At 47.6% G+C, this 57,671-nt stretch carries 48 protein-coding genes and 1 pseudogene (1 of these 49 running past the window's edge); 27 read left to right on the top strand and 22 right to left on the bottom strand.

The window, feature by feature from the left end; all coding sequences use genetic code 11:
• Together Mcas_RS10115 and Mcas_RS10110 are read left to right on the top strand one after the other, a co-directional pair.
• A protein-coding gene (locus tag Mcas_RS10115) for an MlaE family ABC transporter permease (RefSeq protein WP_040335411.1) crosses the window boundary here: on the top strand, positions 1-92 show its end. It extends 697 nt beyond the left edge of the window; only the last 92 of its 789 coding nucleotides appear in the window; its start codon lies beyond the left edge, outside the window; the stop codon is at positions 90-92.
• Positions 93-294: 202 nt separating this feature from the next.
• Positions 295-1,023 (top strand): ABC transporter ATP-binding protein, encoded by a 729-nt coding sequence (locus Mcas_RS10110; protein WP_040335410.1) that lies wholly within the window; start codon positions 295-297, stop codon positions 1,021-1,023.
• Positions 1,024-1,144: 121 nt separating this feature from the next.
• On the opposite strand, the gene Mcas_RS10105 is transcribed toward Mcas_RS10110, so the two are convergent.
• Together Mcas_RS10105 and Mcas_RS10100 are read right to left on the bottom strand one after the other, a co-directional pair.
• Positions 1,145-1,546 (bottom strand): PIN domain-containing protein, encoded by a 402-nt coding sequence (locus Mcas_RS10105; protein WP_162176304.1) that lies wholly within the window; start codon positions 1,544-1,546, stop codon positions 1,145-1,147.
• Position 1,547: 1 nt separating this feature from the next.
• Complete coding sequence (locus tag Mcas_RS10100) at positions 1,548-4,355, bottom strand: pentapeptide repeat-containing protein (RefSeq protein ID WP_052567135.1); 2,808 nt, start codon at positions 4,353-4,355, stop codon at positions 1,548-1,550.
• 254 nt (positions 4,356-4,609) lie between these two features.
• Between Mcas_RS10100 and Mcas_RS10095 the strand changes: the two genes are divergently transcribed.
• The 10 genes from Mcas_RS10095 (at position 4,610) to Mcas_RS16750 (ending at position 14,215) form a co-directional block, all read left to right on the top strand.
• On the top strand, positions 4,610-5,203 hold the full coding sequence (locus Mcas_RS10095; protein WP_040335409.1) for a hypothetical protein: 594 nt from the start codon (positions 4,610-4,612) through the stop codon (positions 5,201-5,203).
• Entirely contained in the window at positions 5,158-5,754 is a 597-nt protein-coding gene (locus tag Mcas_RS10090) for an ATPase (RefSeq protein ID WP_052567134.1), read from the top strand. The genes Mcas_RS10095 and Mcas_RS10090 overlap by 46 nt, the downstream gene beginning before the upstream one ends.
• 2 nt (positions 5,755-5,756) lie before the next feature.
• Entirely contained in the window at positions 5,757-5,987 is a 231-nt protein-coding gene (locus tag Mcas_RS10085) for a hypothetical protein (protein WP_040335408.1), read from the top strand.
• A 12-nt stretch (positions 5,988-5,999) separates the two neighbouring features.
• Entirely contained in the window at positions 6,000-7,589 is a 1,590-nt protein-coding gene (locus tag Mcas_RS10080) for a glycoside hydrolase family 57 protein (RefSeq protein WP_040335407.1), read from the top strand.
• A 218-nt stretch (positions 7,590-7,807) separates the two neighbouring features.
• Complete coding sequence (locus Mcas_RS18500) at positions 7,808-8,254, top strand: GspMb/PilO family protein (RefSeq protein WP_040335406.1); 447 nt, start codon at positions 7,808-7,810, stop codon at positions 8,252-8,254.
• A gap of 21 nt (positions 8,255-8,275) precedes the next feature.
• The gene (locus tag Mcas_RS10070) at positions 8,276-8,764 is read left to right on the top strand and encodes a hypothetical protein (RefSeq protein ID WP_156033302.1); all 489 of its coding nucleotides are present in this window, start codon (positions 8,276-8,278) and stop codon (positions 8,762-8,764) included.
• On the top strand, positions 8,761-10,899 hold the full coding sequence (locus Mcas_RS10065; protein ID WP_081853768.1) for a secretin GspD/PilQ domain-containing protein: 2,139 nt from the start codon (positions 8,761-8,763) through the stop codon (positions 10,897-10,899). Before Mcas_RS10070 ends, Mcas_RS10065 begins: the two co-directional genes overlap by 4 nt.
• A gap of 552 nt (positions 10,900-11,451) precedes the next feature.
• On the top strand, positions 11,452-12,054 hold the full coding sequence (locus tag Mcas_RS10060; protein ID WP_040335403.1) for a hypothetical protein: 603 nt from the start codon (positions 11,452-11,454) through the stop codon (positions 12,052-12,054).
• Positions 12,055-12,213: 159 nt separating this feature from the next.
• On the top strand, positions 12,214-13,038 hold the full coding sequence (locus Mcas_RS16755) for a hypothetical protein (protein ID WP_052567129.1): 825 nt from the start codon (positions 12,214-12,216) through the stop codon (positions 13,036-13,038).
• 94 nt (positions 13,039-13,132) lie between these two features.
• Complete coding sequence (locus Mcas_RS16750; RefSeq protein WP_052567127.1) at positions 13,133-14,215, top strand: ABC transporter ATP-binding protein; 1,083 nt, start codon at positions 13,133-13,135, stop codon at positions 14,213-14,215.
• 192 nt (positions 14,216-14,407) lie between these two features.
• Here the strand turns inward: Mcas_RS16750 and Mcas_RS10045 are convergent, their stop codons facing one another.
• The 12 genes from Mcas_RS10045 to Mcas_RS09995 form a co-directional block, all read right to left on the bottom strand.
• On the bottom strand, positions 14,408-16,162 hold the full coding sequence (locus tag Mcas_RS10045; RefSeq protein ID WP_162176303.1) for a tetratricopeptide repeat protein: 1,755 nt from the start codon (positions 16,160-16,162) through the stop codon (positions 14,408-14,410).
• A 506-nt stretch (positions 16,163-16,668) separates the two neighbouring features.
• Positions 16,669-16,815: a hypothetical protein gene (locus Mcas_RS18195; RefSeq protein ID WP_156033301.1), complete on the bottom strand. Its 147-nt coding sequence runs from the start codon at positions 16,813-16,815 to the stop codon at positions 16,669-16,671.
• Between the two features lie 93 nt (positions 16,816-16,908).
• Positions 16,909-17,730: a hypothetical protein gene (locus tag Mcas_RS18190; protein ID WP_040335401.1), complete on the bottom strand. Its 822-nt coding sequence runs from the start codon at positions 17,728-17,730 to the stop codon at positions 16,909-16,911.
• A gap of 129 nt (positions 17,731-17,859) precedes the next feature.
• Positions 17,860-18,504: a 16S rRNA (guanine(527)-N(7))-methyltransferase RsmG gene (gene rsmG / locus Mcas_RS16740; RefSeq protein ID WP_052567123.1), complete on the bottom strand. Its 645-nt coding sequence runs from the start codon at positions 18,502-18,504 to the stop codon at positions 17,860-17,862.
• A 185-nt stretch (positions 18,505-18,689) separates the two neighbouring features.
• Complete coding sequence (locus Mcas_RS10030; RefSeq protein WP_040335400.1) at positions 18,690-22,730, bottom strand: translocation/assembly module TamB domain-containing protein; 4,041 nt, start codon at positions 22,728-22,730, stop codon at positions 18,690-18,692.
• Positions 22,712-25,294, bottom strand: a complete 2,583-nt coding sequence (locus Mcas_RS10025) for a [protein-PII] uridylyltransferase family protein (protein ID WP_081853767.1) — start codon at positions 25,292-25,294, stop codon at positions 22,712-22,714. Before Mcas_RS10025 ends, Mcas_RS10030 begins: the two co-directional genes overlap by 19 nt.
• Positions 25,295-25,508: 214 nt before the next feature.
• Positions 25,509-25,721 carry a hypothetical protein gene (locus Mcas_RS10020; protein WP_040335398.1) on the bottom strand — a complete coding sequence of 71 codons (213 nt, stop codon included), beginning with the start codon at positions 25,719-25,721 and terminating at the stop codon, positions 25,509-25,511.
• Between the two features lie 277 nt (positions 25,722-25,998).
• Positions 25,999-26,223, bottom strand: a complete 225-nt coding sequence (locus Mcas_RS10015) for a hypothetical protein (RefSeq protein WP_040335397.1) — start codon at positions 26,221-26,223, stop codon at positions 25,999-26,001.
• Positions 26,224-26,447: 224 nt separating this feature from the next.
• The gene (locus Mcas_RS10010; protein WP_040335396.1) at positions 26,448-28,466 is read right to left on the bottom strand and encodes an LPS-assembly protein LptD; all 2,019 of its coding nucleotides are present in this window, start codon (positions 28,464-28,466) and stop codon (positions 26,448-26,450) included.
• A gap of 290 nt (positions 28,467-28,756) precedes the next feature.
• Positions 28,757-30,196 carry an NAD(P)-binding protein gene (locus tag Mcas_RS10005; RefSeq protein ID WP_040335395.1) on the bottom strand — a complete coding sequence of 480 codons (1,440 nt, stop codon included), beginning with the start codon at positions 30,194-30,196 and terminating at the stop codon, positions 28,757-28,759.
• Positions 30,197-30,452: 256 nt separating this feature from the next.
• Positions 30,453-31,427, bottom strand: coding sequence for a GTP 3',8-cyclase MoaA (gene moaA / locus Mcas_RS10000; protein WP_200873682.1), 975 nt, complete (start codon positions 31,425-31,427; stop codon positions 30,453-30,455).
• 5 nt (positions 31,428-31,432) lie between these two features.
• A complete protein-coding gene (locus Mcas_RS09995) occupies positions 31,433-32,542 on the bottom strand; it encodes a molybdopterin-binding protein (protein ID WP_200873681.1) in 1,110 nt (369 codons plus the stop codon).
• A 130-nt stretch (positions 32,543-32,672) separates the two neighbouring features.
• On the opposite strand from Mcas_RS09995, the gene Mcas_RS09990 reads away from it, so the two are divergent.
• From Mcas_RS09990 to hemE, 5 genes are all read left to right on the top strand, one after another.
• Positions 32,673-33,113 carry an Rpn family recombination-promoting nuclease/putative transposase gene (locus Mcas_RS09990; protein ID WP_052567120.1) on the top strand — a complete coding sequence of 147 codons (441 nt, stop codon included), beginning with the start codon at positions 32,673-32,675 and terminating at the stop codon, positions 33,111-33,113.
• A 248-nt stretch (positions 33,114-33,361) separates the two neighbouring features.
• Positions 33,362-34,816, top strand: a complete 1,455-nt coding sequence (locus Mcas_RS16735; RefSeq protein ID WP_162176302.1) for a cyclic nucleotide-binding domain-containing protein — start codon at positions 33,362-33,364, stop codon at positions 34,814-34,816.
• A 57-nt stretch (positions 34,817-34,873) separates the two neighbouring features.
• A complete protein-coding gene (locus Mcas_RS09980; RefSeq protein ID WP_040335394.1) occupies positions 34,874-35,455 on the top strand; it encodes a D-sedoheptulose-7-phosphate isomerase in 582 nt (193 codons plus the stop codon).
• A complete protein-coding gene (locus Mcas_RS09975) occupies positions 35,452-36,144 on the top strand; it encodes a nucleotidyltransferase family protein (protein ID WP_040335393.1) in 693 nt (230 codons plus the stop codon). Before Mcas_RS09980 ends, Mcas_RS09975 begins: the two co-directional genes overlap by 4 nt.
• Positions 36,145-36,263: 119 nt before the next feature.
• Complete coding sequence (gene hemE / locus Mcas_RS09970) at positions 36,264-37,286, top strand: uroporphyrinogen decarboxylase (RefSeq protein ID WP_040335392.1); 1,023 nt, start codon at positions 36,264-36,266, stop codon at positions 37,284-37,286.
• Positions 37,287-37,480: 194 nt separating this feature from the next.
• Here hemE and Mcas_RS09965 read toward each other — a convergent pair whose 3' ends face one another.
• Positions 37,481-40,045, bottom strand: a complete 2,565-nt coding sequence (locus Mcas_RS09965) for a serine/threonine-protein kinase (RefSeq protein WP_040335391.1) — start codon at positions 40,043-40,045, stop codon at positions 37,481-37,483.
• A 119-nt stretch (positions 40,046-40,164) separates the two neighbouring features.
• On the opposite strand from Mcas_RS09965, the gene Mcas_RS09960 reads away from it, so the two are divergent.
• On the top strand, positions 40,165-41,400 hold the full coding sequence (locus Mcas_RS09960) for an exonuclease SbcCD subunit D C-terminal domain-containing protein (protein WP_040335390.1): 1,236 nt from the start codon (positions 40,165-40,167) through the stop codon (positions 41,398-41,400).
• A gap of 204 nt (positions 41,401-41,604) precedes the next feature.
• Here Mcas_RS09960 and Mcas_RS09955 read toward each other — a convergent pair whose 3' ends face one another.
• From Mcas_RS09955 to Mcas_RS16730, 4 genes are all read right to left on the bottom strand, one after another.
• The gene (locus tag Mcas_RS09955) at positions 41,605-42,606 is read right to left on the bottom strand and encodes an Lcl C-terminal domain-containing protein (protein WP_040335389.1); all 1,002 of its coding nucleotides are present in this window, start codon (positions 42,604-42,606) and stop codon (positions 41,605-41,607) included.
• A 20-nt stretch (positions 42,607-42,626) separates the two neighbouring features.
• Positions 42,627-42,965 carry a BrnA antitoxin family protein gene (locus Mcas_RS09950; RefSeq protein WP_040335388.1) on the bottom strand — a complete coding sequence of 113 codons (339 nt, stop codon included), beginning with the start codon at positions 42,963-42,965 and terminating at the stop codon, positions 42,627-42,629.
• Positions 42,928-43,194: a BrnT family toxin gene (locus tag Mcas_RS19230; protein WP_081853765.1), complete on the bottom strand. Its 267-nt coding sequence runs from the start codon at positions 43,192-43,194 to the stop codon at positions 42,928-42,930. The genes Mcas_RS09950 and Mcas_RS19230 overlap by 38 nt, the downstream gene beginning before the upstream one ends.
• 300 nt (positions 43,195-43,494) lie before the next feature.
• Positions 43,495-46,572: an FG-GAP-like repeat-containing protein gene (locus tag Mcas_RS16730; RefSeq protein WP_052567117.1), complete on the bottom strand. Its 3,078-nt coding sequence runs from the start codon at positions 46,570-46,572 to the stop codon at positions 43,495-43,497.
• A gap of 670 nt (positions 46,573-47,242) precedes the next feature.
• Between Mcas_RS16730 and argS (Mcas_RS09940) the strand changes: the two genes are divergently transcribed.
• The 7 genes from argS (Mcas_RS09940) (at position 47,243) to Mcas_RS09910 (ending at position 52,945) form a co-directional block, all read left to right on the top strand.
• The gene (argS, locus tag Mcas_RS09940) at positions 47,243-47,728 is read left to right on the top strand and encodes an arginine--tRNA ligase domain-containing protein (RefSeq protein WP_162176301.1); all 486 of its coding nucleotides are present in this window, start codon (positions 47,243-47,245) and stop codon (positions 47,726-47,728) included.
• Between the two features lie 106 nt (positions 47,729-47,834).
• Positions 47,835-49,616, top strand: a complete 1,782-nt coding sequence (gene argS, locus Mcas_RS09935; RefSeq protein WP_200873680.1) for an arginine--tRNA ligase — start codon at positions 47,835-47,837, stop codon at positions 49,614-49,616.
• An 8-nt stretch (positions 49,617-49,624) separates the two neighbouring features.
• Positions 49,625-50,179, top strand: coding sequence for a nucleotidyltransferase domain-containing protein (locus tag Mcas_RS09930; protein ID WP_040335386.1), 555 nt, complete (start codon positions 49,625-49,627; stop codon positions 50,177-50,179).
• Positions 50,160-51,356, top strand: coding sequence for an aldehyde dehydrogenase family protein (locus tag Mcas_RS09925; RefSeq protein WP_040335385.1), 1,197 nt, complete (start codon positions 50,160-50,162; stop codon positions 51,354-51,356). The genes Mcas_RS09930 and Mcas_RS09925 overlap by 20 nt, the downstream gene beginning before the upstream one ends.
• Positions 51,353-51,778 carry a class I SAM-dependent methyltransferase gene (locus Mcas_RS09920; protein WP_040335384.1) on the top strand — a complete coding sequence of 142 codons (426 nt, stop codon included), beginning with the start codon at positions 51,353-51,355 and terminating at the stop codon, positions 51,776-51,778. The genes Mcas_RS09925 and Mcas_RS09920 overlap by 4 nt, the downstream gene beginning before the upstream one ends.
• A 286-nt stretch (positions 51,779-52,064) precedes the next feature.
• Positions 52,065-52,241, top strand: a complete 177-nt coding sequence (locus Mcas_RS17665; protein WP_156033300.1) for a hypothetical protein — start codon at positions 52,065-52,067, stop codon at positions 52,239-52,241.
• Positions 52,238-52,945 carry a DALR anticodon-binding domain-containing protein gene (locus Mcas_RS09910; protein WP_235203371.1) on the top strand — a complete coding sequence of 236 codons (708 nt, stop codon included), beginning with the start codon at positions 52,238-52,240 and terminating at the stop codon, positions 52,943-52,945. Before Mcas_RS17665 ends, Mcas_RS09910 begins: the two co-directional genes overlap by 4 nt.
• 58 nt (positions 52,946-53,003) lie before the next feature.
• On the opposite strand, the gene Mcas_RS18495 is transcribed toward Mcas_RS09910, so the two are convergent.
• The 3 genes from Mcas_RS18495 to Mcas_RS09895 form a co-directional block, all read right to left on the bottom strand.
• The gene (locus Mcas_RS18495; protein WP_040335382.1) at positions 53,004-54,173 is read right to left on the bottom strand and encodes a GGDEF domain-containing protein; all 1,170 of its coding nucleotides are present in this window, start codon (positions 54,171-54,173) and stop codon (positions 53,004-53,006) included.
• Positions 54,155-54,853, bottom strand: a complete 699-nt coding sequence (locus Mcas_RS09900; protein WP_040335381.1) for an EAL domain-containing protein — start codon at positions 54,851-54,853, stop codon at positions 54,155-54,157. Before Mcas_RS09900 ends, Mcas_RS18495 begins: the two co-directional genes overlap by 19 nt.
• Positions 54,854-54,939: 86 nt before the next feature.
• Complete coding sequence (locus Mcas_RS09895; protein WP_081853761.1) at positions 54,940-55,950, bottom strand: PstS family phosphate ABC transporter substrate-binding protein; 1,011 nt, start codon at positions 55,948-55,950, stop codon at positions 54,940-54,942.
• Positions 55,951-56,448: 498 nt separating this feature from the next.
• On the opposite strand from Mcas_RS09895, the pseudogene Mcas_RS09890 reads away from it, so the two are divergent.
• Positions 56,449-56,763 (top strand): annotated as a pseudogene (locus Mcas_RS09890) (response regulator); the annotation flags it as partial.
• 164 nt (positions 56,764-56,927) lie between these two features.
• On the top strand, positions 56,928-57,671 hold a 744-nt coding region (locus tag Mcas_RS09885), incomplete at its 3' end, for an IS1634 family transposase (protein ID WP_040335419.1).

Below are 57,671 nucleotides of genomic sequence, written 5' to 3'. Positions count from 1 at the left end.
GGGCGGTCAGCAGGGCCACGACGGATGCGGTTGTGCAGTCTTCCGTGCTGGTGCTCGTGTGGGACTATATACTGGGGTCGTTTTTTATATAAATAATGGCCATAAATACATTCATGAAATTGATCAGAGACATTGAATTAAGAATAATGGGGTCAAGGGGACTTCTTTCCGGCCGGGGCGCCTCGCCCCTCCCCTTGCGGGGGGTTCTGAAGGGGGGCGGAGGGGGTGGGGCACCCCTGCCACAAACCGCCCCTTTCTTTCTCTTGACGTGTTTATTGGCAGGCGCTTAACTTTATGATTACAATCCGTAATGTTCATAAGACATTTGACGGTCAGCATGTGCTCAGAGGGGTAGACCTCGGCATTGGCGACGGTGAACTGATTGCCATCATTGGCAAGAGTGGCGGGGGCAAGAGCGTCCTGCTCAAGAACATCATCGGGTTACAGAAACCCGACAGCGGCAGCATCTCCTTTGACGGAGTTGATATAACCAGTGTCGATCTCCGGCAGTTGAACAAGGTGCGTGAGCGTTTTGGGGTATTGTTCCAGAGCGGGGCGTTGTTTGATTCCATGACGGTGTATAATAACATAGCGTTTCCGTTGCGCGAGCGTTACAAGCTGCACGAGGCCGAGATCAGGGAACGTGTTACGGCCGCCCTTGGCGAGGTTGGTCTCAGGGACGTGGACAACAAGTATCCCGCCGAGTTAAGCGGTGGAATGAAAAAGCGTGCCGCCCTTGCCCGTGCGCTTGTTACGAAGCCGCAGGTCGTCTTTTTCGACGAGCCAACAACGGGCCTTGATCCCGTTCTGAAGGACTCGATCCACCGACTTATAAAGCAGTGTCACACAAACATCGGTTTTACGGGTATAATCATAAGTCACGAGATACCGGACATCTTTTCCGTAGCCGACCGCGTTGCGATGCTCCACGAGGGCGTGATCGTACAGGATGGCAGCCCGTCGGAAATCATCAACTCGCAGTTGCCCCCGGTAAGGGAGTTCGTCCATGCAGGCAGCTACTAAGAAGGAAAGAAGGGGAGCGGCTCCGCCCCCCTTCAGAACCCCCTGCAAGGGGAGGGGCGAGGTGCCCCGGCCACGAAGAAGTCCCCTTGACCCCATATAACTGTTTATGGCCATGTATTTATCATTTGAATGGATTAACGATAGTCAACTGGTTATAAATCAACATTCCGTGAGTCAAGTCCTCCGTATAGAGGTATTGGCAATCTAGCCGTAATGCTGAAGACAGTATCAAGCTGTCCCAATAAGAAAAATTAAACCGCTCCGATATGCTGGTAGCATCAATGATGGTCTCCATGTCTACAGTTTCAACCTTACATAATCCTTGCACATCATCAAGAACACGCCTAAGTTCATCCCAATCTAAACAAGATTTCCTTCTTCTCATAACGTCTATGAACTCATTAATAACCTGCGTGCTTATTGAAATGTTAGTACAGTTAAGAATGGTTAAAGCAATATCTTGTTTGATTTTATCATCCAAAGAAAACGCATAGACCAATATGTTAGTATCTACAAATATCATGTCATCCACCATATATCTCTTTTCTGCTGAATTTCCATCCGGTTGTATCTATACTTAACTTGTCAACTGAAAGTAACCTCTTTACTCTTTCCAAGGATTCCTGATCAAGCGGTGGAATTTCAAATTTGACATCTGTGAGATAAGTTACGCTGAGGTCGGTATCTGCGACACTGGTTTCGTCGAACTTGGCATCTGTGAAGTCAGCTCCGCTTCGTTTGGCATCCGTGAGGTTGACTCCACGGAGGTCGGCTCTACGGAGGTTGGCTTCACTGAGGTTGGCTCCAAGTAGGTTGGCTCCACTGAGGTTGGCTCCAAATAAGCCGGCTTTACGGAGGTCGGCTTTAAAGAGGTTGGCTTTACAGAGGTTGGTTCTAAGTAAACTGGCTTCACGGAGGTTGGTTCTAAGTAGGTTGGCTCCACTGAGGTCGGCCATAATGAGGTTGGCTCCAAGTAGGTTGGCTCCACTGAGATCGGCTCCACTGAGATTGGCATAGCTAAAATGGGTTATACATAAATTAGCGTCTTTCAGGTTCAAAAAAGATAGACATCTTGCTGCCAACACGTTTTCAAACCAAATCCGCTGCCCTTGAATTCGCTTAAACCATGTTCCAAATGTTTCAGGTGTGGGATGTTCAATATCGCTAATTTTTTCGGTCACGCGGGCACAGGCATTTAAGGCAACAAGCAACGCCTCTTCTGCATTCCTCGAGTGAGAGAGCATTTTGGGGAATGTGTCAACTTTTCTGCTTTCGGTACTGGCTGATTCCATTGGCATACCATTCTTCAACGCATAGTTGAACAATTTGGTGAAACACCCCTGCCAACTCTCGACTTCTGCACGTGAGTGTAACCGTACCTCATTGAGGAGGAATGGATGTATGTATCGTGAGATGGCATTAGGACCACAGATTTTGGCCCAATGCACAAGTGCATCACGTTCACTCCAACCATCCCAACTGTTTTCGTTTCGTCTCTGCATTTGAATGACAATTATTTTTATAGCCAGAACTATGCGGCAAGCCGCCAAATACTCACCAAAACTCTTGTGCGTAAAGACAAACGTCTTGTCTCCAACTTCATCATGTCCAGACTTGCGAAAAAAAAACGCGGCAAGCAGTCGTGTCACACCAGCCTCTGCCGCCTCCATAAAATCCTTAAGCTGTTTATCAAGACCGCTTTCCTTGCAGAGAGCCTCTATCTCCCGCACTGTTGTAATGCGTCCTTCACCACTCTGCCACGCCGCAAGTCCAACCTCTTCAAGCACACGCTTAAAATCTTTGAGTTCCATACAAAAATTACGATTTTCACATTCGCGCCCATGCACTGCGTCCATCAGGTCATTGTAAATCTTATTGAGATTGACTTCCTGTGAAAAGTCTATCTTTCCACGTATGTAACTCAGGGCTAACAGGTAATTCAACAGTGGTTGAGCGGTGATCTCATCGAGGTCTTTGCGTTTAAGCTCATCCGGCATGGCTGCATATGGCTTATCTTTTAAATGACCGTAGTTTTTCCACCAGTCATGGCGCAGGTCGTGTTGCAAAATATCTCCTGAGTCGTTGTATTTTTCCTTGTCCTCATCAGACAGAAAATATGGCAGAAGCGTAATAATTTGACGTTCCCGTCTGAACTCCGTCTCGTTCTCCTGCACGACGAGTTCACGCCCACTTGTAAGCACCCGGAGACGGAACTCAGCAAGATTGTATTTTTTGACGGTTAATTCGACCTCACGTACAAATGCCTTGGCTGCTTCAGCCGCTATCTTACCCTGACCTGCCAACTCGTCCAGGCCATCAAGGATCACCAACAGGTCAGGCTCAGGAGAATCAAGATCAAGTGGATTCTGTGTAAGTATTCCTTCGGCTTTAACAAACTTGCCAATCTGTTCTGCGAAGTCTTTGGTTGCGTTGAGCATATGCAAGGGTATGTAAATGACTTTTGCCTGTCCTTTCTGAGTCACCCTGGCCGCAAATATCTTGGCGAAGGTCGATTTTCCGCTGCCTGGTCCGCCGCTGATGACACGTATGGCATCTTCCTTCTTTGTACCCTGCAACCATTGTGTGATCTCATCTTCAAGGGTAACAACAATGCGGCGTTGGTTTTCCCTGGAGTCCCCCTCAACGTAATATGCGTTAAGCGGGACATACAACTGTTTCAGACCAAAAGGCTCACCGAAGACCTGTTCCTCTGCATTTTCCTGAAGCTTTTTAGCATACCTGATCCATGCCATGTCGCGCTCAAGGGCCTTCCTGAACGGCCCCTCCAGTGCCCCGAGGATTGGCCGGTATGTCTCTTCATTTTTGCGCCACTCCCGATCGAGTGCCCTGACAAAAAAATCCGGCAACTGATTGACGATTGACTGAGGATCGTTCGTCAGGTTTTCCCTTTTGCCGAGCCACTGTCTGATAACTTTGATGATGTCTTTTAATACCGGTAATTCCTTTGGGCGATCTATAAACCTTCTGTCTATAGTAACCTCATTTTCGGCAAGGGCATCACCCAAGACATGAAAAAAGTTGTCATACTCAAGTTGAGCCGTGGCATCATCCTTATCAACGTGCTGCCCCAACAGCTCAATCAAGGCATTTAAGAGTGATTTTGCGATTAACAAAAATACGCTATTCTCTAAACTCTCCTTAGGCTTAATCGCTGTAATCAGATCAATAGCATTGGCGCCGGCAGCCCACCATTTTCCCGTTGACACGTTACCAATGCCGTTGGATAACGCCTTGAAAAAATCCTTAAAATTAACCTTAAGCGACATTGCCTCAGGTCTTATTGCCTCAATCCCCGAACCACCGTTAGCCATAAACCCACTCCTCTTTTTCTTACGTAATTTAGCACCGTCACAGACGCTATAATTATAGTCTACCCCCGCATCGGGCAAAAAATCCAGTGAAGTTTACTTCACATCGCCATACATAATAGCCGTTATTGTTGGTTTGCATAACTGAGATTGACGCCGGTGAGATTGGCTCCCGTGCGTGAGCGTTACAAGATGTGTGATGTGTTTCCAAATTTGACATTGGTTTGGTCTATCTGTTACGATGACTGATGCAGTATATGGAGATGTGTCAAAAAGACAATACGACAGACGACGTGGTGTTTTCACATACGATAGAGGTTTTTGCCTCCGAGGACAGCCGCTATCCGATACAGGACGAGTTTGAGATACCACGGGGATACGACCTCAATGAGGTGGTAGTGCTTCCGGTGAACAAGGGTACTGTCTTTGTCTACTGGGAGATAACGGAGGGCTTCCTAAGCCAGTGGCGGGAACAGTTGCGGAGGCAACTATCAGACCTCTCCGGCGCCGACCTCATCCTGGCGGCCTTTGAGTTGTCCTCGGGACGGGTAAGACACATCACCACCTTTGCCCTGCCCACGCTCTCAGGCAAGAGATACATTAGTTACCAGGGCAACTTTAATCCCACTGTGGCCATCGTAGGTGCAGTCAAAGGGGGTGTGTTTTACGACATGCTCATCTCACGCACTATATACTATCCGCCGTACAGACTGGAAGGCATTGACGAAATTATAAACGAGCTACGACACAGATATGGTAGGTCAGGGGCAAAGCCTCCCGATTCGGACAACCAGGTGGCAGAACCGTGGGAGTACACCTTCAGCGGTTCAAGCGTGGAGAGGCGATCATAGAGGTCTATATCATAGCCGGCCCCAACGGCAGTGGTAAGACAACCTTCGCAACGGAATTTATGAATGAGCGTGGTTTGCAATACCTCAATGCAGATGAAATAGCCAAGGCGCTAAGTCCACACAACGTCGATAGTGTGAGGATTAAAGCGGCAAGGATGTTTTTTGCGCAAATCGACAGGTGTGTAAATGAAGGCGTATCCTTTATAGTAGAGATGACACTGGCCGGTAAAAATTACCTGAAGATCGAAAAATTAAAGTCACTTGGTTACAGGGTCTGCGTGATTTATATCTTCGTAGACACCTCAGACGTATCTATCGAGAGGATTCAACGCAGGGTGCAGAATGGCGGGCATCACGTCCCCGATGATGATGTGGTACGGAGGTTTCACAGGAGCATGCAAAACTTTTGGCATGTATACAGGCAATTAGCCTTTAGTTGGGAACTTATATATAACGGCGGGAAAAGTTTTATAAAAGTAGCAAAAGGCCAACAAGACGATTATGACGTAAAAAACGAACAGTTCTTTGCACTATTTAAGGAGGGCATATAGTCATGGATGAGAAGACATGGAAAGAATTGGATAATCAGTTGACAGAGCATGAGAGGATAGGGCAGGTTGCGGTTAAAAAGGCTCAGGAAGCACTGAGAAAAAAAGGGCTGCCTATTGTCTACTGCGATGATCGGAAGATGTATTTTGAGATGCCTGATGGGACTGTCCTGACACGTGATGATTACTACAGACGCTACAAGAAGTCTGAACCGCCGGTTACGGCTGGTGCTTAGAGTGCCTTTGCTATGACACAGGGCTACTGGTTACCGGTGCTGCACAGCCACCTTCCGTTTGTAAAGCACCCGGAGTACGACTACTTCCTGGAGGAGCACTGGCTGTTTGAGGCCATAACCGAAACCTACATCCCCCTGTTGATGATCATGCAGAGGATGGTTGACGAAGGTGTTGGCTTCCGGCTGACTACGTCCGTGACCCCCACGCTTGCCGAAATGCTGGCCGATGAATACCTCGGACAACGCTACATGAAACACCTGGACAAACTCATAGAGCTATCAGAGAGGGAACTCAAACGTCTGAATAACGACAGGGATTTTCTGCCACTGGCGCTCTTTTATAATCAGAGATTTAACGAAATCAAATCCTTTTACGTAAACGTTCTAAACTGTAATCTTCTTAGCGGCTACGGGCGCTTTATGGATATGGGCAAGCTCGATGTCATCACCTGTGGGGCGACGCACGGATTCTTACCGCTGTTGAGCGTCAATCCGCAGGCCATTGAGGTGCAGATAGGTGTTGCGGTGCAGACTCACACGCGACACTTTGGCAAGGCGCCAAGTGGCATATGGCTGCCCGAGTGCGCCTACTACGAGGGGCTGGATGAGGTGCTCAGGAGACATTCGCTACAATACTTCTTCCTTGACACCCACGGGTTGACCGAGGGCAGTCCGTCTCCAAGGTACAACGTATATGCCCCCGTGTACACCACGCATGGGGTTGCGGCCTTTGCCCGTGACCCGTTGTCCTCGCAGCAGGTGTGGAGTTCCAAGTCCGGTTATCCGGGGGACTTTGACTACCGCGACTTCTACAAGGACATAGGCTACGACCTTGACTTTGACTACATCAAGCCGTACATAAGCCCCGACGGCATACGTGTCTTTACCGGGCTGAAGTACTACCGTGTGACAGGTCTTGCCGACGACAAACACCCCTACATCCCGGAAGCGGCACTGAACAAGGCCATTCTCCACGCCAAGGACTTCTGCTCCAAGCGGGACGACCACATCCGGGCGCTATCCCGTGGCATGGACAGACCCCCGGCAGTCGTCTCCTGCTATGACGCCGAACTGTATGGGCATTGGTGGTTTGAGGGGCCGGAGTTCCTGTACCACGTCTTCTGCCAAACGCACAACGACAACGCTATCAAGGCCATCACCCCGCTGGAGTATCTTTGCAGATTCCATGACAACCAGGTGGTAAGTCCACGGCCGTCCACCTGGGGTGACAAGGGCGGTTACGACGTCTGGCTCAACGACAAAAACGACTGGGTCTACAAGCATCTCTTTTCGATGGCTACAACCATGGAGACCCTGGCCAACGCACACTATCACGAAAGTCATCCGATCACAGTCAGGGTGCTCAATCAGTTGCTTAGGGAACTGCTTCTGAGTCAGAGCAGCGACTGGACATTTCTGATAACCATGGGGACAGCCTCTCAGTACTGCGAAAAGCGAACCAAAGAGCACATCGCAAACTTCAACCGCCTCCTGGAGGGCTTCAGAGCCAGGCGTCTGGATATAAACTTCCTGCAATGGCTGGAACAAAAAAACTCCATCTTCGAAGACCTCAACTTCAGAGTCTTCGCCTGCAAACGTTGATTAAAGGCAAAGGCAAAGGCAAAAGAAAGAAAGGGGCGGCTCCGCTTCTTGTCGCTCCAGGACGCTCCTGGCCCCCTTCAGAACCCCCTGCAAGGGGTCACGGACCCCTTGACCCCTTTATACTGTTACCGTATACGTCATTTTATAATATGCAAGTGAATAAGTCTATCGTATTTTTCTTGATCATCCTTTGTATAATCCGGTTTGTGGCGGTACCCATGCACCGTAAGATTGAGGAGAAGCGTGGGCTGTTGTCGGAGTTGCAGGCCACTTACACCAGCAAACAACAACTGATGCGTCGGTACATGTCGTTGGATGCGGGGGCAGACCCTGCAATCGAACAGGAACTTGCAACCCTCCTGTATCCCAGGGACGCCAACAGAACGGAAATCCAGACCGACCTGGTCAGGGCTGTCACGGGGTTGGCTGAAAAAAGGGCGCTCAATGTGTTAAACTTCCAGTTGCTGGAAGACACGCAGGAGGCTGTGTTGTCTGACGCCTCGGTTTTGATTCGTGTCTCGGGGCAGATCAGGGCAGCCATTGAGCTGTTAAAGGATATATTAGAAGTAAGGCCAATCCTTACGGTAAAGGACGTTGAAATTAGTGGAAGTGGCAACACCTATACGGTTAAACTTATTGTCACGGGTTACATCAGAAGACTCTGACGGTGTGGCCAGGGAGTAGCCTTGTCTGCATTGGGACATACCCTGTTGGTTAGCTTCAGGAGGTACAAGTTCGATGCCTTGATTGTGGTAATCATTGTATCGGTTATGCCTGTTGTGGTGGCGCGCTATGGCAGGATACCTGTCACGGAGGGCAAGGTCACTGCATCCAGTCAAGCGGTGGAGGACAAGGTGTCGTTGATGGCATTACTCCGGCAACAGGGCAGGCAATACGAACATATCTCCGTGCGCAACATCTTCTCCGCCGATGGCAAGTATGCGCCGGAGGTTGCTGCTGCGCCGGTGCCTGCAAAGAGCTATCGCCTTGTCGGGGTATTAAACACCGGCGTAGTGCGGGCCGTGTTGATGGATGAAACGAACGCCCTCTATATATTAAAGGAGAAGGACAAGCTCGGTAATAGTGGCGAGTTGTCGGCCATCAGGGGATTGTCAGTGGTCTTGAAAGACGACAGCGGCGAAAAGGAATTAAAGGTCTTTGACGTAAAGAGATGACAAGGTATTTTTTATTATTGAGCGTAGTCGTGCTGATATCGTTGCACGCATGTAAGACGGCACCCCGCAAGGCGGACCTGGAGCCATTTGGCAGAGTTGCCGGCAGCGACAACGCAACATCGCAGATAGTCCCCGGCAATCGCTTTAAGGAACTCGAGGAGACTGCGCACCAGAAGCCCTCCGGTGACATGGCAGAGTCAATCCAGATGCCATCGTATGAGCAGACGGCAAAGGACAAGCCGGCCTTTGAGCTTCATCCCGTTGACCCCAAGAAATTGACCATGCAAGACAAGCCCGTCATGATAAACGTTGACGGCATGGCGCTGTCGGATTTCATAATATATGCCGTTGGTGATGCCTTAAAGGTAACGTTCTTTATAGATGAGGCGGTCAAGGGTATGAAGACCCCCGTAACGCTGAGGATGACCAAGGAGATGTCCGCTGCCGGCGCCCTGGACATTGTCGTAGAGCTGCTGCGGCAGAAGGGGCTGCTGGTAGGTGAGAAGGCGGGCAGTCTGTACATACTCAAACCTGCAACCGGTACAGACCCAACCGATGTAATGGTTGGCAGGACGCCTGCGGTCAGTTCAATGACGGTGGTTCAGGTGATCAACCTTCGCTACGTGGGTGTTGCCGACCTTGCACCCCTCATAACAGAGCTGTACAAGGGCACCGTGACCACAAAGACCTATCCCAGGGACAATGCACTCATTGTCATGGGGGTGGCATCGGCCATGAAGTCGGTCATCAGCTTCATAGATACAATGGATGTTCCGTATCTTCACCAGAGGAAGCTCTCGCTTCTGAGGTTGACCTATTGGAAACCGGAGGAGTTTGTTACCCAGTTGACGTCCATACTAAAGGGGCTTGGCATACAGGTGTCAGCAGACCACAGAGAGCCCGGGGTAATGCTAATCCAGGTGAAGTCCTTAAACGGCGTGCTGGTATCGACGCCCGACCAACAGGTCATGGACTTCGTGCAGCAGTGGCGGGACAAGCTTGACAGTGCCGAGTCCGCCGGGACTGAGGAGAAGACGTTTTCCTATGTGCCGCGCTACAGTAAGGCCTCCGAGCTGGTGGAATCCGTCCAGAAGCTCTACGGAGTGGTGCATAAGGCAGACGTAAGGGCAAAGGCGGAGGTCAGGTCACCGGTGTCAACCACCCCTGCGGTAACCACAACCGCTACGGCAACCCCTGCCCCTGTTTCGCCCCAGGGGACGGTAACCGAACTCTTTGTACAAGGGTTGAAAATTGCCTCGGATGACAGGAGAAACATCGTAATTATGATGACCACCCCCTCAATATATCGAAACATACTGGGACTGTTGCGGGAAATAGACACACCGCCAAGGCAGGTACTCATTGAGGCCACCATTGCCGAAATGACCCTTGATGACCAAAATAGCATGGGGTTTGAGTGGTATCTTTCTGGGCGTATGCTTGATGGGAAGTTCGCGCTCTCAACGCTGGGACAACTTGGCCTGGATAAAAGCTCTGGTATGGTATACCACTTCACCGCAGACAACTCAAAGGTGGAGTCACTTATCAACATGCTGGCAACCGACAAGAAGATCGAAATCCTCTCCAAGCCACACCTGATGGTTCTGGACAACACGGAGGCCACCATCCAGATAGGCAACGACGTCCCCATCATATCGAGTGAGGTCTCCTCCACAGACGTCAGTTCATCGACAACCACCCCCAGCGTCCTGAGAAACGTCCAGTACAAGAGTACGGGTGTCCTGATGAGGCTAAAACCCACAATCAATGCCGAAGGATTTGTCACCATGGAGATATCCCAGGAGGTCAGCGAGGCACAGACCAACCAGACCTCTAATATAGACTCCCCGCTGATACTGAAAAGACGGATCAACACCTCCGTTGTTGCCGCCAACGGGCAGACTGTTATAATAGGAGGTATAAGATCGAAAAATGTCGATTCTACAGAGAAAAAGGTACCCTTACTTGGCGATATCCCTATTTTGGGATATGCCTTCAAGAGCAGCTCTGACAGGGTCAGAAGGACAGAGCTTATAGTGCTCATCACCCCCAGGATACTGTCAAATCCCGACGACACATCCACTGTCACTCAGGAGATAAAGGGCAGTTTCCTTAGATTTAAGAGAGAAAGATAAGTTTTAAAATTTATCTATTAAAGTTTTTGGAAGGCCCTTCCGATAAATGATATCAAGATATGGTAAGGGCAATGGGTCAGAAAGGAGGTGGGCTTAGAAAATTGGCTCCAAGCCTAAACGCAGGATGCTAAACAAGCATATGCAGGATGTATCAAAGATTGACTGAGGTTTGTCGTTTAGGGCGCAAGAAACAAACAGGAGATAGCGTATGATGGTTGGTAGTTGTTGTGGCAATGTAGCAATATTATGAGGTTGTTTTTTGGTCTGTTTGTTGCGCAGAAGGTGGGCTTCGGTTTAGAGAAGGTGGTAGCTGTGTGTAGTGTAACTGTGCATAGCAGTAATTGTACATCAGGGGTAGCGAAGCATGGTGTTGACAAATAGGAATCAGTTGGGTTACAATAGTCTATAGAATGTGAGCTAAGATAGATATGTGTACGATTAAGAAAAAGGAAAGGAGGTGTTTTCTGTTACAGAGAGTTAATAGTACCTGCTTGGCAGGTATAGTAGTTACATGTTAGGGAAATATTTAAGGAGAACTTTAGGAGGATTATAATGAAGAGAAGTATAGTGTATTTGATGCTGCTATTAGTAGCGTTGTTTGGTGTTTCAATGTGGAGTGGTAATGTGTCAACGGTAACAGCGGCTGATACGGTAACATATACATTGCCGTACCTGCATACCGCTGCAGCTAACGTGGTTTATTGCGTTGTATCGAACAATACCTCTGATAATGCAACAGTTGGCGTTTACCTTACAGCATATGCCAACAAGCTGACGGCAATATCCGGAGACAAGATCAATACATCCACCACTGCTAACAAAACAATCCAAGCCTTCCAGACAAGCATGCTGACCTTTGGTGGCAGCACCAATAGCGGTACTGATATTTACCTTACCATATCTGATGGTACAAACTCATCAAACAACGTTATCGGTAGTATCAGCGGTGTATCTGGTAGCTACGGTGCTTACCTTGTCATCACAAAAGCTACTGCAAACACCACCGATGGCGCCTCTGGCAGCCTAAACTGTGAAAACACTCCGATGGCTTGCTTCCAGGGAACATCAACCCCAAAACGTAACTTGGTCGGTTATAGCTGTCAACAGTCCAATACCGGAGCAAAGGGCGGAACTACAGCAATATATACGTACTAAACAGTTTTAGATACACTGTTTGGTCTTAAATGGAGGAGGAGGCTCAATGCTTCCCCTCCATTTTTTTTTCATCCTGACGTCACAATCTACCATTGAAAGATATCCGTGTATAATGGTAAGATAAAGATATACAGAGATTAAATCAGGAGGTAGCAAGATATGCCTGAAGTGATAGAGCGTATAGACAGACTTGAAGAAGCCTTGGTGCAGTATATGAGGGTTGTAGGGGAGGCTCAGGCGCAGACAGAGGCAGAACTGCGAGAGTTTAAGGAAGAGATGAGGCAGTTTAGGGAGGAAACCCGCAACGATACAATAAACTTAAATATGAAGCTGGAGCGTACTGACGAGCAGCTCAAGCGTACTGATGCACAACTTTTGCTTACTGCCGAGCAACTCAAGCGTACTGACGAGCAACTCAAGCGTACTGACGAGCAACTCAAGCGTACTGATGCGCAACTTTTGCTTACTGCCGAGCAAGTCGCGCTTACTAACAAGGAAGTTGATCGCCTTAGCAAAAATATTGATGCGTTTAGAAATGACTGTAATGTTCAATGGGGTAAGCTGTCCGCAAAACAAGGAACTATGGTAGAAGACTTGATTCATCCAAGCCTGCCACGAATAATACAAGAGTATTTTGGTTTTAAGGTAATAGATATGATGATTAGGAGAAAGAAGGAATGTCCGGATGGTAATATAAAGGAATTTGATGCTATTGCCGTAACCAAAGATTATGTGTTTCTCAACAGCACAAAGAGCTCCTTAAGCAGTGGGACTGTGAAGACGTTTATAAAAAAAGACCTGAGAGGATTTAAAGATATATTCCCCGAGTATGCCGCACTGAAACTCGTAGGTATTTTAGCAAGTCTGTTCGTGGAAAAAAGTGTGCTTATACACGCACAAAATAACGGTCTGATGGTACTTGGCGTGGGTGGTTGGCTCATGGAAGTAAAAAACATACCAGGGTTTATACCTAAACAATGGTAGAATACTTGCCCTTTAATAAGTGAAAGCCCTTAGCGTATGCGAACTAACCAAGACCTACAAGATATATAACAAGCCAATACATCGTCTGAAGGAGATGGTATTTCGGAGGGTCTGTCACCAAGACTTTATTGCCCTTGACAGAGTTACCTTCGACGTTGAACAGGGACAGACAGTCGGCATCATAGGCGAAAACGGTTCAGGCAAGAGTACACTGCTAAAAATCCTGGCACGCACCCTGACACCAACATCCGGCACGGTTGACGTCAAGGGAATGGTCTCTGCGCTGCTTGAACTGGGCTCAGGATTTCATCCGGAACTCACCGGACTTGAAAACATATATTTTTACGCCTCCCTGCTTGGAGTTGCCAGAGCAATGATAAAAAAGAAGGTTGACGATATCATAGCCTTCTCCGAGATCGGTGACTTCATCAACTATCCACTGAAAACGTACTCCACGGGTATGTTTGTGAGATTGGCCTTCTCCGTGGCAACCCTCATAGACCCGGATATTCTGATCATTGACGAGGCCCTGTCGGTTGGCGATCAGTACTTTCAAAAAAAATGCCTCGATAAAATGATCGACTTCAAGGACAGAGGAAAGACTATCCTGTTCTGTTCGCACGACATGTACCAGATCAAGATATTTTGCGCCAAGACCATATGGCTGCACCACGGTAAGATGATGATGTTCGGGCAAACCCAGGACGTGGTAAACGCATACGTGGACTTTGAGATGACACGGATCGGTTCCACCAAACCGGATACCCCGGACTCTATATATACCAAAAAAGAAAGCAGTTTCCTCTTTATCCGTGACCTACACTTTAATCAGCCAAATGAGCGTGAGTTGCATATAGAGTTTGCCGTGGAGTCAAAGCTCCCATATCATGGACACGTTGGCTGGGCAATCCTCAGAAAAGACCGCCTGCAAATATCCTTCTCCTTGTCCTCACAGCACAATCAGGGACCCTTCTTGTTTGACGAACACAAACGCCACATCAAGATTACAGTCAGGGACCTCAACCTCGTAGAAGCCGGCTATATATTCTGCGTTGGTATCCTCGACAGAGAGGCTTACATCCCGCTGATCATAGAAACCCACGAGGTCTACCTCAAGACAAACATCCACGTAGTCAACTCCCTCTGCCACATAGACAGCTCCTTCGATGTTGCATGAAAGACAACGCCGAAATAACAGTGCATACTGAAATGACACAGTTTTTTTCAGGCATGATAATTGAGCGTGAAATAATGGGGTCAAGGGGACTGGTCCCCTTGCAGGGGGTTCTGAAGGGGGGCGGAGCCGCCCCTTTCTTTTCTTATAGCGCACGCAATCGAAACGCGTTATATGGCAGTACCCGGAGTGGGACTAGGGCTGTAGTGAGCGTAGATTCTCCATAGCCTCAGGATAATCAGGCTGAATTTGTAATGCCTTTTTATACTCCTTAATTGCCTCATACTTATCACCGATACTTTGGTATAATGCACCCAGGTTGTTGTGTGCCTCAGCAAAGTCGGGGCTGTGTTCAATAGCCATCTCATAGTGCCATTTTGCTGCGGTCAGATTTCCAAGTTGTTCGTAGCAAAAGCCCATGTTATTGTAGATACCGGCTGAAGGGGATATCTTTAATTCAGCTCTGTACTCTTTCAAGGCAAGGGCAAAATTGCCTTGTCCGGCATATATATTGCCCATATTTAGGTGTACCCCTGTACAAAGTGGATTTATTTTCTGCGCAGATTGAAAAACCTTCATTGCCTCAACAACGTTACCCCTACGTGCGTGAAGTTCGCCTATTATTACAAGTATGTCCGTATTATGGGGAAGTCTATTCAGCAGTAATTGGTATTGTTCCATTGCATTGTCATACTGACCGGCATCCATGTATGCAACTGCAAGATTAGTGTGTGCAGGGATGCTTTCAGGATATTTTTTAACGTTATCTTCAAACAATGTCACTGCAGAATGCCACAAAGTGTTTCTCTTATATGTAATAACACCATGCAACATGGATATTGTAACAATAAGTACCGTCAATATTATAGATGCTCTCTTTGAATCTATGACATTAATAAGTTTAAGCAATGCTGAAATTATAACAATAAAAAATCCCACCGTTGCCATATAGACCCTGTATTCGAGAATTACCCAGTTACTTAGTGGTATTATACTTGACTGAGGCGCTATAGTAACAAAAAACCACAGTATTCCAAACGATATAAAATGTATCTCCCTGCGTCTGATATCGCGATTTTTCAATGCACGATAACAGAGGTAAAGACCAAAGGCAAAGATTGAACACAGTACCATAAAATATATGTACGAACCATGTTCCCAAAGAGACAGAGAGGGAGGGTAATGATAGATTAGCGTCAGATTAACCGGCAGGAAAAACATTCTGATGTAAGTTATTATTACTCTGAATTCTGTAAAAAGATATTGCCATCGGTCCAGGATTAGGGTATGTTGCCCCTGAATAACACCAACTCCTGGAGTATCATCCAAATATGCAATTGAAGAGGCAGTGACAAGAGGTATGATTAGATAGAAAGGGATACAGGGCAAGAGACGTTTTAAACGAGGTCCGGTAAAAAACATAAACTCGATGATAGTGATAATGATAGGTAAGGTGACGGATGTCTGTTTTGTAAGTGCTGCAAGAACTGCAAATATAAATGAAAGCAAATACAAGGAGATAGCTTTGACGTTTATCCGGCGGATATTAGTGTTTGAATTCTCTTCAGGAGAGGAATTGTTCTCTGCTGCTGCAATTGAGAAACGCCATTTCAGATATACAATGATTGCAAGCAAACAAAACATCGTCACAAGGGATGTGTATCTTTGAATTGTCATTGTCACGGCCTGCATTTGTAGTGGATGATTCACAAAAAGAAGGGCTATTAAAAACGCAAGTTTGTTTTTCACTTCTGTATCTGCATTATCAGGTGTTTGAAACAACTGATTTTGTGCCTTGAAGAGACCCGTAACCATCAAATATATCAAAACGGCATTGAGCAAATGAATTATGAGATTAAATATATGATATCCAGCAACATTAAAAGCGTGTAGTTTATAGTTTAAAAAAAATGTCAGGTTGGCTATGCCTCTTGGTTTAAATACATACATGGGAGTAAAGTCCAGTACAATTGTACGTATCTGATGGTCATCAAAGAGAAAAGGAACATTAAAACTGTTCGAATATGACAAAAAACCGGTGAGCAATATCAGCATCCAATAAATGACCGATATATTCTTTGGCATATACATGTCTAAAATGGTACCATCATATCAATTATATTGTCAATAATTATTATGGCTATTTCTTTAAAGTGAATGGCTAAATACAGAATATAGCTTGACAACGGGGACTTATTATGTTAGATTGTAAGTATAAGCACCTCGTTCCTCCCCTAAACTGCTGCTCATTACCCCAGTGGGCAGCAGTTACTTATTGCAGGTGAATTACAGGCGGCACAACAAAAGGCGTGCATAAAAAAAAGGCGCACATATAAACTTCTTATCAGGAGGTAAGATGAAACGATTCATCGTGGCATTGATGTTGATTCTGGGTCTGGTTGGGTGTACTGCCCATGTAGGTCCCGATGGTACGACACACGTAACGACTGACGGTATTATCGTGGTGCCAGGGCCACCAGGGCATCCGATTCCACCAGGGCAACAAGTACCACCAGGGCATCCGATTCCACCAGGGCAACAAGTACCGCCAGGACATCCGCTTCCACCAGGGCATCCGGTTCCGCCACCTTTGTAACCAGCACATGGTGGCATCTGCAGATAAAGCACTGGCCAGATAACTTTGAGGCAAACTGAAGAGGGCAGTTTAGAGAACAACTGCCCTTTTTAGTCAACGGTCAATGCCCCTGAGGTAGTGTCAGCGGGGGCGGCGTAAACCTTGGAACCGGAGGTGTCGGCTTTGATGACTGCGGAGGCGGAGTTGGTATGTTTACCGTTGGAGGTGGAGTTGCCGGGGGCAGAGTTGGTCTTGCCGGTGGCGGAGTTTGTACCACGGGTGGCGGAGTTGGCCTTGCCGGGGGCGGAGTTGGAGCTACATGCACCGGAGGCGGAGTTGGCGTCGTATACACTGGTGGTGGTACCACTACAGTCGGTGGGGGTGGAGTTACCGTTCTTCCTGGTGGTGGTTGCGGTAGTTCGCGCCCTGGGGGTGGTGGTAATATGTCACGCCCTGGTGGTGGTGGCTCATGTGGTTGTGGTGGGACAGGCAGACGTGGTCGTTCTCCTCTGGGTAGTGGTGCAGGGTCAGGGTCAAACACTGGTGGAAGCGGTGGCACCTTAACGGGTGGTGGTGGCGGTGGTAGCGGTACTTTCACAGGCGGCAGCCCTGGAGGTATAACAGGGGGTAGCGGTCTGTCTGTCTGTGCCTCGATGTCGCGCACTATGTTATCGAGCTTTGAGGACAGATGCTCTCGTTCTTCGTATCTGAGAAACCTCTTTGAGCGTTCCTTTCTTTCAGCTTCAGCCCTGACGTTGTCAATCCGGCGCTGGAAGTTGCTGACCTGCTTGTGTGAAAGCCATCCACCCTCGGCAGCCTCATCGAGCACCCGCTGGGCATGCAGCAGCTTCTCCTCTATGACCGAATCTCTCAACTCATAGGCCAACACACCATCAACCGGTAATAACATCAACACAAGTGTCACCATCAGCGATACAACCAAAATAGAATATCCTTTGTTTAAAATCTGAATCACCTCCTTTTTATCTTGGGGTAGCAGTTCTTATGACGTACCGTCATAAGTTAGATGCTATATGGTACAACTGTCACCGTATGCTTGTCAACAAGTCAATCAGGCAGGCATTGTTGCCGTGATTATAAACCTCTGTATATCGGTGGTGGGTATGGTGAGTTGCTCAATGTGCAGGGCATCTGTGTTGAGGCCGATGAGTTCCTTTTCGTAGCCTTTGCCCTTGCTGAGGATCATGACGCCACGTGGTTTTACCAGGGCGGCGGTCTTTGTCAGGAAGGCGTCAACAGAAAAGAGCGACCTCACTACCGCAGCGTCGTATGTACCCCCCGGGATGACAGGGATGTCTTCGACCCTGCCCTGAAGCACGGTGACGTCAGGCAGGGACAGCGTGGCAACCATGTGCCTGAGAAATGCGACCTTTTTACCCGTTGGTTCCAGCAGGCACAGCAACAACTCCGGTCTGACCAACTTCATGGGGATACCCGGAAAACCCGCACCGCTACCTACGTCGATTACGCTGCGTGCATCGGGTGGAAGGCATCTCAGGTACAGGAGTGAATCAAGAAAATGTCGTCGGACAATATCGACGTCCTCGGTAATAGCGGTTAGGTTATGTATGCGACTCCACCTCTTAAGCTCCCTGAGATAGACACCAAAGGCCTCCAGCAGCCACTCCGCAGCAGGAATCGCCAGGGCTGTCAACCCCTCTCTGAGGATCGGTATCGGTAACAGGTCGGTTGGCATTACGACAAGCGTAGCATGTACCCGAGGAAATAGTCAATACAATGGCACTGTACGACAGGGCAATCGCATTTGACCGGAAGATAAAGAAAGGGCCCCCTCAAACCTAATGCTGTTGACTTAAGCATTCTGAAGAGGGGGCGGAGCCGACCCCTTCTTTCTTTCTTTTCTTGGAGTTGTATTCTCTGCTACTTGAATTCGTACCTGAAGTTTACGTCAGCGCCTAGGCGGCCTAGCTCGTTTCTTTCGCCTACGAGGGAGATGTTCTTCCTTAGCATGTACTGGGCCTTGATCTTGTCGCCCTTGGTGGAGGTGGTTATGAACGACAGGTTTAGTTTACCGTTGAGAAACTTCTTGGAGATTATCATCTGCGGCGTGATCGTAGACTTGTCCTCGTCATAGGAGGGGGCCAACTGTATCCTGCTAAGGCCGCCGATCTTCTTCAGCCGCTCCTCGACGAGACTCTGATACCTGGTCGTCAACAGCGTGGACGTTCCGGCCTCGGAGAGGAGATTGACGATGGCCTTCTCCGTCAACGGCGGAAAAGACGACAACGCTACGTTGGCCTTTGTCAGTTGACCATCCATCACCAGGCGGATGCTGTAGCCGCTGATCGTGGTTTCGGCCAGGACGTTGACAAAGGGATTGAACCCCTCCTCTCCCGTGAAATCAACGCTGGCGTTGATGAGGTCGAACTCGCTCTTTTGCAGGAGCACCTTTCCGCGGTCTGTCTGTATGCGGCCATATAGTACGGGGGTTGAGGCCGTGCCACGCACCAGGAGGTCTACCTTTAGCATCGACTCTATGACGTTGTTCTCTATGGCTATGTTGTCATCCCCGGTGAGATTGACGTTCAACTCCAGTGCCTTAAGCGTGGTCAACCGTGACAACTGCGGCGTGGTGTTGGCAAGGATCATCTCCTGGAGGTAGAGATTCCTGGTGTAGCGGGCCTTGGCTATCTTGATGCTGCCTGAAAGGGTCTGCTTTGCCAGGTCTCCGCTGTAGTACAGGTTGCCATCGAGGTACGCCTTAAAGCCATCGCTGATGTATACCGGCATGTTCTTGAGATTGCCCTCCAGGTAGAACTTCTTGATGCTGAGACCGTCAATGTAGGCCACTCCGCTGCCCGATAAGAGGCTGCCTCCAAAGTTTGTATTCAGAGATTGAACGACACACCTCCTGACGTCACAGTACATGTAGGCGTTGATGTCATTAAAGTAGTGTCGGATGTTTGTGATCCCAAGCGTTGCGCCCTTAATGTCTATACCGCCAGTCAGTTGAGGACTCTGCCAGTTGCCAACAACGGAAATAGCCACATCGGCATCCCCGTTTAGCCAACTTATCTTGTCCGATACACCCCTGAACAGATTCAGCCTGGGCTTGCCGGTGATGTTGAGGTTGTACGACTTCCCCGCCACCAGCGAACCGGTGAGATATATAGCGGTCTGCCCCGTTGTCAGCACAAAGGAGTTTACATGTACCCCTCTGCCATCCAGGGAGATATCAATCGGGGCGGTGTTGGAAAATGCCTGCTCATAGGCAGACCCCTCAAGCGTTGGCACCAGGAGCCTGCCTTTAAGTGTCTGTGCGTTGCCATAGAGAGAGAAACTGCCCAGGGTAGTGAGTCGTAAGTCCTGCGGCAGACGAGGGTCAAACTTCCTGGCCAACGGTGCGTAGTCGTTGCGTTTTATAGTGCCGTCAAGCAACCACGGTGTGTCCTTGGCAAATATGCCCGCCTTGCCCTTGACACCTATGTTGCCATCGAGCAGTCCGGCCTTGAAGTTTACGCCATCGCCGGTGAGCCTTGCCTCGGCCACGTTTGGCGACTTTGCCTCCTTGCCCCAGGCATTCATCACAAGGGCCGGCTGCCCCAGGGTGCCCTCACCGGAGAACCGGCAATGCAGCACGGGGTCCCCCCAGAGCGTGGATATAACACCCCTCTGCACGCCACCCTTTTGTGTACGCGGCAACTTCGCATAGGGGATATCTTTTTCGTTTATAATACAGCTATCGGAGTTGATCTTGTAGCGCAACGGTTGCCAATCGTCGCCAGTGACGCCCTTGAGTGAGACCCCAATAGCGGCGCTTACCTCCGAGACATCCGTCTTAAGGGTCAACCGCTGTATGGTAAACGCCTCATCGTGGTACACAAACTGGCCGCGTGCAAGACCCACGGGATGATTGGCAACCTCGAACTTGCCTACGTCAAAGTCTCCGGCGTACTTTAAACTCTCCAGCGGCCCCGATACACTGAATGTCGTACTGAGTTTACCCGACATCTTTTGGCTGGACATACTGAAGCCACTGCCCCCGGAGAACCTCTTTGACACCCCCCCGACATCGGCCCCCCTTACGGCAACGTCAAAGGCCATCACCGGCTGATTGAAGTCGAAGATATACTTGGTATCGCTGAAATGTACTGCCCCGGCAAAAGAGGTGTTGCCCGTATACGTCAGGGCGGTGCCGTCCTTCAGCTCCAGCAGTTGACGACTGTAGCGCAGTTGACCCTGTAGTGCGGTAAAGTCAAAGCCCCAGAAATTGCCCTTATCCAGGCTGACGGTGCCGCTGATGAGTGGGAACTGCCCCGTGCCCGTTATTTCACCGGTAAAGGTACCGCTGCCAGTTAGCCTGTTAGTAGAGGGGCTGGTCAGCTCGACGATATCACCGGTGTTGACGTCCACCTTCAAGCGCAGTTTGTCAGAGTTGAGGTCTAATATGCCATTGCCCCTGCCCTGGGAGTGCTCCGTCTTTGCTACAATGTCCTTGAGGGTTACGACGTCGCCAAAAATGTCCACACTGCCTGAGACCTCGCTTACGCGCTTGAGGATGTTTTCGTTGTTGACCCTCGCGGCCTTTTCAGCAGCCGGAGTGGTCTTGTAGACAAACGTGGAACTGGGATTAAAGTCGGCCCCGCTTGAGTAGACGTTGCCACGCACCTTGCCCGGGGAAAGGCCGGGGTCCCAGTTGATCAGCTTAAAGACCGGCTTACTGTCAATGTTATCGGCCTTGATATCCACGGTGAATTTATCGACAACGGGCATTGCCAGCGTGACCTCGCCCCGGGCATTGCCGTTGTAGACCCTGGCATCCTTTGTGATAAATTTCAAGCTGGGGCCGTCGTATATGACCTTGCAGGAGAGGGCGTCAACGTCTATGCCGTAGAAGCTGCCCGTTTTGAGGGCGGCGTTTGCCTCGCCCCTGAGCTTTTTGGTTGGGCCGTTTATGGCAGCATTGAAGGTGCCCTTAAAGCTGACGTCGCCTCTTATCGGTTCCTTTTCGCCGATCAGCTCCAACAGCGTTTCGATATGGAGCCTGCCGCCGGCGGAGAGCGCCAGTTGCAGTCCGTTTGTCGCATCGTAGTTAATCGGCCCTTCGATTGAGACATTGCCTGCCCCGGGATTCTTGAGACCCAGGAGGCGCTTGAGATACGCCATCTCCACGGATACCTTGCTTCTTAGTGCAACGCTGTCTGCTTCTTTTATGCGGCGGGACACTCCCGCTTTGGACTTGCCACCGAGCTTGCCAATGATTCGGAGGTTCAGCCCCTCAGAGGCCAACGACGCCTCCTCGACGTTGTAGGCGATCCCATTGGCAGAGGTGGACTTGAGTTTGAGGACGACGGTACTGAAGTTGATTTTTTCGTGGAGCTTGGGCTTCAGGGTGGCTGAGTAAAACGCCAGGTCTGTCATTTTTAGCCTAAGCCCTGTCATATTGGGCAGCACCTGTCCCTTGAGTTCCCCCAGGGACAGATCGGCATCCTTGGTGCCGTCGTAGAACTTTACCGACATCCCCTTGAGATTGAAGGCGCTCAGTTCAACGGAAAGCCCCTTCTTTTGCGAGGGCTTTTTCTTTTGTTTTGCGATGACTTCTTCTACGTATGCCCGTGAGGTATCCACGGCGAGCTTGCCGACAAAGACCTTTTGCAGCACAAGCTTGTTATACAGCAGCGGCAGGATGCTTACATATACATCGGCAGAACCAAGGTGGAGTATTGGTTTTCCCTTCTTGTCGGAGGCCACGTTCAGTCCCCTGATATGCACGGATGGCGGAAGGAGGACAATGTACGCATCATCAATTGTCACATCCCTGCCCAGGAATTTTTCTAACTGCGAGGTAAGCTCATCTTTAAACAACCCGTTGGCATAACGATAGGCTGCCGTGCTCAAGTATGCCAGCAGCACCACTGCCGTCAGGGCAGTTAAGATACGTCTTAGTTTAACACGTTCCATAGTTGCCCCATCAAGACCATGAGCGTCTCTGTCTCAACAGGCTCCTTTATCATTTTGGCACCTGTGACAAAGAAAACATCATGTGCTATATCCATCTCCGTATTGACGCGTGCCATCATGATATCGAGGGCATTGTTGGAAAACACACTTACGATGTCGTGTAACAGTCCTATCCTGTCGGTCGCTATGGTTTCAAAGACCGTATAGTGTCGTGCGGGGTCGTTGTCCACCTCCAGAAATGGTGCGATTCTGGTATCTCTGCGTGGATATTTCCTTACGATCAGGGGGGGTATCGTGTCGGGGTTTTTTGGCACACACACCTGTCTCAGTTCTGCCTCGATGAGTTCATCCATGCCCTCCCACCAGATTTCCTTATAGTTTGAGACCTGGAGCCTGTCTATGACATATCCGTTGGTGCTTGCAAACGTGCGCAGTGAAAGGATATTGAGCGCCCGCAGCGACAACACGCCAACGATGTCACTGAGCAGTCCGGCCCTGTCCCTAGCCAGCACGGTAAGTTCCGTTGTGTTTCCGTGCCGATGTTCGACGCTCAGGGCAAACCCGCACGTGTTAACCCCCCGGAGGAGTTCAACCTCCCGGCGCATCTTTTGTGGGGCAGTGGTTTGGAGATAGCGCCTGGGCATTGTAGCGACAAATGCCCTGATTTCGTCATCGTTACCGATGTATGTTTCGATGGATTGTTGCTCGATGCCCCTGATGTGCTTCATTAGCCTGTTGTACAGGGCGATGACGAGTGATTTCCGCCATCCTGTGAAGAAGTCGGGGTTTACTGCGGACATGTCGGCGTAGGTGACAAGCAGGAGGGCGTTTAATGTACGTTCATCTCTGATGCCTTCCGCCAGGTCTGCGATAGTGTCATGGTCGTCAATGTCCTTTGTAAAGGCACTGCGTGACAGGAGCAGGTGGTTTTTGACGAGGAACTCAATTTCTTTACCGCTCCAGGACGCTCCTGGCCTCTGTGACTTACCCAGTTGCAGGCGGTCCAGCACGGGTTTGACCTGCATGTAGCCTCGGGTGCTGTGCCACCGGCCCATTGTCTTTCCTATGTCGTGGAACAAAACCGCCATGTACAGTATCTCCTTGTCCTTAAAGTTATTATATATCAACGACACAAATTTATCATAGCCCCCAGTGGGGGAGCCCAGTTGCTGTAGGGTCTTGATGGCGAGCATGGTATGTGCATCGACGGTGTATATGTGATAAGGCTCTGAGACGACAAGCAACCTAAGCGGTGCCAGCTCCGGGATAAGCCTGCCCAGAACGCCGTCGTTGAACATCATCTGCAGTGAGGCGTAGGGGGTCGGACTCCTGAATATCTCCATTAACCCGCTGATGGCAGCCCGTGAGGTCCTGACCTCCTTGTTGATCAGGTGGGTGTGTTTTCTTATCAGCGAGGTCAGATATTTGGTGAACCCCTTGCCTGTCCTTGCACTTATTATGTAGGCATCGATTATCTTGTGCGGGGATGTTTTTAATACCTGTTCATCGTTTATCATTATCTTGTTTTGTGACAGTGAAAAGAGGTTGTCTATGCGGTAGGTCTTTGCCCTACGCGGCAGACGCACAAACATTGAGCCTGCGATGTTTCGTATTTTTTCGGTTATAGTTTTAATAGTGGAGGCCCTGATGTAGTATAGGCGCAGGAGGCGCTCTGAGGCGCTAAAGTATTGTGTATCGTTAATACCAAGGAGGGTTGCGACGGATTGTTGATCGTTAAAAGACAGCGTGTCGCCACCGCGGGCCGGGGTGAGGTGTCCATTGGATAGGGTTGACAGGTGCAGGGCAACCCGAACCTTGAGCAGAAAATCCCATGCAGCCAGTAGTCTTCTGTAGTCGCTTCGTGAGAGAATCTGTGCAAAATCGGCCATCGACTTAAAGTTCAGTGCAATCTTTGACAGCCAGAGGGCCTCGTGTACGTCCCTGAGTCCGCCGGCGGAGTCCTTTACGTTGGGCTGGAGCAGGTAGACCGATGCGCCGAACTTTTTGTGTCTGTCGCTCATCTCCTGTAATCGCAGGGCAAAGAATTCCCGCTGATTTTTCAGCCAGGTACCACCCGGTGGAGCATCAAACCAGGTGCGACCTGGAGCGTCAAAGAAGAGCAGTCCGGTTAGTACGCTGTCTCTAAAGACCTGCTGCATCTGCGGATTACCGGCAATGAAGCGCGTATCCAAAAGCGACGTCCGGGTGCGCACGTCCTTCAAACCCTCCTCGATGCACTCCCGTGGTGTCCTGACGCAGTGACTGATGTGGATGCCGCTATCCAGCAGCCGATAATAGATAGCCTCGATCTGTGCAGTATCGTCCCTGTCTCTGAGCAGGAACATGAGGTCGATGTCTGAATGTGGGGCCAGTTCACTTCTGCCATAGCCCCCTGTTGCAAAGACTCCAAAGCAGGGGGTTGACTGAGTGTCGCCGGCATTACCGTTAGTGTCTGCTACGGTACGGCAGACAAACTCATCCATCCTGCGGCTGTGATACCTGACTATGTCACAGCCCCGATGACCGGTTAAAAGCAAATGTTTAAGTTCTTCGTTAAAATTCATACAAATTGGCACAGAGGGAAAGGCATTGCGTCAGGGATTTCTCTCCCTTGCATTGCCCTTCCCCCTGTGGAAAATTGACCCCCTCTCTCCTTCAAGGTTGCCTGGCTCCCTTGACCCCTATCCGTTAAGGGGTGGAGTATGAGTCCTTTATGTCCGTATTATACTACATTGTCGTTACGTACAGTATATTGGTCGCACTTGAAGAGGAAACAGGTTATTTCTTCTCTTCTTTCTTCTCTTCTTTCTTCTCTTCTTTCTTCTCGCCGTGCTTTGCGTCTTTCTTTGCGTCTTTCTTCTCTTCTTTCTTAGCCGGCTCTGCTGCAGGTGCTGCAGGTGCTGCTGCGTCTTTCTTCTCCTCGGCAAATACTGCCGTGTTAAGTGCTAGGGCAAATACTACTGCTAACAGTGTTGCAAATATTCTCTTCATGTTCACTCCTTTTTTTGTTCCAAAGGTTAGTTTACTATAGAGATAAAATCTCTAGTTATCCGTTTTCTTCCACGCTGGTTACTGTGGAAGCTGTTTTCTTGTGCTTCTTCTTCGCCATATCTCTGTTGCATGTACCGGCTTAACCTTATACTATCACTTCTGTGTTGCGGGCACGGATGCAAACCCCATCACCGTCAAGGTCAGAGTAAAAGCCACCGCTGCAACTAACGCTAAAAACTGACTCATGAGTTATATTCTCCGCACATGCTCGGGCAATTTATTTAGGTGCATCTGCTGGTGCTGCTGGTGCATCTGCCGCTGGTGCATCTGCCGCTGCTTTCTTTGCCTTTTTTACCTTGTGTTTCTTTGCAGGCTTCTTTGCAGGCTTCTCCATTGCTGGTGCGTCCGGAGCTGCCGGGGCTGGCGCCTCCTCTGCAAAGCCAACCAAGCTCAGAGAAAGACTAAGTGCTACTGCTGCCATTAACGCTAAAAACTTCTTCATTCGTTGTCACCTCCTTTGTTAGGTTTCTTATATTCGTTAGAGTTTTCTGCTTTTGTCTCTTGCAGTGTTGCTGCAATTGATATACAGGCTATTGCAACTTTCTTGCCAGGGTAGAACTGCTCAATGTAAAAGGGATGTGTACAACCTCGGAGAGTTACGCTCTCCCCATTTGGGGAGAAATGTACTCAAAAGGGGAACGGACTGGAGTACTACCCAAAAACCGCTTACACTCCAAAGAACTTGTATTTTCCAAGCCCCTTCAGTTCGATAAAGAAGTACACGGTGTATCGGTCGTGTGTCTTGCTGTAGAGGACGTCAATCCCCCAGCACTGCTTTGAGTACAGGAGGTCGAGCGTCAGGTTTCTCAGGCCATCGCCCTTGGTATCGTACCAGGTTCTGGTGCTTATTCTGAGACTATCCGTGATGTTGTAGCCGACACCGCCGGTGAGAAAGAGTGTGGATTTGTCCTTGTTATACCGTTCGCCGACAAAGAGGGCTGTCTTGGCTATGTTGACTCCGACCTCCGAGTTAGCCGTCTTTATGGTGTCCTTGTAGAAGTCGTAGGTGGTGTCTGCCTTTAGAGTTACGGCGGATTCAAGGCGTGCCTGCAGCTTCAACGGACCAAACTGTTCGGTGGACTTTGCCGTGTAGTACGGCTCTGACACCTTGAGGTAGAGCGACGTGCCGTTGTCAACCCTGAAGTAGTTCATGAGGGATATGCCCAGTTCCGATGTCTTGTTGAAGTCCTCAAAGGCATCCAGTTCTGCCATGCGCGGGCCGTCGGAGACGTATAGATACCCGATGGCGGGTTCAAGGACGTGCGTAAAGGACGGGTAGTGCCTTATGAGTGAGGTGTTGACCTCGGCGTTGTAGATCAGAGCAGCACCCTGGACGTGTCTGTCTGACAGAGCGGTCACAGAGAGGTTGTCTGGTGTCGGCAACGCCCCCGATAGTGAATACACGTCGGCCCTCATGGCACCGTTCTGCACAAATCTGACCGTATCACCCGTGGAGCTGTAGAGCCGGGGGGAGACATAGAGGCGTTGTCCCTTGATTCCGTCATCCGACGTGAAGTTCGCCACAGACGACGTCACGGAAAACCTGCCGGGAATCACATCCGACTGCCACAGGTCTGTGGGGTGCAGGGATAATCCCAACTCCGGCAGCTTTTGTGATGTCAGGCCGGTCTTGTATTGCAAATCCGTAAAGTACTGACTGAGGACGTAGGCACGGTATTTGTCGGTGGAGTAGGACGCCTCGGCCGTTGACTCCAGAAATCGCTGGATACTCAACTGGAAGTGTGGGCTGTACTGTTTGTAATAGTCGCTTTCGTTGAGGTAGTTTACGTTGAAAAATGCGGACATGCCGTTGTTTGTCTCCTGCGTGTGTGTACCCTTGACCATGACATAGTCCTTACCTACGACCTTGTCGTGCTGGTGATACACCCACCAGGTGCCTTGTATCCCGCCGGGTTCCACGTAGCGGTATTCAACGCCCTCTGCCAGGCCCCTGCGGGTGAGATTTTCGGCCACTATCGTCATGTCCCGGTTTTCTGAGAGTACCCAGTAAAATGGGATGCTCACATAGGTCCCCTTGTCGCTGTGGAATCCCAGGCCGGGGATCAGAAACCCCGTCTTGCGTCTTAATGCAGCAGAAAACACCGGCGTATATAAGACCGACCGGTCGGCGATCTTGCCGATCACCCCGGTTGCCCTGATCTGTTCATCGACTTCGATTTCGGCCTCCTGTGCGTATATGCACCAGTCCCAGGGGATCGAGTCGCAGGTGGTGATGTTTGCGTTTTGTATCCTGTATTCCATGTCGCTCAACTTTATGAGATACTCCCCCGTGACGTGGTAGTTGCCATTTTTTACGAACACCGACGCCTGTATAAGCGAACCGGTCTTCTTTACGGTATTGAGCACCGCCGAACGAGCACGGATGGTTATTTCGTTATCGTCGTAGTAGACGCTGCCCTTTGCCACGGCGATGGATTGCTCCTCGTGGAACTCTATATAGTCGGCAGAGACAAAGGATGCCCCCTTGAGCAGCGATGCGTTGCCCTTGAGGTAGTATATCTTTTCCTTGCTGTTGTACTCCAGCGAATCGGCCTTTATTGCCAGTGCGGAGCTGTCGTTGCCGGCGTGATTGCCACCGGCGACGTTATCGCTACCGACAGCTATTGCAGCAAATGCGAAAAAACACACCACCGTCAGTATTAAAGTGATTGTCTGTCTTAACATTACAGTGGTAATTGTAACATTTCTGTGCTCAAGAAAAGAAGGAGGGCAATTAAAAATCTGGTAGTCCTGAACAAGTAGTGATGCATGTAGACTAAACCCTCATTATTCAATAGTCCATGAAAATGAACATCACCTGCCCTTTGCACTTCTGGATTCCTGCTTACGCAGGAATGACATAGACGAGCTAAAAAAGCCATTCCCTGTCATTCCTACGAAAGTGGGAATCCATCTTTAAAAACAGCATTAAATGCCTGATTAGGAAAAACCATCAAAGGATAGTATCACTACCTCTACAGGACTACCCTTTTGCCGCCTTCATGGTACTGGGCATCTATGTTAATATCCCAGATGCGGTATGGCGTTCCGGGCAGTTTCAGGTAATTGCGGGCGGCCAGTATGCCGCTCAAGATCGAATGGTCTTGGTTGTTGTACTTGTACAGTCCGCCACGCCCAATCGGAGAGAAGTTGATGTATGTGTCCGTACGTGCCTTTACGGCATCGTAGGCCCCTTCAAAGTTGATATAATACGTCGGATAGGCCTCGGTCTCACGCACAACCCACGAGTTTACAACCCGCTCTTTCCTGATAAGCCCCAGGTGCTGCAACTCATCTGCGGCCATCTCTCTTATTTCGTCATCTGACAACCTCCATAGGGACTCGTGCTGAAACACGAAGTACTCCGCACTGAGGGCCGTCATGCCCTTGTCTCTGACCATCTCCGGTGAAAAGTTGTTGTAGTTGGCAATCCGCGCCACCTTCACATCAGGCGAGTGTATGTATACCCACTGGTCAGGAAAGACACCGGTCTCATCGAGCAGGATGTTGACGGTTATGTGGTCACGATAATACAGGGCATCCACCGTTGCATAGTCCAGGTGTTCATCCTTGGGGTCAAGGAGGCGGAAGAAATGCGTCAGGGCGGCAGAGCTGAAAAAATGTCTGGCCGAAATCCGCTGCCTCTGCCCCTCTGCCGTGATAATGTCTATCGAGTCTACCACGTCCTGCCGACGATTAAACGACACAACCCCGGTTGACAACAAGACATCCACGCCACGGGCAACAACGCCCTCACACATGGCCTCATACATCTGACCGGCACCAAGAATAGGATAGTCAAACCGCTCCACAAGTGTCTTGGGCGACGTCCGGGAACCCCAAGACAATGCCCTCTTGATAATCTCAAACACGTCTAGCCCCTTTATCCGTTGTGCCGCCCACTGCGCACTTATCTGATCACACGGGATACCCCAGACCTTCTCCGTATAGGTTTTAAAGAAGGTTTCATACAACTTTCGCCCAAACTTCTGTGTTATCCAGTCCTCGAAGGATTCCAGGCGTTCATTGCCATTGAACCTTGAAGCGGCAAACGACCCCAGTGCCATTGCCGACTCCACGACCCCAAGTTTTGTCAGTACGTCGAGGGCCTTTATGGGATAGTTGAAGAACTTGTCCTTGTAGTGTATGCGGGTTATCCTGTCTACTGCCCTGAAGTCAGCCCCAAGGGTGTTGTGCCAGAGGGCGTTGATCTCCTGGTTTCTTGTAAAAAACCTGTGAGGACCTATATCAAACCTCGCTCCACCATAGATATCCGTCCTGGAGAGTCCACCCACTTTGTGGCCCTTATCTACAATGAGTATGTCCTTTACACCGCCCCTGGTCAGTTCAATCGCCGTCCCTAGCCCCGCCGGCCCTGCTCCTATGATGCAACACTCGTAGTTTATGGAGTTCATTCAGCAAGTATTATAGACCAGAATAAACAAAATATGCAACAGTTTATTTGTTACTGTAAATATTTCTGTGATGATAGAAGGTTAAGATTTATGGGGTCAAGGGGACTTCTTTCTGGCCGGGGCGGGTGCGACCTGGAGCGCCAAGAAGCGGAGCCGCCCCTTTCTTTTTTTTTGAACCGTGCTATACATAATCATCACAGGATTTTTTAAAGCAAGATGTTTTTTAAAGAGGATACCTTGCAACTTTATTTCTCCCCTATCCGCCGATCTGAGACATGGCCAGGGTGGATTCTGTGGCAGTGATATTGTGGCCACGGGGTTTTAGTTCGGTTGCGGTGCGGATCAGTTCCTTGAGTTGTTCAAGGGATGAGTCCTCTGTAAGATATGGCTTGAGGTCGATGAGTTTACTTGAGAACAGACACGGTTTTAGTTTACCGATGGCTGTCAGTCTCATTCTGTTGCAGTCCTGGCAGAAGTGGCACGTGATGGCGCTGATGATGCCAATGACACCGGCGGCAGATTCAAATCTGTAGTAGCGTGCCGGACCATTGAGGCGTATTTTGACCGGATACAGGGGGGAGATTTGTTGCAGACGCTGGTGAATTTCACTGCTGCTGATCAGCATCTCCTTGTACTGCCGACCGATTACCACCGTTGGCATGAGTTCTATAAAACGCACGTGGATATCCTGCGTGAGAGTCATGCGGGCAAACGATTCGATTTCGTCGTCGTTTATGCCTTTCATTGGCACCATGTTCAGTTTAATGGGCGTCAGGTTGGCATTTTTTGCTGCCTGTATGCCATCCAGCACCTTTTTGAGGTTGCCCCCTCCGGTTATATGCGCATAGCGTTGGGGGAGCAGGGAGTCGAGGCTGATGTTTACCCTGTTCAGGCCGGCAGATGCCAGTTTTTGGGCGTATTCCGGCAACATTAGTCCGTTGGTGGTGAGGCTGAGGTCAACGATCCCCCCGATGGCCTTGATCTCCGTAATCAGCTCCGGCAGGCCACGACGCATTAGTGGTTCTCCGCCGGTGATGCGAATCTTTTTGACCCCCAGCTCCGAGGCCGCCCGGACAAACCGCAATATCTCCTCAAACGTCAACACCTCTGCCCTGTCGTAGGGTGAGGCGGAGTTCGTTGGGGTGCAGTACATGCACCTCAGACTGCATCTGTCGGTTATGGATATGCGTATATAGTCAATGACCCTGCCATATGTGTCGCACAACTGCACGGGCGTCACTTTCCAAAGGGACAGATGGGATAGTGACATTCCTTACACTGCATGCACAGTCCCCCGTGTCCCATCTCCGCCAGTTCCTCTCTACCGATGTGGTCTCCGGCCAGAACACGTGGAAGCACCAGGTCAAAGATAGTTATCCCGTGATACATTCCGCAGGCCGGTATACAGAGGATGGGGATGGTTGCCCCCGCTGCACCCTCCATGTAGGCAACCAGAAACATCGACCCGGGAAGCACCGCTGCCCCGTAGTGCATCTCCGTAACGCCAAGCATATTGACGGCAAGGCGCGTAACGTCATCGGGGTCTACCGACAACCCCCCGGTGATTATCAGTAGGTCTGCCCCTGCTTCGATGAGTCCCCTGAGCCTCTGTACAATGAATGCTGCATCATCGGGAGCCAAATGGGAGCCTATGATCTCGCCCTCAAAGCGTGCTATCTTGGTCTGCACCACTGGCAGGAACTTGTCCTCTATCTTGCCGGTATAGACCTCGCTGCCGGTGATGACCACGCCGGCTCTGGCCTTGCGAATCTCCCTGACCTGCAGACAACCGTTTGCGTCCTTGGCGGCAGAGACTGCCCGCTGGACAACCTCCTTTTTGACCACCAGCGGAATGGCCCTGACACCGCCAACGATCTGTCCCTTTGTGACGACCGTGTTTGTATGCAGCGTGGCGCACATCACCTCGCCCACGAGGTTAAACTTATACAGGGCATCTTTATCTACTTTGAGCAGACCATTGTGTGCTGCCAGGAGGTTTAGTTTGCCCTCCGAAGGTTGCCCCTCGATCTCTACACCACTGCCGACCAGCGAACGAGCCAACGCAAAGGCCGCATCGTTTTCGTGCATGGAATCATCGTCTATTTCCAGCAGGTATATGTTGTTTTTGCCGAGTCTCTTGAGGTGTTCAATGTCATCAGCCGTGATGATGTGTCCCTTCTTAAACGCCCTGCCCTTAAACTCCCCCTGTCTTATCTCCGTGATATCGTGTGCCAGCATCATGCCCACGGCATCTTCCACCGGTAAGGTCTTAAAACCTTTACGGGGGTGAGGGGTTGGCAACCCCCCGCTCAGTGCCAGCCCAAGCATATTATCGTTTTCACACATGTAAGCTCCTTGCTGTCATAAGTTTCATTACAGTTATTTTATGACAGATTACACCAACTTTTGTCAAGGGATGACAAGTATTTGCAATTTGTCATATTTTCTGATGTGATTGTCTGATTTTTGAAACAACTTGATAATTCTCTCACTCTCACACCACCACAAACTAAACACGCTCAGAGAGGCGGTCCTGCCTCCGTACCAGACACCAAATATAAAGATACTGAAAGAGACGATATTGGATATAAGGGCGGTATATAAAAGGGGCATAACATTTATAATAGAGATACAGATTCAAAGGCGGCGCGGATTTGAAAAACGTGTGCTGTACTATACAAGTAAGGCATATATTGACCAGTTGGAGAAAGGCGACGATTATCCTGCATTAAAACCGGTGATATACATAGGCATCGTGGACTTTGACATATTTGAAGGTGACAGCTACATCACAAGACATCTGATATTAAACTCCGCCACTCTCAGGCAGGAGTTAGTGGACTTTGAATTCAACTTTATAGAGCTGCCCAAGTTTACCAAAACCGAGGATGAACTACAGAGTGTAGTGGACAGATGAAAGGGGTGCAATAGAGTATTCATTTCTTGAGGGAGAGCGCAAGGGATTGTTTGAGGGAGAGCGCAAGGGCAGACTCGGGAGTAATATTGTCACACATTTATAAGGATGTAGCCTGACGCCACCAAAAATTTATGCACCCTTATTGACAGTAATCTTTATTTCATGTTAATCTTAATGTTAATCAGGCAGATATGTATGCAGTAGAGGTGCCTGCCGATTTAACAAAAAAAAATACCGGAGGATTTTCCGTGAAAAAAAGTGATTTCAATTTCAGTTATCTGATAAGTTATTTATACAATGCGATAAAGTCGGAAGACATCGATGAGGCATATGACACGTTTCTGCTAATCCTGGACCTGGTGTTTCTGGGTAAGGATGTTCCGCGGTTCTTTGCGGAGTTACTGGACAAAAATACACTGACAATGCTCAACGACATAGACCTGGTTAAATACAAAGCTAAAGAAACAATATGCAAAGAAGGAGAGCATAGTGAATCCATGTTCATAATAGTAAGCGGCACGGTACGTGTATCCCAAAAGAAAGTCAAATCACGGGGAACTATCCTCCCGTTACCACCGGTGTTGCTAAACAACCTGATAAACAACCTCCTTATGGGGGGAACCAGGACACTGTCAACGCTTTCAACCGGTGATTTTTTTGGAGAATCGGCCTTGTTTTCGTCAAAGCCCATGCCCGTCACCGCCACTGCCCTCACCGATGTCGAAACCCTCGTGATAACCAATAAGACGCTTCAAAAGGCCATGAGCATCAAACCTGACCTGCGCTCACTGCTGAAGGAGTTCTATGTTTCCCGGCTCGACTCCATGTTTGAGTCACTGCAAAAAGAACAGAGCATGCTCCAGTCTTGTGTGTGTGAAAACCTGATTGGGGCTGCAATGCCCGGTGAAAGCGGCTTTTCAAGTAACGCTCTGCTTCTGGGGACAGATGCAACAATGAATGAAACCCTGCAGGGACAGACTGCGTTTTCGCTTAAACCAAAGTCCAGGATAGAAACAGGTCTGGATAAAGTGAAAACCCTGTACGCTGAAAATCGAAAACCGGAGGCGGCTCTCTTATACCTGACCCTCAGCCGACTGTTTCTGAGCGAGCTTACAGACATTACAATTGACATGTTTACCCTTAAGGTATTAAACAATCCTAAGCTCAACAACGTGAAACTGCTCTCCGATGTCCTGGGAAAAATACGGACTATGATGCCCGAAATATCCCGCCAACCAGAGCCGGTTGACGAAACCGATTACCGCACAAATTTCCTGCTCCTGTTTAACGACTTGCTCAAGAGAAAACTGGATAAGGTATCCCTGCAACAATACAATAAGGGGCAGGCTATTATAAACCACGCTGATATGTCTGACTCCATATACGTAATCAAAGCAGGTTCCGTTAAGATTGTATCACCCGAAACGTTGCCTTATAAGGTGGAGTCCAGGGACATCATACTTGGCGAGGGCGAAATCCTGGGGGAAATTGCCTTCTTTACCAGACAACCCAACACTGCCACCGTTATTGCTGCTGAAGAGACGTCCCTATACGAGCTAAACAGGCCCCTTGTTACGGAAATCGTCAAGGAGTATCCGGAGGTGCTTAAGTTCTTTGAAAAGGTCTACCAGGATAAAATTGCCGAGCTGATTAAGGAAGCCGAGGCCATTAAGGCATACTATAAAAATGACCTTACCCTGTGACGTGGCGTCAAAATCTCAGAATTAATAACGTAATGACTTAAAATGCAGGAGACAACGATGAATCAACAAATAGTGGATGCCATAAGGGGGTCAATATCGGTCAAGGAGAAGCTGCTGTCCGATGCGGACTTGCTGAAGACGATTGCAGAGGTGGCCGAGGCCATGGAAGCGGCCTTCAGGCAGGACAAGAAGGTGCTCCTGTGCGGCAACGGCGGAAGCGCCGCAGATGCACAACACATAGCGGCGGAGCTTTCGGGGCGATTCTATTTCGACAGGGAGCCGCTCTTTGCGGATGCCCTGCACGGTAACACCTCATATCTGACCGCCGTGGCAAACGATTATTCCTACGACGAAATATATGCGCGCCTGGTCAGGGCCAACGGCAGACCCGGCGATATCCTGGTGGGGATATCGACCTCCGGCAACTCGTCAAACGTCATAAAGGCCATAGAGACCGCCACACGTATCGGAATGACAACCGTAGCCATGACCGGTGCAAGCGGCGGAGGAATGAAGGACATCTGCAATTTCCTGATAAACGTTCCGTCCTCTGACACACCACGGATACAGGAGGCGCACATCCTGATTGGTCACATTGTCTGTGAGTTGGTGGAAAAGTCGATGTTTAAACGCCCATGACAAAGACGGCCATTGTCCTGGCGGGCGGCCTGGGCACCAGACTCAAGACAATCCTGGGCGGTCTGCCAAAACCCATGGCAGATGTCAACGGAAGACCGTTCCTGCAATACCTCCTGGAGTATCTGCGCAGCCAGGGGATTGGCAACTGCATATTGAGCGTCGGCTACAGGAGAGAGGCGATTATGGAATACTTTGGCCGATATTTTGGTGGCATTGACCTTACCTATTGCATCGAGGATGAGCCGCTGGGGACGGGAGGGGCTATTAAAAAGGCCCTCACATGTACGGATGCACGAGAGGTCTTTGTCTTAAACGGCGATACACTGTTCCGTGCCGACCTCCCTGAGCTGTATGACCTGTATAGCTCAAACGACTGCGCATTTGCAATGGCACTGAAGCCGATGCGGGACTTTGACAGATATGGCGTTGTGATTGTTGATGAGACCCACAGGGTTATAGGGTTTCAAGAGAAGATGCCTCGCACCTTTGGGCTTATCAACGGCGGAGTTTACGTGCTAGACACAGGGGTGTTTGACGGACTTGACCTGCCTGCCGGCTTCTCCATCGAAAAGGATTTTCTCGAGTGCTACTACAAGAGTCGGCGATTCTATGGCTTTGAATTTGACGCCTACTTCATCGACATCGGGATTGTAGAAGACTACGAGCGGGCCAAGACAGAACTCGCCTGATTTAATAAGCCACTGCTATTAGTCAGGGCAATCGCAATCTTTCTTTTTTTCTTTATTATGTTACAATATACAATAGGAGTTTGTCCTGTTAAAATATCTATGACGTAGGGAGTGTACTTATGAATGATGCGTTTTTGAGGGCATGCAGAGGGGAGAGGACCCCTTTTACACCAATATGGATCATGAGACAGGCGGGTCGCTATCTGCCGCAATATCAGAAGATACGTGCCGACGTTGATTTCCTTACCCTGTGCAAGACCCCTGAGCTGGCCGCCACGGTCACCAGGCAACCCGTAGACATACTGGGCGTGGATGCCGCAATCCTGTTTTCGGACATCCTCATCCCCGCCGAAAAAATGGGCATGGAACTGCATTTCCCCGAAACCGGCGGCCCCGTCTTTAAAAACCCCGTCAGAAACATCGCCGACGCCAAGGCCCTCAGGGTCATACAACCACAGGAAGACGTCCCATACGTCTTAGAGACAATCAAGCTGCTCGTTGCCGACCTGGGTGTGCCACTGATTGGCTTTGCCGGGGCGCCATTTACCGTCCTGACGTACATGGTCGAGGGGGGTAGCTCAAAACACTTCATACACACCAAAAAAATGATGCACACAAACCCCAACCTCTTTAACGCCATCATGGGGACGATAACCCAAAGCACGATCGCATACCTTAGCGCCCAGGTGGAGGCAGGCGTCCATGCTATCCAGCTCTTTGACACGTGGGCGGGCGTGCTCTCTGCCACGGACTACAAAAACTGGGTCTTCCCATACGTAAAAAAGACACTCAATGCCCTCAAACCACTCGGTGTACCGATCATATACTTTGTCAACAACTGTGCCGGTATCCTGCACATAGCCGCAGACTCCGGTGCCGACGTCATCGGCGTAGACTGGCGCATAGACATAGACGACGCCATCAACCGATCAAAGCAGATGCCAATCCAGGGCAACCTCGACCCCTGTGTGCTTTTTTCAACCAGACCATACATCCAGATCGCTGCCAAGTCGATAGTCCTCAAGGCATCGCAAGCCAGGGGACACATCTTCAACCTCGGACACGGCATACTGCCCGAAACACCCGTAGACAACGTCAAGGCCCTCGTTGATACCGTCCATGAGGTAAGCCTGCGCAGATGATCGGTGGCCGCAACGTCATAAGTATCTGCCCATAATACGAGTCAAGAGAAAAGAAAGGGGCGGTTTGTGGCAGGTGTGCCTCACCCCCTCCGCCCCCCTTCAGAACCCCCTGCAAGGGGGCCAGCCCCCTTGACCCTTTCCTGTGCAGGTGTAAATCTCTCACAAGAATCTTGCCACGCTTTTTTAAGAGGATACTATTTTTGCTTATTTACGTTATGTGCTGCGGCACGTTGTTTAATCAGCCTCTTGCAATCGTTGATGGCCTCAATGAGTTCCTTGCCTGTCTGGTATCTGTTGTTGGCATCTTTGGCGAGCATCTTGAGTATTATATTGGCTATACATGTGGGCACCTTTGGGTCAATCTCTTTGATGTTATGGGCGGGGTTCTTTGTTATGCTGTGCATCAGGGCTGCAATGCTGTTGCCCTCAAAGGGTTTACGGCAGACCAGGAGTTCAAAAAACACCACGCCCAACGAAAACAGGTCAGACCTGCCATCAACCTTATTGCCGGTCACCTGTTCGGGCGACATGTAGCTTGGCGTACCCATAACCATACCGGTTTCCGTCTTGGATGACTCAATAATGCGTGCAACGCCAAAGTCCGTGACCCTGATCTCCTTATTACTGAGCATCATGATATTGGCAGGCTTTATATCCCTATGCACTACCCCCTTGCTATGGGCATAGTCCAGGGCATCGGCAACGGTGGTAATGATCCTGATGACGTCTCTGGGGTGCAGCTTTGAGTCTTTCTTGCAATAATCCGAGAGGTCTGTGCCGTCAAGATACTCCATCGCGATGTAGGCGATCTCCTTGCCTTTTTCCGTGTGTGTGCCAACGTCAAATATCTTAACGATGTTGGGATGAAATAGCTTGCCGGCAGCTTCGGCCTCACGCTTAAACCGTGCTTCGACATCTTCCTTTTCGTTGTCCTCCAGGTCCATTTCGGCATAATCGAGCGTTTTAAGTGCCACGTCGCGATTGATTTCGGGGTCCCTGCCCTTGTAGACGATTCCCATGGCACCACGTCCAAGCTCTTTGATGATCCAATAGCGGCCCAGTTTGTTCACAGACAGCGATTCCTCTTTGGTGTTGATTATCACCGTGGAGTCCTTCTTTGAGGTGTTAATGATAACCGTTTCTCCGCTTATCCGGACTTTTTTTACACGGTCATTGACGTCCCTGTACGGGCCACTACCCAGTATGTATTCGTACACGGCCAGGGCCTTATCCAGCATCCTCTTTTTTTCGTAATCGATCCCCAGGTTGTACAACAGCTCCTTGACCGAGTCATCGACCGGGGAACACTTACAGAATCTATCAAAGGCCATATCCAGTTGCCCCTGACCTTGAAACGACAGTCCAAGCATCTTGTTTGTCTCCGTGTCTTCCTCATCGATGAAGGTCTGCACTTTCTTTTCAGACGTCTGCTGCGTGTAGTGTCGTATGGCCACGGCGCAGTACCCCATAAACAGCAAGAGGGTTGGATAGGAGGTCTGAAGCCAGTAGCCGTGGGCATGGAACAGGTAAAAGCCGGCGATGTTTATCACTGCCAGGGACGTGCCTCCAACAATGGCGCTGAGGCGGAACGTCAGCCGTGGCTCCAGCAGTGACAGATATACCCCCAGCAGGAGCAGGAGAAATGTATCCAGGTAGAAGGCCCACGCAGGACGACTGATGTGGTTGTTGTTGATGATATTATCTGCCACGTTGGCTACCACCTCAACGTATGGCAGGTTGTTACCCTTGGGGGTTTGTACAAATGATGCGGAGTCCTCAACGGTGGAGCCTATGAGCACCAGCTTACCCTTGAACACGCCCTCGGGCACTTTATTGTCAAGCAGGTCATGAAAATCGTAGTATGGAAAGCTGTGATATCCGCCCCGGTAATCTATGAGCATATCGCCTGTGTTGTTTGCCGGTATGTTGAGGGTTCCCAGTTGGATGTGCCCCTTTATGGTTGCGGGGTTGAGATCTCTGATGGTGAGTTTTTTGTGACTTAAGGCCAGTTGCAGGGCAAAGGATGGCAACAGTCTGTCCTTGTAGGTAACGAGCAGGTGTTCTCTGCGAAGGATGCCGTCTCTGTCGGACGTTGTGTTGTCGTGGCCCAGTGCCAGTGCGGCGCTGGAGAGCCTGGCCTCGGGGGTGTGCAGGGCACGTGCAGTGTTAAACCTACCACCAGGCAAGGACGCAACGGAGTTTTTGTGTAACGGTTCCGTTAGTTTACCTATAGTGCCAACAGTTTTCTCCTCCGACAGATGCGAGTCAAAGGAGATATGAACGGGCAGTACGACGTTACCCGCAGACTGGATAGCGTTGGCCATGTTGGCGCCATGGCTGAACTCCTTCAGGATATTGCTTAACTCCGTGGTGAGTTTGTCGGTGGAAGCGGTTGTGTGTTTCTCAAGTCTTGCCTGCAGGTCCTTGATGGCGGAGAGTTTTTCGCTTTCGCCCTCGTCCTTGTAGAATATGGTAATACCGATGACAGATGCCCCGGCTGCCTTTAGCTTGTTGATAGCCTCGACCATTATAGAGCGTTGTGGTGGCCAGTGCCCCAGCTTCTCTATGCCCTCGTCGTTGATGGCAACGATGGCAATGTTGTCTGGGGATTTTTTGTGTCTCAAGCCCTCTCTGAAGTCGTAGTTGACGTACTCCAGGTATCTGAAGGGGTACCATTGCACCAGGAAAACAATCATCGTCAGCAGCGAAATCACAGCCCCAACACCCCAGTTGGGTATCTTTATTGGATATTTATTCATCGATACAAACAGTCTCAAAATCAATTATATACAAACCCATTGCAAATTTTCAATAGCCCCTTGTCCTGAGTCGGGTGACAAATACTACCCCGTGATGATAAGATATATGTTAATCAAGTATGAAGATCATACACACCTCAGATTGGCACATTGGACACTCCCTGTATGGGCGTAAGAGGTATGAGGAGTTTGAGGCCTTTTTCAGGTGGTTTGCGGGGCTTATCGAGGATGAACGGGTTGACGTGCTGCTTGTTGCCGGGGACGTCTTTGACAACAGTGCGCCAAGTCACAGGGCACAGGAGCTGTACTATCGTTTTCTGTGGAGCGTGGCAAGGTCGGGCTGTAGCCATGTGGTCATAACGGGAGGCAATCATGACTCTGCATCGTTTCTCAATGCCCCGGGGGAGCTTCTGCGGGCGCTCAACATACACGTTGTGGGGTGCATTGGGGAATCGGAGGAGGTTGAGTCGGAAGTACTGACTCTCTCTGATGTCGGGGGCAGGGCAGGGTTGATCGTCTGTGCGGTGCCATACCTCAGGGACCGCGACGTCAGGCGGGTTGACGCCGGTGAGAGCCTTCAGGACAAGCAATTGAAGCTCGTCGAGGGCATTGTTGCGCACTACCACAGGGTCTGTCAGAGGGCGCTGCAGATACGGGACAACCTCAGGGCAGACATCCCGATTGTGGCAATGGGGCACCTGTTTACCGCCGGCGGACGATGTGTCGATGGCGATGGCGTGCGACAGACCTACGTAGGCTCACTGGCACACGTGGGATGGGAGGCCTTCCCGGACTGCATTGATTACCTGGCCCTGGGACACCTGCACGTGCCACAGACGGTGGGCAAATCCGAAACAAGGCGTTACTGCGGCAGCCCCCTGCCCATGGGCTTTGGCAGCGCAATGCAGGAAAACTACGTCCTGAGTATAGAGACGGAGCCTCGCCCCATGCAGGTTATACCGATCCCCGTGCCCAAATTCCAGTACATGGAAAGCATCTGTGGCAACTGGCGCGATATCTCAAGGCGCCTTGAGCAGCTCAAGGTCAACCACAGCAAGGCATGGCTGGAGATCGTCTGCGAGGGCGATGAGCTTATCAGCGACCTGAGACAACGTCTGGAAAGGGCCGTTGAAGAAACCGATCTGGAAATTCTGCGCATAAAGAACTATCGCATGATGGAGCGCATCATCAAAAGTATGAGCGTCGATGAGACCATGGATGACCTCGATGAGGGCGATATCTTTAATCGTTGTCTGGAGGCACACAACATACCTCCGATACAGCGTCAGGAACTATTGGCAACCTACAGGGAAGCAGTCCTGGTCACCAGGGAAGACGACAGAATGTCTCAATAGCACAACGCAAAGAAAGAATGGGGGACTTTGTCCCCATGGTAGCATTCCATTCAAACGTGGACACATTGCTTAAGCATAACAACAATGCCATATATGGTAAATTTATGTGTGCTTCATGATAAAGACGTAGATACTAAGGAAAGACTCTGAGGCCCATTCACTTTAAAAAAGAGGCTGTCAGGTGTCTATACGACAACTTCAGTTTTAGGTCAGAGGGGTATCTTTGTCTTTGTTCTTTTCGTTTATCGCATCGAAATTAAGGATGTCGAGGTACTCCCACTGTCTGTATGCGACAACATGCAGTCCGTTGCTTGTTGCAAGGTTGATAATGTCTTCCTCAATAAATGTACTTGCCAACATGGGGATTATTTGCTTACCGACACACTCATTGAAGAAGGTCGTTAGTGTCTTCGCCTTAGCAAGTATCTTGACGACATCATGGTCATCAGGTTTAGATTTTACCTCTATCATGAATGCCTTATCTTGGCAGATTAGCAAGACGTCAACCTCACATTTTTTACCCCCATTCCTTTTCATGGCTCTTACACGAAAATCATCGGGTTCACACTTAAAATATTGTCTTATTAGTGGTTTTGCTCCAGGCGCTATTAAGTTTTCAACGAGAGTCCCGAATTTGTTAGAACTATCACCAATTGCTTTATTAACCTGCCGCTCGAATGCCTTACGTTCTTCTTTCCTCTCTTCCTTATCCTTTTTAAGCCACTCCTCGAACCGAACCTCCATAGCCCTCATCTCCTGACGAAAGGCTTCTTGCGCCTCTTTCTCCTTGCGATCCTGCTCCTCATCCCTCCGATCACGCTCCATTTGACGCTCGATCATCTCTGCAAAGATGTTCTCCAAGCGGTCTACTCTTGCTTCCAATATCATTTGCATCGTTGTAATCCTCCCTTCATATCGTCTACATTTACTATACCACGTCCCGCACTCATTCTGCAACCGTGCTGCGAGGTGATCCGTATTTAGCATTGCATCTAACCCTGTTGTCTTCTCATCCTCCCTGCAAAGGGTATACAACTCCTCTATCGTCGGCAGACGCCAACCTGATGGCACACAGGTATTCGCCACATCCCACTTTGCATAGCCGTTACAGCCGTCGGCGTTTTTCATCCACTGCAGGCCGGTGTATGTGTCTGTCATTGAGCCATCGCCGTTATCCGTGCCGGTCAGGTGCTTGCGTTCGGTCACCTCAAAGGCTCATCTGCTTTTTATCCCTTGTGGTGATGGTGCTGATCTCGCCGTTCAACATATGACCGCAAAACGGCATTAATGAGGGATTGGTAGCCTTTGCCGGTCTTACGGAAGTAGTCAAGCACGTCCTTGTCAATTTGCATGTTAAGCACGGCTTTAGGGTGCGGCAATTCTACAGTGACGTTATCCCAATCCATGACCATTTCAGCCTCATCAGAATCCGAGGCAACACAGTCCTCGATCTCTGCCTGTGTCATGCTGGCGGCCTTATCCCAATCGGAAAGCGTCCCATCCCGCTGCACCAGCCTGCTCAATTCTTTATCCGTGTATTTGACGATATGCTCTTTCCTCGCCATCGCGCGACCTCCTAAAAGATATTATACGGCGGCGATCTTCCCGCCACGTCCACACAACCGTGTAAAACTTCTCGCCAACAATGGCGACAGAAGCAAAACGGGACTCAGCATTTTTGAAGGCTGGCACATGAACCGCTTTTCGACCGTCAAACACCACCCGCGCATCCCGAAAGTCGAGGCGATGTTTATCGAGATTTTTTTGCCGTTTTGCTTCATCCCACTCAAACATATCATATTGTAGACAATTTGTCTATACATGTCAAGGCGGCATGGCGGAAAGCAGTGGTCTTCATCGTTTTGCCTAATGTTCGCCCTCTCAGGCACCCATGCATCGCTATAATTTTCCCCCTCTGCCTTCTATCATACCACGTCCTGCACTCATTCTGCAACTGTGCTGCGAGGTATTTCCGACACACTCCAAGGTTATGGTAAAGTTAATGCAGCGAGCCGATTCGTGAAAAAAAATTGGGCAGGGCTAAAGCCCTGCACCCAAAAAAACAAAGAACCAAATGGCCAAATGACCGAATAATCAATGTCCGGAACGAACTGGCCATACATAGATGTAGCTGTGGGACTTGCCGTTGGCGAGGACGAGGCCGTAGCCCATGTGGACGAACCATGCGTAGGACGTATCGCTAGCGAGGGTAGTAGAGGACCAGTAGAGGATCGTGAGCACATCAAAACCATCGTCCCTAAGCTGTGTTGTACGATCAACAGCATGGCCGTTACAATAATACCAGTTGGTTGCATTGAGGTCTAACCCTGTTGTAGTCCCGTCCTCCCTGCAAAGGGTATACAACTCCTGTATCGTTGGCAACCTCCAGCCTGAAGGCACACAGGTATTCGCTACATCCCACGTCACATAGCCGTTACACCCGTCAGCTTTTTTCATCCACTGCAGGCCGGTATATGTATCCGTCATTGAGCCGTCTCCGTTATCCTTAAAGCGCTTGCCATTGCTACCTGCTACTGTTATGGAAACATTAGATGTCCTGGCTCCGGTCTTCAAATCTTTTGCCGACATGGTATATGTACCTGCACTGGTAGGCTTGTAGGGTTGTGATATCTGACCTTTATCATCTGCTGTAAGGGTCATGACGTCATACCCGACATCGCTGCCTTCACTGCCTGTTATGGAAAACTCAACGGAACCGGACTTCGTGAAATACCTGCCCGTAAAGTTAAACGTATCGCCTACATTACCAGATGCCTTATCAACCTCAAGAACGGGGCCGGATTTGGCATAATTCTTAACGATTACGGCATAATGATCTATGAGTAATTTCTCTCTTAGTGTCAGATAAGTAGGCTTGACCCTAAAATACGTCATTGCACTATCGAGACGGCTTTGTCTCTTTCCAGTTTTATCTGCCCAGGAAATGTTACCGTTATCCTCTACAGACAAAAGATAGCCATATAAAAATTTTGGCTCAGGGGACGCACGTTCAACCTTTGAGAAACTAACAGGACAAACCTTTTCATTCTGAGAATCAGGATGAGACACTTTTGAGGCTAACTCTCCTAAGATGTGAATTTTTTGAAACAGTGAAGGACGGTTGCAGGACGTTGACGATATAAGGCTGTCTATACTAGAAATCAATGATAGTAATTTAGCTAACTCTGAATCAATATCATCGGCAGTCCTGATTGACGCCTTCAACTGCGATGTTTCATCTGGTGCAAGTTCTAACGTTAAAGCAGACTGGGTAGGTATTCCTACTTTTCCAATGTCAGCATCAAGAGTAATACCGTTAAAACTACCGTATTCTGCTAACTCAAAAAATTTACTTGCCCAAGTAATCTTAGATATTGCCTCAGTTACTTGGCATGCACACGCCCATCTTGGATCAGCTACAAAGCCACATATTGTTAAAACTGCATCACCTGTCTCATATGCAAATATCCCGGTCGTTACATCTGTACGATCTAATAACCATTTATCACCACCTATATCGTCACATTTTTTTCCTGTACCTCTTGCGGTTGACTTGTTTGGTAAAGAACCTTGAGGTTTGGCTGGAGAGGCGGCCTTGAAATTCAATGCCCTGTTATTGGCAAGGATTGTTTGTTCAATCACAGCCAATGTTGCAGGGTCTATTTCATCAATGTTATCTGATGCACCATTGCGTAAGAATGTCTCCAAATCAGGTAACACACCGCTCATTTGATCAAGAAACGCTATCAGGTTAGCGTCTGTTGTGGATGACTTCACTGTTGCTATTCCTGACTGTATAGCCTCCTTACTTGCGACAAAGTTATCGGTCATTGCACTCACTGTATCCTTTAGAACCGCCCCTGATGGGTTAGGGTTATCGGGCAATGCCAATGCTGAAAAACTACCCACGTTCTTGCCGTCTACACTCACTGAATATGCCCCTTTTGGAAGCCCTGATACCTTGCCGTCAAGCACTGCAAACGGCACATAAACGACAAGCTCATTCTCAGAGACAAAACTCACGTCCTTGACCGCATAACTCCCAAATGTCACCTGCGACTTATTGGTAAATCCTGACCCCTTTATTGTTACTGCGGTAGCTGAATAACCCTGCGTTGGGCTTAGATTGCTTGCTGAAATACCCGTATTGAACAACGGTATTATGTTGCTGCCGCTGGGGATGCTCTTCCAACTGCCTTTATCAAGCTTTGTTGTAAAACCATAGTCTTTGATGGACACCCCATCCATCAGCCATACGGCAAACTCATTAGTTGATGGGTTGTACCACAGGATATCGCTCTTACCGTTACCGTCAAAATCACCTATGTCCTGAATACGCCAGGTTGTCAACGATATCTGCTGTATCTTTTCCGGGGTAACAGGTATCCCGCTGGATGGCTTTACCTTTGTACCGTCCATTAACCATGTGTAAAGCATACCCGTGTTGCTGTTCTGCCACATGATATCGCTCTTGCCGTCTCCGTCAAAGTCAGCAATACCCCTGATTAACCACTCGCTGCCTACCTGTGCCGATGGGGTTGCCGACTTCACCTTCACCCCGTTCATAAACCATATCGCTATTGCGTATGTACTACTGTGGCGCCACAAGATATCGCTATTGCCATCACCGTCAAAATCGCCTACGGCCTTGACCTCCCAACCACTAAGGGCGCTAAACGATATCTCCTGATTTGTCTTGATTGTCCCGCCGTTCATAAGCCATAGACATATGTCGCCTGTTGTTTTGTCCTGCCAAAGTATATCGCTCTTGCCGTCACCGTCAAAGTCCCCTATTGCCTTGACCTCCCACTTCGTCCCCGCAAAGGTCACGATTGATACCTTTTGGGAACCGTTCTTCAACCACACAGACACCTCGCCTGTGCTCGTATTCTGCCACAAGATATCGGTAACGCCGTCCTTGTCAAAGTCACCCGTACCAACTATCTGCCACATCAGTTCCCGGCCCGTTGCCAATACGGATACCTTGCTTACCGCCTTGCCGTTCATTGCCCACGTAACAACATCCCCGCTATCGATGTTATACCACAGCACGTCCGTCCTGTTGTCACTGTTAAAATCGTTCTCTGCCTTACTGTAACCGTTGCCCGATAGGCACAGAAACAACGCCAATACTAACAACAACGTCTTGATTATACTTCTGCTTCTACTCATCTGGTTGCCTCCTTATTCCTAAATCTCTGTCTTAATCCGCATACGCATGTATGCTAACCCCATGAACTCAAAAGTAACCTCTCTCTAAGCATGTCTTATATTACACTTGATGCATGATAATTCACCTCCTCTACTCAAAGGTGCTCCGGCATGGCATTTTGTTTACGGCAACGCACCCCTCGCAGGTACAAAGAAGACACGCTAAAATGCCAGTATTGACAAAACAGATTAGATGAAGTAGACTTAGTTGTGAGTTGTGAGTTGTGAGTTGTGAGTTGTGAGCGCAGGAAACACCCCTGAAAACTGCCCCATAACGCTCTCTCTGTTGTACTTATTCATACAGCATCATAACACTGTAGCAGAATTTTTGTCAACCTGTCTTTCAAGAGTCAGGAGATGGTACAACAAATGGTAGTACTCCATTTTAAACGTGGGTACATTGTTCGGGCACAGTAACGTGCCATATTATGAAGGTATAAAAGTGACTTGAATCCCGGCAACCACTGTTGATTGTGGTACTGCCAAACCTGCTCTGATGCGATTGTCCTGAACCATAACCTCTTTCACCAAACAAAATGCAGGAGACTTATGCTACAATACCTCATGGATACTTCATAATGCGCAGATTATGGTTTCCAACCTGAATAGTCCTTAGAAGGGAATGTTTTTTATGATAAGAGAGATAGTATTAAAGGCCGTTGCGGGCATGGGCATAGAAGCCGATTATGTGGAAGTGGAGATACCAAAGGTGCAGTCGCAGGGGGATGTATCAACGCCGGTTGCCCTGGGGCTTGCCGGTGTTTTGCGTAAAGCGCCGCGGGCCATAGCGCAGGAGATCATCTCCGCCATCAGGGGGATGCCCCAGGGGGATATTGCGGCCTTTGACTCCATAGAGGTGGCAGGACCGGGGTTTATAAACTTCAGGTTTAAGAGAGACTACCTGTACGAACAACTGAGGCTCTTGTACAAGGAGCGGCAGTTGCGCTTGAGGGTTGATGTCGGTCATGGCAGGCGGGTGTTGATAGAGTTTGTCAGCGCCAACCCAACGGGGCCGTTGCACGTTGGACATGGTCGGGGGGCAGCCTTGGGCAATGCCCTGTCAAACCTGCTGCAAAGTGCCGGGTACGTTGTCGAGCGGGAGTTCTACATAGAATAAGCAACAGATTTGCAAAAAGCGATTGACAGAAGTATAATTTTGTTGTAGACTATAAATACCGAATGAGGGTGTTGTCATCGATGGACTTATAGGAGGGATTGCAGATATGAAAGATATGGCGATATTAACATTAATAGAGCAACTTACAATGTTCTTTTCAAACGCATTTGAAGTCCTCGGATTTGATGCTAAATTTGGCCGGGTTGTAATTTCAGACAGACCAGATTTAGGTCAGTTTCAATGTAATGGTGCCCTGTCTGTGGCAAAGATTTACAAGAAGAATCCTCGTGATATAGCGCAAATGATTATAGAAACTCTTGAAAAGAAGGATATATTTTATAGTCTGTCTGTTGCGGGGGCAGGTTTCATTAATATCAATTTATCTGATGATTTTTTAACAACTCATGTAATACAAATGTCTATAGATGAGCGTCTATGCTGTCCATTTGTATCAAAACCGAAGAACGTAATTATCGATTTTGGCGGTCCTAACGTGGCAAAACCAATGCATGTTGGTCATCTTCGGGCCACGATAATTGGCGATAGCTTACAGCGACTATTTAGATTCCTGGGACATCAAGTCACAAGCGATATTCACTTAGGAGATTGGGGCCTTCAGATGGGGATGCTCATTACTGAGTTGAAAGCACGAAATCCAGAACTCCCATATTTTGATACTTCGCACACTGGTAGTTATCCTGAAGAGTTATCAATTACAATTAATACTCTTGAGGAAATGTATCCAGTTGCCTCAATGCGTTGTAAAAATAACAAGATTGATATGGAGGCGGCTCAAAAAGCAACACGTGAACTTCAACAACTAAGCCCTGGATACTATGCTCTTTGGAGGCATTTTGTTAGAATTTCAATGCAAGAATTGAAGAAAGATTTTGAAAATCTATCTGTAACATTCGATCTTTGGCGTGGAGAAAGTTATTATAATGATCGATTACCATCTTTGATTGCAGAGTTGAAGGCAAAAGGTTACATTCAGGAGAGTGAAGGTGCCCTAGTGATTCCTGTTAATAGCCATACAGATAAGAAGGAAATACCCCCACTTATTCTTGTAAAGTCTGACGGTGGATATTTGTATAGCACGACAGACTTGGCGACAATTGAAGAACGGGTTAAGGACTTTCATGCAGATATAATTCTATATGTAGTTGATAAGCGCCAATCTCTTCACTTTGAACAGGTTTTCAGGTCTGCTCGTCTCATTTCACTAGCAAGAGATGTCGCATTAGAACATATTGCTTTTGGAACAATGTGCGGAACTGATGGAAAACCTTTCAAAACAAGAGCTGGCGGTGTTATGAAGTTAAAAGAACTCATTTCTATGCTTAAAGAAAAAGCAATTATTCGCATGGAGGAAAATGACATAGCCAAAATGTACGATATTACAGAACGTGAGAGTATTTCTAAGAAAGTTGGACTTGCAGCTTTAAAGTTTGCTGATTTAAGTAATCATCGAACATCTAACTATGTGTTTGATCTTGAAAGATTCTCTAAATTTGAAGGTAAAACTGGGCCTTACCTTCTTTATACTGCAGTTAGAATAAAGTCTATCTTGTGTAAAGCTGAAGAAAAGAACATATACCCTGGCTCTATTTTACCACCCACTCTTGCTATTGAACGTGAGTTAATGCTAAGTCTTTGTATGCTTCCAGACACAATCATTAATGCATATATTGAACGAACTCCACATTATCTTTGCGATTTCATTTATGATATGTCTCAAATATTTAGCAGGTTTTATTTGCAATGTCATATACTTAGCGAGAAAGATACTGACCTTCAATCTTCATGGCTTGCATTATCAAAGCTCTGTCTCTGTGAAATCAACTTGGTGCTACATCTCTTGGGGATTGATATTCCTGAGAGAATGTGACATTATAAATGCATCAGAATATAGATATTTATAAAAAACAAAAAGCAATAGTAGTTGATGAATTCAAAAAAAATATCAATAATAGTTTTAAAAATAACGTTGTTTTTGCTTTTTTATGTGGTAGCTTTGCTATGGGAAAATCTACAAGCAAAAGTGATATAGATATACTCGTATGTTTAAAAAAACGAGACATGAAAATGGAAGAGATGTTTTTGAAGTGGTATTTTTATATACATGAAAAAACCGGCCATATTCCAGATCACATTTATAACTATGAAGTATGTAATCAAAATCAACTAAACTTATTTTTGACTTATGTTGAAAAGGCTGTACCAACAATAAAAATAAATTCATTAAGAATATATACTGGAATAGTGTTGGCAGGCATGCTTTCCAGTACAGCAATTGGCTTTATTGGTGATCATAAAAAATACTTACCTTTTAGAAAAAGGGCACATGAAATTACAAAAAGGTGGAAACAACAAACATTAAAGTTTCTATCAGTTATGGACACAAATAGTTTTTTAAGGAGAGTTATTATATATGAAAGGGACAGCATTTAATTATTTTGAAGACAGATGTTTGATTTTATCAAGATTCATTAAAGCAAATACTAAAATATTGATAGAAATATTGACTGATTATGAACCATATAACGTTGCTGTGAATGAAATTAAAGTTGCAACAGATACGCTTGATAATATTGATATGCAAAAAGAATATTTAACTGAACAGCAGTTTAACATTAGTGTTTTTTTACCTATAAATCTTCCATTGTTTTCCATTATTTTATTTGCAATTATTCCATCTTTTTTTTCAACGTCTGTATATGTTAGAGTGCCAATTTTAGCCAGAAATATAGTCGAAATTATTTTTAAACACTTGAAAATAGAAGAACTTTTTTCTGAGATAAAGCTTGTTAATATTGAACGTGCTGCTTTTATTGAAAAATATATAAAGAAATCTGAAGTCGTAGTTTTTATAGGAAAGTATCAAAATGCTATAGAAATTATGAAAAAATGTCACAAGGATACTTTGTTTTTACACAATGGATCAGGTATTAATCCAATAGTTGTTGGAAAAGATGCAAATATTCAGATAGCTGTTTCTAAAACGATAAAAGCAAGGATTTTCAATAGTGGACAGGATTGTGCTGCACCAAATGTAATATTTGTAGATAAAAATTTTGCCAAAGATTTTTATAAGCATTTAATTATATCATTAAAAAAAGTAAAAGTGGGGAGTTATAAAAATAAAAAAGTCTCTATCGGGAAGGTTATTGATCATGAAAATTTGTTTTATATATGTAAGTTTTTAACAAAACATAAAGATGACATAGTTTTTGGTGGAGAAATAAATTTCAAAACAAATATTATTCACCCTACGGTTATTGTTAAAGAAATGGATAACAATGCAACTTATGGTGAATTCTTAGCTCCAATATTTTATATAAATGTTTATAACAAAGATGCAGATATGATTGAGTTTTTTCATTCTACTTATTATTTAAAGCATTCAATGTATGTTTCTGTATTTGGAAAATTAGACTTTATTTATGCCATTAAAAAATCAATAATCTTAGATGAAAAAATAGTATTAGATATTGAGAATGGTAATTATGAATTCGGTGGTTATAGTTTGGAAGCATCTTTCGTTGCTATTAATAAGGAAATTATTGCCAAGCCAATATTGATATCTCGTGAAATATTTAATCATATGATAAAAAAACAATTACTATGAAAAACATAGAAAATAAATATCCTTGGTTAAAAATATATTCTGGTTCGATTGAAAAATATATTCAACCAGATTATTATAATAGACTTCTCAAAGAGTATAACTTTTCAAAAAAATCAGATATAGACTATTTCAATAGTTTTTTGAAGCATACTTGTTGTAAAAACATGGAAAACGTTCTTGAGCTAGGAGCTGGAGCCGGAAGGGGAACAGATGTTTTCATTGATTCGATAATGAAATTTAAACAATTAGACATAGTAGATTTAAGTGAAGATATGGTACAGCAAATTAAAAACAAATATGACAAAAATAAGAAAATTTGTATATACAGAAGTGATAATATAGAGTATATAAAGGAGACTAAAAAAAGTACGATTTGGTTTATAGTCTTTGGAGTTTTTCTCACTCAATTCATCAACATCTAATCGATAAACATAAAAAATCAGCTTACATTGAAGAGATTATAAAGAAGTTCATTCAAAACAATATGAGATCTGGGGCAAGTTTTTTCTTGATTCACTTTGATAGTTTGAGTGAAGAACAAAAAATATTAATGAGACAATATAGAAAGTTTTTTCCGTTATTTAAGAGTAAAATCAAACAATCTCCATCTAAGCTAATTTTAGATGAGGTTCTTAATTTTTTTGACGGAAAAAAATTAAAAATTTAACAGTTAATCATTTGGAAGGTGATCCTATTGTGTATGATTCAATGGAAAGTGCGTTGGAAATATTTATGAATCTTCATATGGAAACTGAATTTAATAGACATAATAATGTGCAGGAAATAATTGATGAACTAAAAGAAGATATTGAAAAATACAAAAAAGATGACGGAAAGTATTATATAAAACCTGGATGCTTTATTTATACATTCGAAAAAGTATGATGAAGATAGAGCGTGGCTACGACGAGTTGATCAACATCTGGGGGGCCGACCACCACGGCTACATCCCGCGGGTCAAGGCGGTGTTGAGGGCGGAGGGGTTGCAGGAATCGAACCTAACCGTGCTCCTGGTGCAGATGGTCTCCCTGCTGAGGGATGGCAAACCCGTGCAGATGTCAAAGCGGGCAGGGGAGTTTATCACTCTCAGTGACGTCATCGGTGAAATCGGCTCCGACACCACCAAGTTCATATTCATGACAAGGAGGCCGGACAGTCATCTGGAGTTTGACCTGGAGGCAGCCAAGAAGCAGTCCTCGGAAAACCCCGTCTTCTACGTCCAGTACGCCTATGCAAGGATCAACAGCCTCCTCAAAAAGCATCAGGCGGACATGTCGGGCCTGTTTACCGACAGGGTTGACTCTATCGACCTGTCGTGTCTTGTTGCCGAGGAAGAGTTGCAGATAATAAAGAAACTGGTACTCTATCCGATGACCTTTCAGGGAGCGGTCAGAAACCGTGAACCACACCGGATAACCTTCTATCTGCAAGAGCTTGCGGCCATGTTTCACCCCTACTACAACAAGCACAGGATTCTCACCGGGGACGTCATCCTCACCGAGGCCAGACTCCTGCTGTGTGCCTGCATCAGTATAGTCCTCAAGGAAGGTCTGAGGATACTGGGTCTGTCAGCACCGGAGTGGATGTAGTGCAAGAAAAGAAGGGAGAGGACTCTGTCCCCCGGATGAGCGGGGCAAGGATTATTTACTAATCCATACCCATACGCCTGTCCCTTACGATGGAGAAGCCTGGTTTTGACTTTGCCGCCTTTTTCACATCCGAAGACAGCGATGCCAGTTGGACAAATGACTCTATCTTGTGAACCTCTGTGCTGACTATACCGATGGAAAGTGACAACAGCTCAAAGCGTTCCATCTCCCCTTTGCGATTTTTGGCATTATAAAAGCCACTGTTGCAATCCTCATCACCGTGAAAAGAACAAAGGTTTTTCCTGAACCTGTCAATGATCAGATTACACATGGCAAGCGATGACTTTGGGCGGGTTATCAGGATGAAATCATCCCCTCCTATGTGTCCGACGAAACTAAAGTTGTCTGCCTCGGCATCCCTGGCTCCTTCCATTATCCGTGCCAATTCCCTTATGACGTTATCCCCCTTCTCGAAACCGTAGTTGTCATTATAGGGCTTGAAGTTGTCCAGGTCAAAATAGCAGATATCAAAGTGCATGTTCTGGGCGAGTCTTTTGTTCACCTCACGATAGATACACTGATTGCCAGGCAATCCAGTCAGTGGATTGGCGTTCCTTGCCGACGCCATTGATTTGTCCGTGATAGCCTTTAGCAGCTCACTGATGGCTACAACGCCGAAGAGCTTCCCGTTTTTTGTCACGTATATGTCATCATAAAGGGATTCATGCCTCCTGACACCGATCATCCTTGCGACATCCTCTATAGAGGTCTTGTCTCCTACCACGAGGAAATCTGTCTCCATAAGGTATTTGACGGTCTTGCGAGCGTTAAGGGCAACACCGTAGCCAAATCTGCCCATCATCTGCTGCTCCAGGAACCGCTGCCTGTTTAACATTCCCACAAGCCTCCCGTCACTGACAACCGGCATCCCCCTGAGTTTAGGGGTATCGTAAAAGAGCGTATATGCCTTCATTATGAGATCATCTGGAGATATATAATCGCATTTATTTATAATATCCCCAATAAACAAGATATCTTTGCCCGTGCCCTCTTCAGCGTCTTTTTTATTGAATACATTACATACAGCAGCTATATCGCGTTCAAGCCTTGGAGATGGCCTCTTAAGCAAAAACCCCTGCAGAAGCTCTATGCCCATATTAACAACCAATCTGAGTTCATGTTCGGTTTCAATCCCCTCGGCTATCACCTTTATCCCCAGCGGTGACATGCCGTTGCTATGGCGTCCACCAGGTTATACTTCACCAAGGCCTTATCCATGTTGGATATAAAGTGTCTGTCAATCTTTACAAAGTCAGGCTCAATGATTGACAGCATCTTCAGTCCCCCGTAACCGGCACCAAAATCGTCTATCGCTATCTTATAGCCCTTTCCCTTAAGGACATCTATCATTGTGTGAAATATCTTATAGTTCTTGATCGCGCTCTCCTCTGTCACTTCAAGAACGATCTTATTTCTTGGGATACCCCACACGCCGGCAAAGTGGTCCGTTATCTCACACCACCTGGGTGTATCCGTTATTGTCTCAGGGCATATATTGATAAACAGATGGGCGTCCGTATTCTTAAATCCCTGTTGTGAGGCGTTTATTATTGCGTTTTCATGACACGTGGAATCCAGGAGCGTTATAGTACCCGTTGCCATTGCCTTTTCAAATAGCTCGGCTATGTTCATCGCAGATTCAGAGCCACGCACCCTGGTGAGGGCCTCATAGCCGTAGATACTGCCATCCTCAGAGGAATATATTGGCTGAAAAAAGATAGTCAGATATTCCCTGTCTATTAAGTCGAGTATTCTCTCTTTTTCGAGTTCCATTTCATAATCCTCGGCCATACCCTTCAAAGCGGTATTTATATTGCCATTGATAGTCCACTGTACCCTATTAAGCATAGATTGCCTCCTCATTAACCATCAGGTATACAGGACATGCACATGCAATGTAGTCCTGTACGCCTGGTGTTATGCTATACTTGTGCTTACTCTATTGCCTTCAACTGTGGCTTGATTAAATTTACCGGCAGGGGGTCATATCCGTCCTTTATAACTACCTGCTGTCCCTCGGCGCTCATAATGTAACGTACAAACTCACCGATCAGCGGCTCAAGGGGTTTGTTCGGGGCCTTATTTACATACACATAGAGGAAGCGTGCAAGCGGATATGAACCGTCTACAACGTTATCGTAGTTTGGTTCTTTGTAAGGCTCTCCCTTCTTGGAGGCCAACGGCAGCGCCCGCACCCCGGAGGTCTTGTACCCGATGCCGCTGTAGCCAATGGCATAGCGTTCTTCCGTTACGCCCTGGACGACGGAGGCCGAGCCGGGTTGTTCCTTGACCTCGTCTCTGAAGTCCCCTTTGCATAGGGTGTGCTCCTTGAAAAAGGCATACGTACCGGAGGCACTGTTACGTCCGTATATGCTGATGGGACGATTTGTCCAGTCACCGGTAAGTCCAAGCTCTCCCCACACCTTGATATCTTGGACAGCGCCACACTTTTTGGTCTTGGAGAAGATGGCATCGGCCTGTACGACGGTTAGCCCCTCAATGGGGTTGTCCTTGTTGACGTAGATGGCCAGTGAGTCCATTGCAGTCTTGATCTGGGTTGGTTTGTAGCCAAACTTTTTCTCAAACTCATCAAGCTCGGAGCTCTTCATAGCCCTGGACATGGGGCCAATCTGCGACGTTGCAGCAATCAAAGCGGGCGGGGCAGTGCTTGACCCCTTGCCCTCTATCTGGCACTTAACGTTGGGGTAGTACTTTGAAAACCCCTCACACCACAGGGTCATGAGGTTGTTCATCGTATCGGAGCCAATACTGTTGATGCTGCCGGAGACCCCGCTCACCTTCTTGTACTGCGGTAGACTGGCGTCTGCCGCTATACCGGTGTGTACAAGCGCCATGGTTAAAATCATCACCGTCAGAATCGCCAATCCCAGCGCCCCTCCCAATAACCGGCCCCTCTGTTTCTTGTCCGCAAACCCTTGTTTCATAACTATTGTGATCCTCCTTAGATTTTTCTTCAGCGACGCACCTGATGGCTCTTGTGCGCGTTCACTGTTATGTCTATATTAACACCCCAATGTTACAGGATTATGTACAGTATGTTATCTTTACGTTACAACAAAACCATACTTTCGCACTTTTTTATAACCCGGTACTTTACCTTGATAATGTCACATTTAAGTAAAAACAAAGGGTTCCTTCTTACTTCATGTGGGTTACTCAACTTAAGGTTAGCGACCAACGGGAGCGGGTAGTACAATCTACAACCTTATCATTTTATATGCTTTCTCTCGAAAACAATAGAAATTAAGGGCAGCACGACAAGGCTTACCACTTCTCACGCCCTACCGCCCAGATGCGGGGGGTTAATCTTACCCATTCACTTTACGAAAGAGCCAAACAAAGGATTGATAGAAGAATATTATCTTAATATTAAATATAGCGTGTAGTATTAAATCGAACCGGAATCGGTTATAATTAATGCTATGAAGAAGAAGATTATCGTAGTTGATGACGAAATGGACATCGTGGAGCTGCTCTCTTACAACTTAAAGAAGGAGGGGTTTGACGTAGAGTGTTCTTATGATGGCGAGGAGGCACTGAAAAAGATAGAGGGCACCAGGTTTGATCTCATCATCTTAGACCTGATGCTTCCCGGCATCCAGGGGATGGAGCTGTGCAGGATGCTCAAGGGCGCAGAACAGACGGCCTCGATCCCAATCATAATGCTGACGGCAAAGAGTGACGAGGTCGATAAGGTGCTTGGTCTTGAGATGGGTGCGGACGACTATATAACGGAAGTTCCAGAAATACATGCGGGAATTTTTTGTAGATTAGCCATACATGAGATTATATAGTATTTACAAGCATGATTGTTTGTGCGAATATACATAAAAAATATGCTTGACATTTATTTAATAATATGGTATTATGAAAATATATGTTTGTGCGTATATACAGAAAGGTGGTTAAGGGCAAGGTCTATAAGACTGCTTATCTCGCAGAAGGTAAGAGGATCGGCAAAAAGATTGTCGTTACACACTTGTTAAATATTTCTCATTTGCCAGAGGAACAAATTCAGTCTTTGAATATTGCACTGAAAGCCCACAAAGCAGGTAAACAGATAGTATCAGTTGACTCATTACAATCCCAACATTATGCCAAAATATCTCATAGCAGGCAAGTTGGTGCACTTTATGTATTTTACCAATTAGCTAAACAAATTGGCTTAGATATAATTTTAAACAATGCACTATTTTTATTCATGGTAATAGCAAGGGTAATACATCCTGCTTCTAAAAAATCTACGGCAGTTTATGCTGAAAGACTACCAATTAAAGAAGTAATGAATATAAATACATATTTTGATGAAAATAATTTATACCAAGCAATGGACAATGTTATATTAAGACAAGAAAATATAGAAAATACTCTTTTTGAAAATTTGAATTCTGAGAAAAATGATTTGTTTTTGTATGATGTAACATCATCATATCTTGAAGGTGAAAAAAATGAAATTAGTGATTATGGATATAATAGAGATGGTAAAAAAGGTAAAAAGCAAATAGTCATAGGGCTTTTAACATCATCAGATGGCACACCTGTAAGTATAGAAGTCTTTAAAGGTAACACATCAGATACAAAAACATTTAAAAGTCAAATAGAAAAAGTATGTAAGAGATTTAAAGTACAACGAGTAACAATGGTA

It is taken from the genome of Candidatus Magnetobacterium casense (assembly GCF_000714715.1).
Classification (GTDB): domain Bacteria; phylum Nitrospirota; class Thermodesulfovibrionia; order Thermodesulfovibrionales; family Magnetobacteriaceae; genus Magnetobacterium; species Magnetobacterium casense.
The sequence above is the reverse complement of the archived record's forward strand: the minus strand, read 5'-3'. Positions and strand labels throughout refer to the sequence as shown.

Bases quoted from the DNA above. Each gene is read 5' to 3' on its own strand.
- Mcas_RS10060 (WP_040335403.1), top strand. From the start codon at position 11,452: ATGAAGAGAAGTATAGTGTATTTGATGCTGCTATTAGTAGCGTTGTTT.
- Mcas_RS09920 (WP_040335384.1), top strand. From the start codon at position 51,353: ATGAAAAACATAGAAAATAAATATCCTTGGTTAAAAATATATTCTGGT.
- Mcas_RS09975 (WP_040335393.1), top strand. From the start codon at position 35,452: ATGACAAAGACGGCCATTGTCCTGGCGGGCGGCCTGGGCACCAGACTC.
- rsmG (WP_052567123.1), bottom strand. From the start codon at position 18,504: ATGCCAACCGACCTGTTACCGATACCGATCCTCAGAGAGGGGTTGACA.
- Mcas_RS10015 (WP_040335397.1), bottom strand. From the start codon at position 26,223: ATGAAGAAGTTTTTAGCGTTAATGGCAGCAGTAGCACTTAGTCTTTCT.
- Mcas_RS10005 (WP_040335395.1), bottom strand. From the start codon at position 30,196: ATGAACTCCATAAACTACGAGTGTTGCATCATAGGAGCAGGGCCGGCG.
- Mcas_RS09895 (WP_081853761.1), bottom strand. From the start codon at position 55,950: ATGAAACAAGGGTTTGCGGACAAGAAACAGAGGGGCCGGTTATTGGGA.
- Mcas_RS10025 (WP_081853767.1), bottom strand. From the start codon at position 25,294: ATGAATTTTAACGAAGAACTTAAACATTTGCTTTTAACCGGTCATCGG.
- Mcas_RS09965 (WP_040335391.1), bottom strand. From the start codon at position 40,045: ATGAATAAATATCCAATAAAGATACCCAACTGGGGTGTTGGGGCTGTG.
- Mcas_RS09910 (WP_235203371.1), top strand. From the start codon at position 52,238: ATGATGAAGATAGAGCGTGGCTACGACGAGTTGATCAACATCTGGGGG.
- Mcas_RS16750 (WP_052567127.1), top strand. From the start codon at position 13,133: ATGGTATTTCGGAGGGTCTGTCACCAAGACTTTATTGCCCTTGACAGA.
- Mcas_RS09960 (WP_040335390.1), top strand. From the start codon at position 40,165: ATGAAGATCATACACACCTCAGATTGGCACATTGGACACTCCCTGTAT.
- Mcas_RS09980 (WP_040335394.1), top strand. From the start codon at position 34,874: ATGAATCAACAAATAGTGGATGCCATAAGGGGGTCAATATCGGTCAAG.
- Mcas_RS10080 (WP_040335407.1), top strand. From the start codon at position 6,000: ATGACACAGGGCTACTGGTTACCGGTGCTGCACAGCCACCTTCCGTTT.
- Mcas_RS10100 (WP_052567135.1), bottom strand. From the start codon at position 4,355: ATGGCTAACGGTGGTTCGGGGATTGAGGCAATAAGACCTGAGGCAATG.
- Mcas_RS09930 (WP_040335386.1), top strand. From the start codon at position 49,625: ATGCATCAGAATATAGATATTTATAAAAAACAAAAAGCAATAGTAGTT.
- Mcas_RS18500 (WP_040335406.1), top strand. From the start codon at position 7,808: ATGCACCGTAAGATTGAGGAGAAGCGTGGGCTGTTGTCGGAGTTGCAG.
- Mcas_RS09900 (WP_040335381.1), bottom strand. From the start codon at position 54,853: ATGCTTAATAGGGTACAGTGGACTATCAATGGCAATATAAATACCGCT.
- Mcas_RS10095 (WP_040335409.1), top strand. From the start codon at position 4,610: ATGGAGATGTGTCAAAAAGACAATACGACAGACGACGTGGTGTTTTCA.
- Mcas_RS18495 (WP_040335382.1), bottom strand. From the start codon at position 54,173: ATGTCACCGCTGGGGATAAAGGTGATAGCCGAGGGGATTGAAACCGAA.
- argS (WP_200873680.1), top strand. From the start codon at position 47,835: ATGAAAGATATGGCGATATTAACATTAATAGAGCAACTTACAATGTTC.
- Mcas_RS09950 (WP_040335388.1), bottom strand. From the start codon at position 42,965: ATGGCGAGGAAAGAGCATATCGTCAAATACACGGATAAAGAATTGAGC.
- Mcas_RS17665 (WP_156033300.1), top strand. From the start codon at position 52,065: ATGGAAAGTGCGTTGGAAATATTTATGAATCTTCATATGGAAACTGAA.
- Mcas_RS10030 (WP_040335400.1), bottom strand. From the start codon at position 22,730: ATGGAACGTGTTAAACTAAGACGTATCTTAACTGCCCTGACGGCAGTG.
- Mcas_RS09925 (WP_040335385.1), top strand. From the start codon at position 50,160: ATGAAAGGGACAGCATTTAATTATTTTGAAGACAGATGTTTGATTTTA.
- Mcas_RS10010 (WP_040335396.1), bottom strand. From the start codon at position 28,466: ATGTTAAGACAGACAATCACTTTAATACTGACGGTGGTGTGTTTTTTC.
- Mcas_RS10065 (WP_081853768.1), top strand. From the start codon at position 8,761: ATGACAAGGTATTTTTTATTATTGAGCGTAGTCGTGCTGATATCGTTG.
- Mcas_RS09995 (WP_200873681.1), bottom strand. From the start codon at position 32,542: ATGTGTGAAAACGATAATATGCTTGGGCTGGCACTGAGCGGGGGGTTG.
- Mcas_RS10110 (WP_040335410.1), top strand. From the start codon at position 295: ATGATTACAATCCGTAATGTTCATAAGACATTTGACGGTCAGCATGTG.
- Mcas_RS16755 (WP_052567129.1), top strand. From the start codon at position 12,214: ATGCCTGAAGTGATAGAGCGTATAGACAGACTTGAAGAAGCCTTGGTG.
- argS (WP_162176301.1), top strand. From the start codon at position 47,243: ATGATAAGAGAGATAGTATTAAAGGCCGTTGCGGGCATGGGCATAGAA.
- hemE (WP_040335392.1), top strand. From the start codon at position 36,264: ATGAATGATGCGTTTTTGAGGGCATGCAGAGGGGAGAGGACCCCTTTT.
- Mcas_RS10045 (WP_162176303.1), bottom strand. From the start codon at position 16,162: ATGTATGTATTTAAACCAAGAGGCATAGCCAACCTGACATTTTTTTTA.
- Mcas_RS10105 (WP_162176304.1), bottom strand. From the start codon at position 1,546: ATGATATTTGTAGATACTAACATATTGGTCTATGCGTTTTCTTTGGAT.
- Mcas_RS16730 (WP_052567117.1), bottom strand. From the start codon at position 46,572: ATGAGTAGAAGCAGAAGTATAATCAAGACGTTGTTGTTAGTATTGGCG.
- Mcas_RS10085 (WP_040335408.1), top strand. From the start codon at position 5,757: ATGGATGAGAAGACATGGAAAGAATTGGATAATCAGTTGACAGAGCAT.
- Mcas_RS19230 (WP_081853765.1), bottom strand. From the start codon at position 43,194: ATGTTTGAGTGGGATGAAGCAAAACGGCAAAAAAATCTCGATAAACAT.
- Mcas_RS10020 (WP_040335398.1), bottom strand. From the start codon at position 25,721: ATGAAGAGAATATTTGCAACACTGTTAGCAGTAGTATTTGCCCTAGCA.